A 57135-nucleotide genomic window follows, 5' to 3' on the forward strand; every position below is an offset into this window, starting at 1 on the left:
GTGTCGCTGGCGACCGTCTACAACACGCTGAACCAGCTCACCGACGCCGGCCTGCTCCGCCAGGTCAGCGTCGACGGCACCAAGACCTATTTCGACACCAACGTCACCACCCACCACCACTATTACCTCGAGAACAGCCACGAGCTGGTCGACATCGAGGATCCGCATCTGGCGCTGTCCAAGATGCCGGAGGTGCCCGAGGGGTACGAGATCTCCCGCATCGACATGGTCGTGCGCCTGCGCAAGAAGCGCTGAGGTTTACCTGCAGGGTCGTCCCGGCCAGTGCGCAATTGCGCACGGGAGACCGGTACGACAACAAGTCAATTCACCTGCTCGTCCGAATAAACGCCCCAGAGGCGTTCCTGCTGGATCCAGCCGTCAAAACCGTTACCGGTGACGCGGCACCAGTTTGCAGCGCACTTCCTCACCTGGGTGACGACGCCGGCCTGGAGCCTGGCCGTGACCGCGCTGTCGGGATCAGCCCGGTCGTAGATCGGCGCGAGGTCGTCCTTGTGCTTCATGGTGACGACCGCAGTGCGGCGGCCCGACAGCAGCGAGTGATAGACCCAGCCCTCGGCGCCCTCGGAATCGCGCACCCGGCGCCAGTTCTCGAACTCGGCAGTGATTTCGACCGGCAGCCCGGCGCGGGTATAGACCCAGGCCACATCATTGTCCTTGGTCGGGCCGGCGCGGACGTTGACGTGGTCCGACTTGAGGCTGACATAGCGCGGCACCGGCAAGCCGCTGGCGGTCTGCGGCGTGTTGTCCTTCGCCGAATGCGAGGGGCCGACCGAGGCGCTCAACCAGGTGCAAGCGAGCGCCATCACCGAACAAAAACGCCCCAACGCCATCAACCCGTCTCCTGTCGAGGACCCGGCCACGCGCCGACCCCTCACCCCAAAATTCCAAAAACCCTGCCGCGCCAGTTCCTGACCCGCCCCACGCGGGTGTTCCACCAAGCCGGCCCGTGGTTCTTGTTTTGGCCCGGCCTTCTGCTAGAGAGGACGGGCACTTGAACAACCAGTTTGCCCCGATTTTCCAGCCTGGAAATGTCGGGAGAGCTTGAAGGAAACGCCGGGGACGACACGGCACGGGCAGTGTCGAACAACCGGGTTAATGAGGGCTGAACGACCGGCCTTTGGCGACAGAGGCGGCGTGCGGCGCCTCATGAGAGCAGGACATGTCGGTGAAGAAAAAGCCCCTCGTCGTGGTGACGCGCAAGCTGCCGGATTCGATCGAGACGCGGATGCGCGAGCTGTTCGACGCGCGGATCAATCTCGACGACACGCCGATGTCACCTGAGCAGATCGCGGAAGCCGCGCGCACCGCCGACGTGCTGGTCCCGACCGTCACCGACCACATCACCGCCGACATCGTCAACCAGGCCGACTGCAAGCTCCGCCTGATCGCCAATTTCGGCAACGGCGTCGACAATATCGATGTCGAGGCCGCGCATGCCCGTGGCATCACCGTCACCAACACGCCAAAGGTTCTGACCGAAGACACCGCCGACATGACCATGGCGCTGATCCTGGCCGTGCCGCGGCGGATGATCGAAGGCGCCTCGATCCTCACGGACGGAAAATCCTGGGCCGGCTGGTCGCCGACCTGGATGCTCGGCCACCGCATCGGCGGAAAACGTCTCGGCATCGTCGGCATGGGCCGCATCGGCCAGGCGGTGGCGCGCCGTGCCCGCGCCTTCGGCCTGCAGATCCACTATCACAACCGCCGTCCCGTCGCCCCCAAGATCGCCGAGGAGCTCGGCGCGACGTATTGGGAAAGCCTCGACCAGATGCTGGCACGGATGGACATCATCTCGGTGAACTGCCCACACACGCCGGCGACCTATCATCTGCTTTCGGCGCGGCGGCTGAAGCTGATCCGCAAGGACGCCTACATCGTCAACACCGCGCGCGGCGAGGTGACCGACGAGGACACGCTGGTCAAGCTGATCGAAGGCGGCGAGATCGGCGGCGCCGGCCTCGACGTCTACGAGCACGAGCCTGCGGTGAACCCGAAACTGGTGCGGCTCGCCAAGGCGGGCAAGGTGACGCTGCTGCCGCATATGGGCTCGGCCACGATCGAGGGCCGCGTCGAGATGGGCGAGAAGGTCATCATCAACATCCGCACCTTCCTCGACGCGCACAAGCCGCCGGACCGCGTGCTGCCGAGCATGCTGTAGGGTGCCGCGCGCTACTCGCGGTGGACGCTGAGATCCTCGAACACAGGCCCATCGCCGTTGAGCGGATTTGCGGGATCGCGAGAATAGCGCAGCGTCTCGAAGCGCATCGCGCGTGCATCGATCATCAGCAGGCGGCCAACCAGGCCATCCCCGAAGCCGACGATCTCGCGGATCGCCTCCAGCGCCATCATCGAGCCGAGCACGCCCGCGAGCGCGCCCATGACGCCGGCCTCGGCGCAGGCCGGTATCGTGCCCGGCGGCGGCGCCTCCGGAAACAGGCAGCGATAGGTCGGGTTGAATTCCCCGGCTTCGTTGGTCTCATGCGCGCGGATGGTGGTGAGCGAGCCGTCGAAGGTGCCGAGCGCCGCGGTGATCAGCGGCCGCTTCGCGAAGAAGCAGGCGTCGGAGACGAGATAGCGCGTCGAGAAATTGTCGGAGCCGTCGAGCACGAGGTCGTAATCGCCGATCAGGCTGAGCGCGTTATCGGCGTTCAGCCAGGTGGCGTGGCCGACGAAGCGCACATGCGGATTGAGCGCCGCGATGCGCTCCGCCGCGCTTTCGACCTTGTGCCGGCCGATATCGGGCGTCGTGTGGATCACCTGGCGCTGCAGGTTGGACAGCGACACCACGTCGTCGTCGACCACGCCGAGCGTGCCGACACCGGCCGCGGCCAGATACATCAGGGCGGGCGCACCGAGCCCACCGGCGCCGATCACCAGCACGGAGGCCTTTTTCAACGCAGCCTGGCCGGGACCACCGACATCGCGCAGCACGATATGGCGGGCATAGCGTTCGAGTTCGTCCGGGCTCAGCATCGTCCTACGCCTCTCTTACCACGCCTTCGCTCTCGATCCTCATGGTGAGGAGCGCGGAACGCGTCTCCGGACGATGCTACGCATCGCCGTCGAACCATGAAGGCGCCGATATCGCCTGTGGCCATCCTTCGAGAGGCGGCCGTCGGGCCGCGCCTCAGGATGAGGACCTCAGTTCTGGCCTCTCAGCCACCTGAACCGCCGCAACATTGTTCGCGACCAACGAGATGTGCTTGAATGGCATTGCATTCAATGGGCTGGCTGGATTTGTCATGAGATCGATGCTTGCGGCAACACTGATGTTGGCGGCCGCCACGGGCGCGCACGCCCAGATGACGGCGCCGCAGATCCCCGGCACCAAGCCCAAACCGGTCCAGACCGTTCCGGTCCGCCCGCCCGCACTGCAAACGGCGCCGGAGACCGCCGATGCCATGGCGCAAGCCGAGCGCCTGTCGTTGCAGTCCGACCTCGCCTGGGTCGGCCAATATAACGGCGCCATCACCGGCGACGTCAGCGAGCGCATGGTCAACGCGATCAAGGAATACCAGAAGGCCACGGGCGGCAAGCCGACCGGCGTGCTCAATCCGCAGGAGCGTTCGGCGCTCGCCGAGACCGCGCGGCGGAAGCAGGACAGTGTCGGCTGGAAGATCGTGGTGGAGCCGACCAGCGGCGCGCGGCTCGGCATCCCCTCGAAACTGGTGCCGCAGCAGGCGAGCGATGCCAACGGCTCGAAATGGACGTCGCCGACCGGAACCGTCCAGGTGGTGCTCAGCCGTCGCAAGGAGGCAAACCCGACCACCGCAAAGCTCGCGGACGCGGAGAAGAAAGAGCCTGCGGGGCGCAAGGTCGACTACACCGTGGTGAAGCCCGACTTTTTCGTGCTGTCGGGCTTGCAGGGCCTGAAGAAGTTTTACGTGCGCGGCACCTTCAGGGGCGACGAGATCCGCATCATGACGATCCTCTACGACCAGGCCCTGGAGAATACGGTCGAGCCGGTCGTGATCGCGATGTCGAGCGCGTTCAATGCATTTCCGTCCACCCCGATGGCCGGGCCGCCGCCGCGCAAGAACGTCGAATACGGCACCGGCATCGTGGTCAGCGATGACGGCGCGATTCTGGCCGACCGCCTCGTCACCGACAGCTGCCTTGCGATCACCATCGCAGGCTTGGGCAGCGCCGATCGTCTCGCCGAGGACAAGGAGCACGATCTGGCGCTGCTGCACATCTACGGCGCGCGCGGCCTGAAGCCGCTCAGTCTCGCCAGTGGCGCAGCGAAGACGAGTGTCGATGTCATCGGCATCGCCGATCCACAAAGCCAGGGCGGCGCGGCCGGCGTCTCGAGCGTCAAGGGCGCGCTGGCGCCGGTCACCTCAAGCGATTCCGGGTTGTCGCCGCCACCGGCGGTCGGATTCTCCGGTGGTCCTGCCCTCGATGGCGACGGCAAGTTCGCCGGGGTCGCGCTGCTGAAGCCGGCGATGGTCGCGGGCCCCGGGATAGCGGTGCCGGCGTCACAGGCGATGATGGTCTCGGCGGAAACGGTGCGCGATTTCCTGAAAGCAAATGGCATCACCGCCAATGGCAGTTCGACGGACGCGAAAGCCGCCGTCGTGCGCGTGATCTGCGTGCGGAAGTAGCGATCAGCTCAGCCTGAACCTGACCCCGGCCTTCGCCAAGCCACCCGAAATCCCGACCGGCGTGCCATCGGCGCGCCAGCAGGCGGCGCCGGTCATGGTGCCGTCGTCGTCGAACGCGACGGCATTCATGCCGCCGGCGACGGTCGCGACGGGCTGCACCTTGTGGCCCATGCCCTTCAGCTTCACCCGTACGCTCTCCGGCACCTTCTGCTCGACCTCGAGCGCGTTGCCTTCCGTCCAGACCCTGGGCGCCTCGACCGCCTCCTGCAGGCTCATGCCGTGGTCGATCAGATTGACCAGCGCCTGCATCGCGCTCGGGAAGATGCGCTTGCCGCCGGGCAGTCCCAGCGCATAGCGCAGCTTGCCATCGCGCAGTGCCATCATCGGCGACATCGAGGTGGTGACCCGCTTGCCCGGCGCCAGCGACAGCGCGTGTCCGGGACGCGGATCGAACAGGTTCATGTAATTGTTGGCGATGGCGCCGAGACCCGGGATCATGATCTTGGCGCCGAACAGATTGTTGATGGTCTGCGTGGTCGCGACCACGTTGCCGAAGCTGTCTGCCGCCGTCATATGCGTGGTGTGCGCGCCTTCGAGCTGCGAGACGCCGGCGCTCCAGGCCTGCGCCCGCGCGGGATCGATCGCACGGCGGCGTTCCTCGGCATACGCCTTCGACGTCAGCTTCTCCACGGGCACGCCGACATAGTCAGGATCGCCGCTGGCCGCGGCGCGATCGGCAAAGGCGATCTTCAGGACCTCGGCGAGATAGTGGATCGTCTCTGGTGTGCCGAAGCCGAGGGTTTCGATGTCGTAGCCTTCCAGGATGTTCAGCATCTGCGCGATATGCACGCCGGACGCCGCCGGCGGCGGCGGCCCCAAAATGGTCCAGCCGCGATAGTCGGCGCGGATCGGCTGGCGCTCGACGGTCTTGTAACCGGTGAGATCGTTGCGGCGGATGAAGCCGCCGGTCTTCTCCATGTAGTCCGCGAGGATGTCGCCGAGCGGCCCGTCGTGGAGCGCGGTCTCGCCGTGATCGGCGATGTAGCGCAGCGTCTCGGCATATTCGGCCTGCACCACGCGCTCGCCGACCTTCAACGGCTCACCATCAGGCAGAAAGACCGCCGCGATCGGCTTGTCCTTGCGCATCTCGGCGGCACACTCGCCGATGCATTCGTGCAAATAGGGCGTCGCCGCATAGCCGCGCGCCGCATGCTTGATGGCAGGCTGCATGACGTCGGCGAGGCTCATGGTGCCGAATCTCTGCAGCGTCTCGCACCAGGCCTTCAGCGAGCCCGGCACCGCGACGGCCTTCGGGCCGTTGAGGTTCTCGTTGCCGGCGGTATCGAACACGTCATGCGCGGAGCCCGGCTTGGGGGTATAAGTTGTGTCGCGCACTGCCGATGGGACCGTGCTCTGGCCGTCGATGAAGCGGTGGCTGCCGTCAGCCAGACGTATGTGCGCCATGCCGCCGCCGATGATGCCGACCATCATCGGCTCGACCACGGTGAGAGTGAACAGGGTTGCAATCGCGGCATCGATGGCGTTGCCGCCGGCGGCCAGCATCTCGGCGCCGGCGCTGGAGGCAAGCGGATGATTGCTGACCACCATGCCGCGGCTCGAGACCGCCGGCATCTTCTGGCAGTCAAACGTCGTCGCCGTCCGGTCACGCCAGTTGCCGCTCATCTCGCCTGCTCTTTCCATTCAAGGCGTCGAGCACACCATAGGCGCAACCACGGGTCCAGTATTGGTACGGATTAGCTGGCATTCCCGATTCTGCCATCATCGTTACCGTTGATTCGGACATCCGCGGTCCCCTTTGGATCGGGCAGGGCACGTCCTGAGCAAGAAGAGCTCAGCATCAAGAAGCGATGCACGTTCAAGTGGCGTTTCCCCTAAGACCCAAGCGCCAAGGGATTGAACTTCAATGCATACGATCGTACTGGCCACCCAAAAGGGCGGCAGTGGAAAGAGCACGCTTGCCATCGGGCTCGCGCTGGCAGCCAAGCAGGCCGGCTTTACCGTCCGCCTGATCGAGACCGATCCGCAGGGTACCCTCTCCAATTGGCAGCGCCGCCGCACCACCGACGATCTCGTCGTCGAGCCGATCTATCAGGCCGCCGATATCGCGCCGCGCCTGAAGATGCTGGCCGACAGCGGCCTCCAGCTTGCGATCATAGACACCGCGGCCGGCCTTTCCGCCGCCACCACCGCCGCGATCCGCCATTCCGATCTCTGCCTGATTCCGGCCCGCCCGAGCGTCGCCGACATCGAGGCGACCGCGTCGACGCTGAGCGTCGCGCGCGCCTGGAAGCGTCCCTACAGCTTCGTGCTGAACCAGACGCCGATCCGCGGCCAGCGCAACGACAACGCGGCGGGCGCGCTCGCCGAAGAAGCGGCGCTCGATCTCGCTGATGTGCTCGCGCGTCCGCCGATCGTGATGCGAAACGACCACCAGGACTCGCTCGCCAGCGGCCTCGCCGTCAGCGAGTTCGCGCCGAACGGCAAGTCGGCCGTCGAGATCCGCGGCCTCTGGCGCTGGATCGAGACCCGGCTCGAGCTCGAAGCCACGACCAATTTCCTGATCGACCAGGTCATCGCGGCTGCGGACGGCATGCTGCACATCGCCAGTGAGCTGGGCGTAGACGAAACCACGACGCTGGCGTCCTGAGCGGGGCGATCGCTCCGACGCCAGCCGGCCCTTCTCCATCCGGAAGGGCCCTAGCGACCAAGCACTTCCGCCACGGAGGGATTCTGGATTGCTTCGCTGCGCTCGCAATGACGCGCGTGGTGGGATCGTCGCCTTCGCCGGGACTCACGGCCTGTCGGCGGCAAGCCTGATGGTCACCTCTGACATTTCGGGCACCAGAAGGTCGAACGGCCGTTCTGGGTGAAGCGCTTGACCGTGCCGCCGCAGCGCGGCGTCGTACATGTCTCGCCTTCGCGGTCATAGACTTTGAACGAGTGCTGGAAATAGCCGAGCTCGCCAGTGGTCTGGCGGTGGTCGCGCAAGCTGGAGCCGCCGGCCTTGATCGCATCGTTCAGCACGGTGTGGATCGCGCCGACCAGACGCTTTGCATGATCGGTCGGCTCGCCCTTCCTGGTCGACAGCGTCGCGGCAATGCGCCGCGGCGACAGATGCGAGCGGTGCAGCGCCTCGCAAACATAGATGTTGCCGAGGCCGGCCACGACGCGCTGGTCGAGCAGCGCCGCCTTCAGGCTGGTGGTCTTGCCTTCGCACGAGCGCGCCAGCATCGCGGCGTCGAACTCGTTGCCGAGCGGCTCGGGACCGAGCCCGCGGAGCAGCGGCTCTTCTTCGAGCGCGTTGCGCGCGATCACTTTCATGTAACCGAAGCGGCGCGGGTCGTTGAACACGATGTCGGCGCCGGAGGACATCCGAAACAGCACGTGGTCGTGCGCGGAATCCTTGGATTTCGGATAGTGAAACTCGCCAGGCTGAACCTCGTTGTCCGGCTTGATGACGCGGAACGAGCCCGACATGCCCAGATGCATCAGCAGCACGTCACCGGAGGCGAGATCGGCCATGAGATATTTTGCACGGCGGCCAAGCCCTGTGACGACCTGCCCCTTGAGCCGGGCCACGAAATCCGGCTGGAAGGGGAAGCGCAGGTCCGGCCGGCGGGCCTCCGCGACCAGGATTTTCGCACCCTCCATGACGGGCTGAAGGCCGCGGCGGACGGTCTCGACTTCGGGCAATTCAGGCATGGTCAGGCATTCACCTTATCAGGGCGGTGTGATAGCGCCATTGCAGCGGGCAGGCTATGGTCCGCCTCGTGGAGCAGAGTAATGGATCGGCCGGGCGAAACCACGCATTTTGGCTTCAAAGACGTCCCCCTGGGGGACAAGCAGACGCTGGTGAACGACGTGTTTCACAGCGTGGCGTCGCGCTATGACCTGATGAACGATTTGATGTCCGGTGGTCTGCACCGGGTCTGGAAGGACATCATGATCAACGCGCTGGACCCGCCGAGGAGCGACCGGCCGTTCGCCCTGCTCGACGTCGCCGGCGGCACCGGCGACATCTCGTTCCGCGCCGCCAAGGCGGCCGGCCCCGGCTTTCATGCCACGGTTTGCGACATCAATTCAGACATGCTCGCGGTGGGGCGCGAGCGCGCCGCCAAGCGCCATCTCGGTACCCAGGTCGATTTCGTCGAAGGCAATGCCGAAGCGCTCGGCTTCGCCGACCGCAGCTTCGACGCATATACGATCGCTTTCGGCATTCGCAACGTGCCGCGGATCGACCTTGCGCTGCGCGAGGCCTATCGCGTGCTGAGGCCCGGCAGCCGCTTCCTGTGCCTGGAATTCTCCACCGTCGAGATGCCTGGCCTCGACAAGCTCTATGATCTGTTCTCGTTCAAGGTGATCCCGCCGCTCGGCCGCATGGTCACGGGCGACGCCGAATCCTACCAATATCTGGTCGAATCGATCCGCAGGTTTCCGAAGCCTGCCGCCTTCGCCGACATGATCCGCGAGGCCGGCTTTTCCCGCGTGAGCTGGCAGACACTTTCCGGCGGCATCGTCGCACTGCATTCGGGCTGGCGTTTGTGATCTCTGCTTTCACCCACATTACGCGCCTCATCCGCGCCGCGTTCGTGTTTGCGCGCGAAGGCGTGTTCGGCTCGGTCGATCCAAGCCTGGTGCCACCGCCCGGGCAGCTTGCGCTGAAGCTCGCGCGCCTCGTCGAGCGCCGCGGCGTCAAGCAGGGACCACGGATCTCGCGCGCGTTGACGCGCATGGGCCCGGCCTATCTCAAGCTTGGGCAATTCCTGGCGACGCGTCCGGACGTGGTCGGCTTCAATATGGCGCGCGACCTCGAAAGCCTCCAGGACCGGCTGCCCCCGTTCCCGCAGGCGGACGCGGAAGCTGCCATCGCGACCTCGCTGGAGCGGCCGCTCAAGGACATCTTCGTGAGCTTCGGCCCGCCGGTCGCGGCAGCCTCGATCGCGCAGGTGCATCGTGGCGAGGTGATGCGCGACGGCATCCGCAAGCCCGTTGCGGTCAAGGTGCTGAGGCCCAATGTGGCCTCGCGTTTCCGCCGCGATCTCTCGGATTTCTTCTTCGTCGCGGAGAAGGCGGAGGCTTATTCGGCCGAGGCCCGGCGCCTGCGCCTGATCGAGGTCATCAACACCATGTCGCGCTCGGTCGCGATGGAGATGGACCTGCGGCTGGAAGCAGCCGCGCTGTCCGAGATGGCGGAGAACACGGGCGACGATCCCGATTTCCGCGTGCCGACCGTCGACTGGGACCGCACCACGCACAACGTGCTGACGATGGAGTGGATCGACGGCATCGCGCTGAACGATCACAAGCGCCTTGCAGAGGCGCAGGTCGACCTCCCCGATCTTGGCCGCAAGGTGATCCAGAGCTTCCTGCGACACGCCTTGCGCGACGGCTTCTTCCACGCCGACATGCATCCCGGCAACCTGTTCCTCGATGACGCCGGCCGCCTCGTCGCGGTCGATTTCGGCATCATGGGCCGGCTCGGCATGAAGGAGCGGCGCTTCCTCGCCGAGATCCTGCTCGGCTTCATCACTCGCGACTATCGCCGCGTGGCGGAAGTGCATTTCGAGGCGGGCTATGTGCCCGCGCACCATTCGGTCGAGAATTTCGCGCAAGCCATCCGCGCCATCGGCGAGCCGATCCACAACCGCACCGCCGAGGAAATCTCGATGGCGCGGCTGTTGACGCTGCTGCTCGAGGTCACCGGCCTGTTCGACATGACGACGCGGCCGGAGCTGATCCTGCTGCAGAAGACCATGGTGGTGGTCGAGGGCGTGGCGCGCGGCTTCGATCCCAGGCTCGATATCTGGAAAGTCGCCGACCCCGTGGTGCGCGAATGGATCGAGCGCAATCTCGGACCGATCGGCCGGGTGCAGGGCGCGATTGCCGGGACCGGGGACATTGCGCGCGTGCTGATGCGCCTGCCGGAGATCGCGGAGCGATCGGTGAAGGTCATCGAGCAGCTCGAGACCATGACGCGGGAGGGTATCAAGCTGTCGCCGGAGAGCATCGCGGCGATGGGCCGCAGCGAGGGCCGCAAGAACCGCTGGCGCACCGTGGCGCTCTGGATCATCGCCGCGACATTCATCGGGATCCTGATCGCCGTCCGGAATCTTTGATTGCACTGCAATCAAACGAGTGATAGCATCGCCATCAGTCCGTGCTGGAGGGCGTCATGGCAAGCCTGACCATCCGCAAGCTCGACGATGCCGTCAAAACCTATTTACGGCTGCGCTCGGCCAAGAACCACAGGTCGGTCGAGGAAGAGGTCCGGGTCATCCTGCGGGAGCTGATCGAGGGCCGCGAGGAGTCGGTGACGCCGTTTTCAGCGCCGCCGGCCCAATCCATGGCCCCGACACCCCAGCGCACCGGCGCCCTCCCCGAGGCCAGCGTCACCCTGATCATAGGCGGCGGGATCGCGGCCTATAAATCGCTGGACCTGATCCGCCGGCTCAAGGAACGCCGCATCGAGGTCCGCTGCGTGCTGACCAAGGCGGCCCAGCAATTCGTGACCCCGCTGGCGGTCAGCGCGCTCTCGCATGAGCGCGTCTACACCGACCTGTTCGACCCCCAGAGCGAGTTCGACGCAGGTCACATCCGCCTCGCGCGCGACTGCGACCTGATCGTGGTGGCGCCGGCGACCGCCGACCTGATGGCGAAGATGGCGAACGGCCATGCCGACGATCTCGCCAGTGCCATCCTGCTCGCGACCAACCGAAAGATCCTGCTCGCGCCGGCGATGAATCCGCTGATGTGGAACAACGCGGCGACGCGGCGCAACCTCGCCCAGCTCCAGCGCGACGGCGTGGTGCTGGTCGGACCGAATTCCGGCGAGATGGCCGAGGCGGGCGAAGCGGGTGTCGGCCGCATGTCGGAAGCGATCGAGATCGCCAATGCCGCCGAGCGCCTGCTGCGACCGCCGGTGCCGAAGCCGCTCGCCGGCAAGCGCGTGCTGATCACCGCCGGTCCGACGCACGAGCCGATCGACCCGGTGCGCTACATCGCCAATCGATCCTCCGGCAAGCAGGGCTTTGCCATTGCCGCCGCGGCGCAGGCCGCCGGCGCCGAAGTGATCCTGGTGAGCGGCCCGGTCGACCTCGATGATCCCGCCGGCGTCACCGTCAGGCACGTCGAATCGGCACGGCAGATGCTGGAGCAGGTCCAAGCGGCGCTGCCCGCCGACATCGCGATCTTCGCCGCCGCCGTCGCCGACTGGCGCGTCGCCAACGCGGGCGAGCAGAAGCTGAAGAAGACCGCAGGCAGCATGCCGCCGCTTCAGCTGGTCGAAAATCCCGACATCCTTGCCACGATCTCGAAGCTCGCGGACAAGCGCCCACCGCTGGTGATCGGCTTCGCCGCCGAGACCGAGCACCTCATCGACAACGCCAAATCGAAACTCGCGCGCAAGGGCTGCGACTGGATCGTCGCGAACGACGTCTCGCCTGCGACCGGCGTGATGGGCGGCGACCGCAACACTGTCCACCTCATCAGCAAGAATGCTGCGAAGAACGGCGAGATCACGGTTGATTCCTGGCCCGTGATGACCAAGGAACAGGTCGCCATCGAACTGGTCGCGCACATCGCCAGAAGCGTGACCGACAAATCCATGGAGCCGGCATCTTGAGCACGAAGGTCACCGTCGAATTGCAGCGCCTCGCCCATGCCGACGGCCTGCCGCTGCCGGCCTATCAGACCGCGGAAGCCGCCGGCCTAGACCTGATGGCCGCGGTGCCGGATGCCGAGCCGATGACGCTCGCACCGGGCCAATATGCGCTGGTGCCGACCGGCCTTGCGATCGCATTGCCGCCTGCGCACGAGGCGCAGGTGCGGCCGCGCTCGGGGCTTGCCGCCAAGCACGGCGTCACCGTGCTGAACTCGCCGGGAACCATCGACGCCGACTACCGCGGCGAGATCAAGGTGATCCTGATCAACCACGGCACCGCGCCGTTCGTGATCAAGCGCGGCGAGCGCATCGCGCAGATGGTGCTCGCGCCCGTGGTGCAGGCCGCGCTGGTTCCCGTGGCGAGCTTGTCGGCAACCGATCGCGGCGCCGGCGGCTTTGGTTCGACGGGCCGCTAACCGAGGTGCGAGTGGGTACACCTCTCCCGCTTGCGGGAGAGGTCGGCACGCAGTGCCGGGTGAGGTCCCGATGCGGTAGAATACCTTCTCCCCAACCCTCCCCCGCAGGCGGGAAGTCACCCGCAGAACTACGTGCGCCTGGAACCCTGCGGCCGGCATTTTTTGGGAGCCGCGTTGGCGTTCACGATCTGGACTCTTACCGGTAGAGTCACGCTGGGGGTATTGTCCTTTGATTCGCGTGCGGCGGGGGTCGCCGCGCGTAAATCCGTGCGGTCTTGGGGCAACTATGTCAGGCGTGATCGTGTCGATGCGTCGGACGCTGCTGTCGTGCACATCGTTGGCGCGCAACAGCTTGTTGGGAGGCGCTTTCGCAGCGCTGCTGCCGGCTGCGCCGGCCGAGGCCGCCGACCTCGTCGACACGCTCTCCATATTGCTGGACTTCAACCGGCAGGAACTCGCGGTGCTCGCCACAGCGCTCGCCTTGCTCGGCTTCTCGGTCATGGCCGCGATCCTGCTGATGCGCACGCGCGTGCGCACGGCGGAGAACGAGGCGCGGCTGCGGGCGCGGATCGGGGAGCTGCAGCTGCAGGCCGACCGCTTCGGCGCGCTGCTGTTCGCCGAGCCGCAGATCCTGATCTCCTGGCCGGCCGGCGACAATCGCGCGCAGATCTCCGGCGACATTGCGATGGTGCTGCCGCGCGATTCCTCGCCGCAGCGCGTGCTGGCGTTCGGAACATGGCTGCCGCCGGAACCCGCGCTGCAGATGGACCACGCCGTCGACGCGCTGCGCGAGCGTGGCGACGGGTTCCAGCTGACGCTGACCACCGCGCATGGCCACACGCTGGAAGCCATCGGCCGGGCCATCGGCGGCCAGGCCATCGTCCGGATTCGCGAGCTCTCCGGACTGCGGCGCGATCTGGCCGAGACCCATCTGCGCTACAAGGCGCTCTCGGACGAGACCGAGATGCTGCGCGGCTTCGCCGCCGCCGCGCCGTGGCCGATCTGGGCCAAGGGCGAGAACGGCGCCCTCACCTACGCCAATCCGGCCTATGTTCGCGCCACCGAGGCGAGCAGCATCGCCGACGCCCATGAGCGCAAGCTCGAGCTGCTCGACAGCGCCGACCGCACCGCGATGGAGCGCGGACTGAAGGATGCCGCCAGCTTCAGCTCGCGGCTGCCGATCGTCGTCAGCGGCGAGCGGCGCATGTACGACGTTCGCGCCGTCAATGTCGGCAGTGGCAGCGTCGGCGTCGCCATCGACGCCAGCGAAGCGGATGCGCTGAGCTCGGCCCTGGTGCGGATGGCGGAGGCGCATCGCCGCACACTCGACCAGCTCTCCTCCGGCGTTGCCGTATTCGACGGCCATCGGCGCCTTGCTTTCTACAACGATTCCTACCGCCGGCTGTGGGACCTCGACCGCAACTTCCTCGACGCCAACCCCGATGATTCCAGCGTGCTCGACCAGCTTCGCGCTGCGCGCAAGCTGCCGGAGCAGCCGGACTTCCGCGCCTGGAAAGCCAAGCTGCACGAGGCCTATCGCGCGGTCGAGACCGCCAAGGACACCTGGTATCTGCCCGACGGCCGCGCGCTCTCCGTCGTCACCACGCCGAACCCGGAAGGCGGCGTCACCTACCTGTTCGACGACGTCACCGAGAGCCTCGAGCTGGCCCGCCGCTTCGACGGCATGATCCGGGTCCAGCGCGAGACGCTGGACAGTCTCGCCGAGGGCGTTGCCGTGTTCGGCAGCAACGGCAAGGCGCAGCTGTTCAACCCGGCCTTCGTGCGGATGTGGAAGCTGTCGAGCGACGCCATGCGCGAGGAGCCGCATATCCAGACCGTCGAAGGCTGGTGCCATCAGCTGTTCGACGATCCGCGCGTCTGGCGGCAGATCCGCGAGGCCATCACCTCGATCGAGAACCGCGCCGACGTGCCGCTCAAGCTGGAGCGCAAGGACGGCAGCGTGCTCGACGGCATGATCCGCCCGCTGCATGACGGCGCCACCATGCTGACGTTCCAGGACATCACCGACACCGAGAATGTCGAGCGCGCGCTGCGCGAGCGCAACGAGGCGCTGGAAGCCGCCGACCAGATGAAGGTGGATTTCGTCCACCACGTCTCATACGAGCTGCGCTCGCCGCTCACCACCATCATCGGCTTCGCGCATTTCCTCAGCGACCCCTCGACCGGGCCGCTGACGCCGAAGCAGGCCGAATATCTCGACTACGTCACCAAGTCGACCAACGCGCTCTTGGCGCTCACCAACAACATCCTCGATCTCGCCACCATCGACGCGGGCGCGATGAAGCTGGAACTCGGGCCCGTCGACGTCAGCAAGACCATCGAGCTGGCCGCCGAGGGCATCCAGGACCGCCTCGCCACAGACCGCATCCGCCTCAAGGTCGAGATCGCGCCCGATATCGGCAGCTTCATCGGCGACGAGAAGCGCGTGGTGCAGGTGCTCTATAACCTCCTCGCCAACGCCGTCGGGTTTTCTCCACAGGATTCCACCGTCGGAATCAGCGCGCGCCGCACCGAACGCAGCGTGGTCTTCACTGTGACAGATTCCGGGCCTGGAATACCTGCCGACATGAAGGACAAGGTGTTCAACTGGTTCGAAAGCCGCTCGCAGGGGTCGCGTCACCGCGGCGCCGGGCTCGGCCTGTCGCTGGTGCGCTCCTTCGTCGAGCTGCATGGCGGCAAGGTGCGGGTGGATTCGATCGTAGGCCGCGGCACGGTCGTGATCTGCGACTTCCCGACCGACCAGGCGGCGCATCGCGACGCCGCCGAATGACCGCGCCCACCACATTCTCCGTCGCGCTTCACGACGAGACGGCCACCGCGCAACTGATGGCCGATCTCGCACTGCTGATCGGACCCGGCGACGTCATCACCCTCGCTGGCGATCTCGGCGCCGGCAAGACCGCCGCCGCCCGCGCACTGATCCGCTATCTCGCCGACGACGAGGAGCTGGAAGTGCCGAGCCCGACCTTCACGCTGGTGCAGGGCTACGAGCTGCCACCCTTGCCGGTGATGCATGCCGATCTCTACCGCGTCGAGGACGAGAGCGAGCTCGAGGAGATCGGGCTGTCGCCGCTTCCCGAGGCGACGCTCGTGCTCATCGAATGGCCCGAGCGCGCGCCGTCGGCGATGCCCACGGATCGCATCGACATCGCGCTCACACACCGTCCGGCACTGGGCTCGACTGCGCGCGCCGCCGACATCACCGGTTACGGCAAGGGCGCTGCGCAGGTCGCGCGGCTGCAGGCGCTGCGTGAATTCCTCGACGCGTCCGGCTATATCGACGCGACGCGACGGCGCATGAACGGCGACGCCTCGACCCGCTCCTACGCGCGACTGCTGCGTGACGGCGAGATCGTCATCCTCATGAACTTCCCGCAGCGCCCCGACGGCGCGGCCCTCTACAACGGAAAGTCCTACAGCGCCGCGGTGCATCTCGCCGAGAACGTGAGGCCGTTCGTCGCGCTCGACGAGGGCCTGCGCGCCCAAGGAATCTCCGCGCCCGCGATCCATCATTTCGATCTCGACCACGGCTTCCTGATCAGCGAGGATTTCGGCAGCGAGGGCGTGATCGAGGGCGATCCGCCGCGCCCGATCGCCGAGCGCTACGAGGCCGCGACCGACCTGCTGGCGATGCTGCACGGCAAGGCGCTGCCGGAGAGCCTGCCGCTCGACGGGCAGACCTACGACATCCCCGTCTTCGACGTCGAGGCGCTTCTGATCGAGATCGGATTGATGCCGGAATGGTATCTGCCTGATCGCAACGCGCCGCTGAGCGAAGAGAAGCGCGCGGAATTTTTCGCGATGTGGCGCGAGCTGCTGAAGAAGCCGCTGGCCACGCCGAGGACCTGGATCATCCGCGACTATCACTCGCCCAATCTGATCTGGCTGGGGGAGCGCAACGGAATCGGGCGGGTCGGCGTGATCGACTTCCAGGACACCGTGCTCGGGCCGCACTCCTACGACGTGGTGTCACTGCTCCAGGACGCGCGCATCGACGTGCCTGAAAACATCGAGCTGATGCTGCTGTCGCGCTACATCAAGGCGCGGCGCGCGGCCGATGCGAGCTTCGATGCGGCCGGCTTCGCCGAGCTCTACGCGATCATGTCGGCGCAGCGGAACACGCGTCTGCTCGGCACCTTCGCGCGTCTCAACCGCCGCGACGGCAAGCCACATTATCTGCGTCACCAGCCGCGGATCTGGACCTATCTCCAACGCTCGCTGGCGCATCCCGCCCTCAGCGTCCTGCGCGACTGGTATCTCGCCAACGTGCCACCGCCTCGAGGATCGTCCTAACAGCGGCCAATGCCCGAATCGGGCCCGATTTACCGGCTGTTAGCCAAGACCTCGCTATTCTGGCGGCGAAGCAGCCGGATAAAGACGGGGCTGGAGCAGGGCAGATGGCGGTAAAGACGGATCAGCGCGGCAACAGCCGGGTTGTTTTCGAGCGCGGGATACCGGCCCAAATGATGGGAATCGACGGCACCTGGCGGCGCGACTGCACCATGGAGGATGTCTCCGACAGCGGCGCCAAGCTCACCATCGACGACGGTTCGGTCGAAGGCCTGCATCTGAAGGAATTCTTTCTGCTGCTGTCTTCCACGGGACTTGCGTACCGGCGCTGCGAACTGGCCTGGGTCAATGGCGACCAGATCGGCGTCAATTTCCTCGAGGCCGGCGACAGGAAGAAAAAGGCCCGTTCCGCATCCCTTGGGGCGTAACGGCAACACCCGTCGCACAACCGTCACGGCGGGTGGTTAAGGCGGTTGAGACGCGGTACGATCGATGCCGTCCCGTGCTAGGATTTGCTGCAAACGCGAAACCAGACAGGTCGAAGAAGAGTTTCGAGAAGGCAAAGGATGTCCGTCAAGCCGACCAAAGCCATGGTGCTCGCCGCAGGGTTCGGCCTGCGCATGCGTCCGTTGACGGACAAGATGCCGAAGCCGATGGTGCCGGTGGCGGGCCAGCCGCTGCTCGACCACGTTCTCGACAAGCTCGGCCATGCCGGCGTCACCGAGGCGGTGGTCAATGTGCACTACCTCCCGGACCAGATCATCGATCACGTCGCATCGCGTCAGATCCCGCGCGTGACCATCTCGGACGAGCGCGACCAGGTGCTCGGCACCGGCGGCGGCGTGGTCAAGGCACTGCCACTGCTCGGCGACGCCCCGTTCTTCCACGTCAACTCCGACACGCTGTGGATCGACGGCGTGCGCTCCAATCTGACGCGCCTTGCCGAAAACTTCGACCCCGAGCACATGGACATCCTGCTGCTGATGGCACCGACCGCGACCAGCATCGGCTATAGCGGCCGCGGCGATTACGGCATGCTGCCCGACGGCGCGTTGCGCAAGCGCAAGGAGAAAGAGGTCGTTCCGTTCGTCTATGCCGGCGCGGCGATCCTGTCGCCGTCGATCTTTGCCGATGCGCCCAAGGGCGAATTCTCGCTGACAAAGATGTTCGACCGCGCCAACGAGCAGGAGCGGCTGTTCGGCCTGCGCCTCGACGGCGTCTGGATGCATGTCGGCACGCCCGATGCCGTGCACGCCGCGGAAGAGGCGTTTCTGGAGAGCGTGGCCTAGTGACCAGCCTCGAAGATGGTGCCGTACGGGACCTGTCCCAGGCGCAGCGAACAGCGGGGAAAGACTTTGCCCCGCCCATGACCATTCGAGTCAGCCTGCCTATATTGCCCTGATTCCCGAATCAGGCGGCCCATGCGTGTTTTCAGCGTTCCCATCTCAGTTCCGTTCCTGCGCACGGTCGTCACGGCCCTGCTCGACGGCCGCCTGGTGGACGGCTTCGAGGCCCGCAAGGAACCGGCGCGACTGGCCGACGCTACGCTGTATCTGCCGACACGGCGCGCGATGCGCGTCGTCCGCGAGATATTCCTCGATGAAATGAATGCGGACGCGGTGGTGCTGCCGCGCATCGTCGCGCTCGGCGACATCGACGAGGACGAGCTCGCCTTCACCGAAGAGAGCGAGCAGTTTTCCAGCGCAACGCCGCTCGACATTCCGCCAAGGCTGGGCGAGCTGGAACGGCGGCTGACGCTGGCGCAACTCGTGGCCGCCTGGGCCAAGGGCCCGGTGCTGGCGCCGCTGGTGGTCGGCGGCCCCGCCTCGACGCTGGCCCTCGCCGGCGACCTCGCGCGCCTGATCGACGACATGGTCACGCGTGGCGTGGACTGGAGCGCACTCGACGGCCTCGTGCCTGATCAGCTCGACCGCTACTGGCAACATTCGCTCGAATTCCTGCGCATCGCCCGCATCGCCTGGCCCGCTCATCTCGCCGAGATCAAGCGCATCGAGCCTGCGGCGCGACGCGACCTCCTGATCCAGGCCGAAGCCAAGCGACTGACCGCGCATCCGAGCGGGCCGGTGATCGCGGCGGGTTCGACCGGCTCGATGCCGGCCACCGCAAAATTCCTGCACGTGGTCGCCGCGCTGCCCCATGGCGCGGTGGTGCTGCCGGGGCTCGATACCGATCTCGACGACGACGCCTGGCGCACCGTCGGCGGCGTACGCGATGCGCTCGGCAAGTTCGCGGAGCATCCGGCCTCGAACCATCCGCAATATGCGATGCACACGCTGCTGGAGCGCTTTGGCATCAAGCGCAGCGACGTCGAGATCCTTCAGCCCCCGGCGGAAGGCGGCCGCGACCTGCTTGCATCCGAATCGATGCGGCCCTCCACCAAGACGGAAGTCTGGCACGACCGGCTGAAGCAGCCTGATGTCGCCGGAAAGATCGCGCGCGGCATGAGAAATCTCGCCGTGGTGGAGGCGCCCAATCCCGAAATGGAAGCGCTCGCGATCGCGATCGCGATGCGCGAGGCGCGGCATCTCGACAAATCAGCGGCGTTGGTGACGCCTGACCGCGCCTTGGCGCGGCGGGTGATGGCGGCGCTGACGCGCTGGGATCTCGCCTTCCACGATTCCGGCGGCGACGTGTTGATGGAAACCTCCGCCGGCGTCTTTGCACGCCTTGTGGCAGAGGCAGCGACAAAGGGCCTGGAGCCGCCGACGCTGCTGGCGATGCTGAAGCATCCGCTGTGCCGGCTCGGCCGCGCGCCTGGCGCGTGGAAGATGGCGATCGAAGGCCTCGAGCTCGCGGTCTTGCGCGGCACACGTCCGCCGGCGGGCACGGCGGGCCTCTTGCGCGAGTTCAACCGTTTGCGCGAGGAGTTGGCAAAGCTGTGGCGCAGCGAAGTCTCCGCGCTCCATAAGGCAGAGCCGCGCGCTCGTCTCAAGACCGAGGATCTCGATCGCATCCAGGCGCTGATCGATACACTGCAAAAGGCACTGGCGTCGATCGAGAGCCTGCCCCCGCCGAAGCCGTATGACTTCGCCGAGCTCGCGCACCGGCATCGCGAGATCATGATCGAGCTGTCGCGCGACGAGCAGGGCATCCCGCTCGCCTTCGAGGAGCGCGAAGGCCTCGCGCTCGCCGGCGCCTTCGACGATCTGCTGCGCGGCGGCACGACCAGCGGATTGATGGTGCCGCTGCCCGAGTACGCGGACGTGTTCCAGACCGCCTTCGGCGACCGCGCGGTGCGGCGGCGCGACAGGCCGGGTGCGCGGCTGCAGATTTACGGCCCCCTGGAATCGCGCCTGATGCAGGCCGACCGCATCATCATCGGCGGCCTGATCGAAGGCGTCTGGCCGCCGGCGCCGCGCATCGACCCCTGGCTCAGCCGGCCGATGCGGCACGAGCTAGGGCTCGACCTGCCGGAGCGCCGTATCGGCCTCTCCGCGCACGACTTCACGCAACTGCTCGGCGGCGACGAAGTCATTCTCACCCATTCCGCCAAGGCCGGCGGCGCGCCGGCGGTGGCCTCGCGCTTCCTGCATCGGCTGGAAGCGGTTGCCGGCGACGAGCTCTGGAAGGCGGCCGTTCGCGCCGGCGAAAAATACGTGCAATTCGCGGGCGCGCTCGACCAACCCGATGAAGTCAAGCCGATCAAGCAGCCCGAGCCGCGGCCGCCGCGCGCGACGCGGCCGCTGAAAATGTCGGTGACTGCGATCGAGGACTGGCTGCGCGATCCCTACACGATCTACGCCAAGTACATTTTGCGGCTCGATGCACTGGACCCCGTCGACATGCCGTTGTCGGCCGCCGACCGGGGTTCGGCGATCCATGATGCGATCGGCGAGTTCACCGAAAGCTATGCAACGCGTCTGCCCGACGATCCCGCGCGCGTGCTGCGCGCGATCGGCGAGAAGCATTTTGCGCCGCTGATGGAACGCCCCGAGGCGCGGGCGCTGTGGTGGCCGCGATTCCAGCGCATCGCGCGCTGGTTCGGCGAATGGGAGCAGGCGCGCCGCGACACGATCGAGACGATCGTCGCGGAGACCCCTGGCGAGATCTCGATCACGCTCGACAACGCGCGCACTTTTTATCTCTCCGCGCGCGCCGACCGCATCGAGCGGCGGCAGGGTGGCAGCTACGCCATCCTCGACTACAAGACCGGCCAGCCGCCGACCGGCAAGCAGGTCCGCATGGGCCTGTCACCGCAGCTCACGCTGGAGGCCGCGATCCTGCGCGAAGGCGGTTTTCCCGATATCGATGCCGGCTCCTCCGTGAGCCAGCTCGTCTATGTCCGCCTCAGCGGCAACAATCCACCCGGAGAGGAACGCATCCTCGAGCTCAAGTACAAGCAGGGCGACGAAGCGCAGCCGCCGGACACGGCAGCCGCCGAGGCGCGGGCCAAGCTCGAGGCGCTGATCCGCGCCTTCGAGGATGAGAACCAGCCCTACACCTCGCTGAATCTGCCGATGTGGGCGAACCGCTACGGCGCCTATGACGACCTCGCCCGGATCAAGGAATGGTCCGCGGCCGGCGGTTTGGGAATCGAGGAATGGTGAAACTGCCGCGCCCCATTCCCGACGAGGTGCGCGCGCGGCAGGCGCGCGCGTCCGATCCGACCGCGTCGGCCTTCGTGTCGGCCAATGCCGGCTCGGGCAAGACGCATGTACTGGTGCAGCGCGTGATCCGCCTGTTGCTGTCGGGCGTGCCGCCGGAAAAGATCCTCTGCATCACCTTCACCAAGGCTGCCGCCGCCAACATGGCCGAGCGCGTGTTCACCACGCTTGGACACTGGGTGACGCTGGACGATGCCGGGCTCGACGCCGCGATCCGCGCGGTCGGCATCCCGCATCCTGATCGAAAATTGCGGCGCGAGGCGCGAAAGCTGTTTGCCTGCGCGCTGGAGACACCGGGCGGATTGAAGGTGCAGACCATCCACGCGCTGTGCACGCGCCTGCTCCAGCAATTTCCGTTCGAGGCCAACGTACCCGCGCGCTTCTCGGTGATCGACGAGCGCGACCAGACCGACATGATGGAGCGCGCCAATCTGAAGGTGCTGCTGGAGGCCGCACGAGACCCCGACAGCGTCGCCGGGCGCGCGCTGCTGACGGCGATGGCGAGCGCCGCCGACGTCACCTTCAAGGAGGTCGTGCGCGAAGCGTGCCTGAGCCGCGACCATTTCATGGCCTGGACCGACGAGGCGGGTAATGCGGAAGCGGCTGCCGCGCAGATGGCGGCGGTGCTGGGTGTCGACGCGAGCGACCGCATCGAGGACGTCGAGACCGAGATCCTCGACGGACCGTTCCTGCCGCGATCGCGCTGGGACGACATCGCCTTCGCGCTGGAGGGCGGCAGCAAGTCCGACAACGACCAGGCGGGCCGGCTGCGCGAAGCGAAGGCCTTTTCCGGCGGCGCGCAGGTCGATGCCTATCTCTGCGTCTTCCTCACCGACGACAAGCTGCCGCGCAAGGCGGTTCTGACCAAGAAGTTTTGCGACAACAACCCCTTCATCGCACGCCTGTTCGAAGCGGAAGTGCAGCGCCTCAGCGGATTGATCGAGAAGCGCCGCGCAGTGACCATGCGCGATCGCACCGCGGCGTTGCTGCATATCGCGACTGCCGCCGCCGCGAACTACCGCCGCGAGAAGCAGGGACGCGGCCTGCTCGACTACGACGACCTCATCGACAAGACGCTGGCGATGCTTGACCGCATCTCCTCGGGCTGGGTGCATTACAAGCTCGACCGCGGCGTCGATCACGTGCTGATCGACGAGGCGCAGGATACGAGCCCGCGGCAATGGGACATCGTCGCGCACATCATTTCCGAGTTCACCACAGGCGAAGGCGCGCGCGAGGGGCTGAACCGCACGGTCTTTGCGGTAGGTGACGAGAAGCAGTCCATCTTCTCGTTCCAGGGCGCTGACCCACACGAATTCGACAAGCGCAAGCGGGAGCTTCAACGCAAGTTCAAAGCTGCCGGCTTGAAGTTCGATCCGGTTGCCTTCACTTATTCGTTCCGCTCGGGTGCAGCGATCCTTCATTCGGTGGACCACGTCTTCCGCGAGCCCCAGATCTACAAGAGCATCCATTCGATCGATATCGGTCACCCGCTGCACAATTCGCTCGCGGATGCCGGCCCGAGCGTGATCGAGCTATGGGACCTTGCGGAAGCCGATGACCGACAGGACATCGAGGGCTGGCGCGCGCCGTTCGACGGCGTCGCCGTCACCAGCCCCGAGATCAAGCTCGCGCGCCGGATCCAGGCCGAGATCAAGCGGCTGGTCGAGAGCGGCACGCTGACCGGTCACGAGGGCGAGCGCCGGCCGCTGCGCTATGGCGACATGCTGATCCTGGTGCGCCGGCGCGGCAATGCGTTCGACGCCGTGATCCAGGCGCTCAAGCACGCCGGCATCCCGGTCGCGGGCGCCGACCGGCTCAAGCTCACCGAACACATCGGCATCATCGATTTGATGAACCTTGCGGACGCGCTGCTGCTGCCGCAGGACGACCTCGCGCTCGCAGTGGCACTGAAGAGCCCGCTGTTCGGGTTCGACGACGACGATCTGTTCCAGCTCGCCTGGAATCGCAAGGGCTCGCTGCGCCGCGCGCTCGGTGAGCATGCGGCCACAAGCGATAAGTTCGCGACGGCGTTGCGGCGCCTGGAGGCCTGTGAGATCCGCGCGCGCGAGGAGACGCCGTTCGCCTTCTACGCCTGGCTGCTCGGGGGCGACGGCGGCCGCGCCCGCATCCTGCGCCGGCTCGGCCATGAGGCCAACGACGCGCTCGACGAATTCCTGGAGCTGGCGCTGAACTACGAGCGCAAGGCGCCCGCCTCGCTGCAGGGCTTCATGGCCTGGCTGCGCTCAGCCGACACCGAGGTGAAGCGCGACATGGAGATCTCGCGCGACGAGGTGCGGGTGATGACCGTGCACGGCGCCAAGGGCCTCGAAGCCTCGGTCGTGTTCATGGTCGACACCACGTCATCGCCCGCCGACTCGCAAAGGGTCCGGCTGATCAACGTGCCGCGCGGCAACGGTGGCGAAGTCGTGGTCTGGGCCGGGCGCAAGGCGGACGATCCAAAACCCGTCGCCGATGCGCGCAAGGCCATGATCGAGGAGACCGAGGACGAATATCGTCGCCTGCTCTACGTCGCGATGACGCGCGCGGCCGACCGGCTGATCGTCGGCGGCTGCTTGCCCGGCAACATGAGGACGGTGCGCAAGCTGAGCTGGTACGACCTCATCGACACCGGCCTCGCCGGCTCGGGCCTCGACAAGCAGACCATCGAGACGCCGCTCGGCAAGGTCACGCGTTTCGCCCGGCCGGAGGATGCCGTCGCGTTGGGCACGCCGGCGACGTCCGTGCACCAGACCATCGCGTTGCCGGACTGGCTGCGGACACCGGCGCCGCGCGAGACCGCCGACGACGATGCGGTGCGCCCGTCCGGCCAGTCGGCCGGGGACGGCCGCAGCGTGCGGGCAGGCGAATCGGTGCAGTCCCGGGCGCTGGCGCTGCAGCGCGGCACGCTGGTGCACCGCCTGCTGCAATCCCTGCCCGACATCTCCTCCGAGCGCCGGCGCGAGGCCGCGCTCGGCTTCATGGCGCGCAATGCCGCGGACTGGCCGGAAGCGGACCGCGTTGCGCTGGCCGACAAGGTGCTCGCCCTGATCACCGAGCCGCGTTTTGCCCCGGTCTTTGCCGCCGGCAGCCGGGCGGAGGTCGCCATTGCCGGCCGGCTGGAGCGGCCGGACCGCAGCCCGGCGCTGGTGTCGGGGCAGATCGACCGGCTGGTCGTGCGTCCGGACGAGGTTTTGATCATCGATTTCAAGACCAATCAGGCCGCGCCGAAGAGCGCCGCCGAGGCGCCGGCAGCCTATGTCCGGCAGCTTGCGCTGTACCGGGCGGTGCTCGCGCGGCTTTATCCCCAAAGGCCGATCCGGGCCGTGCTGCTCTGGACCGAGGCCCTTGAATATATGGAGATTTCGGCCCCCGCGCTGGACGCGGCGCTGGCATCCCTTCATCTCGGTGTGAGCGTCCTTGACCCGGCAAGGAGCCGTTCATAGGTTCACCCCATGATCCCGGGCGCGATTCCACGTCGCGCCGATTCTCTTTCAACGAGTGAGGTACTCCAATGGCCGTTAGCAAGGTTTCCGACGCCGATTTCGAAGCCGAAGTGCTCAAGGCGAACGGCCCCGTGGTGGTCGATTTCTGGGCCGAATGGTGCGGTCCCTGCCGCATGATCGCGCCCGCGCTCGACGAGATCGCCGGCGCGATGGGCGACAAGGTCAAGATCGTGAAGCTCAACGTCGACGAGAGCCCGAAGACCGCGTCGAAGTATGGCGTGATGTCGATCCCGACCCTGATGATCTTCAAGGGCGGCGAGATGGCCTCCCGCCAGGTCGGCGCCGCGCCGAAGGCGAAGCTGCAGCAGTGGATCACCTCGGCGGTCTGATCCGCGGCGCTTCCGAAGAATTTGTGCAACGGCCGGCGCTATGCCGGCCGTTTTGTTTTGCTTAACTGATCCACCCGGTCGCCAGCGCGTGCGCCAGCTCCGGCTGTTCGTTGCGGCGCGCCAGCGCTGCCATCGCTTCGTGATCGTAGGCGACATGGCGGAAAGTCACATCCCAGGCACCACTTGCCAATTCGAGGATGGCATAGCGCGCGTGCGGCGTGCCGGCTTCGACGACATGTGGAAACGGATGCTTGTCACGATAGCCGGGGCTGCCGACGCTGCCGGGATTGACGATCAACCTGCCGTCGCGAAGCCGCACCGCGCGAGCGAGATGGGTGTGGGCGCACAGGATCAGCGATTGCGTGATGCCTTGCGCGAACTGTTCGATGCCATCGAGCGGCGATAGCGCGACGGTGCCGTCGGGGTGCACGGTGTCGAGCCAGTAGACTTCATCGTTCGCGGGCGTCGCGTGGCAGAGGAAAACCTGCTCGCGGAACACGCGCGTCATCGGCTGCGCGCGCAGCCAGTCGAGCTGAGCGGCGTTGAGCTGCGCATGGGCGGGACGGTCCCACGAGCCCATCTTCTCCGGCGGACGGTCGAGCAGGTAACGGTCGTGATTGCCGAGCACATGCACGGCATCGAGCCGAATCAGCATCTCGACGGTGCGGCGTGCATCGAGGGGACCGCTCAGCATATCGCCGAGATTGACGATGTCGGCGATGCCGTGGGCGCGGATGTCGGCGAGGACGGCCTCCAGCGCGAGGTAGTTTCCGTGGACGTCGGCGATCGCGGCAAAACGCATGGGCATTTCCTGTTGCCCGGATGGAGCGAAGCGTAACCCGGGGGCTTTATCGCTTGTGGCGAGATCCCGGATTCGCTCCATCCGGGCTACGCGATCAGCTAAGCAGGAGGCGTGCCGTTGAGGGCGAGCACGTGGCCGGCAAGATAGAGCGAGCCGGTGATCAGGATGCGCGGCGGCACCTCGTAAGCCAGTTTCGACAAGGCCCGCAGCGCGGCCTCAATGCCGGGTGCGATCTCGATGCGCATGCCGAGGCTGCGCGCAGCATCCGCGAGACGGTCGACTGGCATCGCGTTCTCGGTGTCGGGGATCGACACCGCGATGATGTGGCGGGTGAGGCCGGCGAAATTGGCGAGGAACGCTTGCGCATCCTTGTTGGCCATCATGCCGGCGATCACCACCAGCGGCCGCGACACCCGCTCTTCGAGGTCGCCGAGCGCGGCCGCCGCGACGCGGCCGCCTTCGGCATTGTGGCCGCCATCGAGCCAGATCTCCGAGCCCTGCGGCCCCCAGGAGAGCAACTCGCCCGAGGTGAGGCGCTGCATCCGCGCCGGCCATTCGGCACCGACGATGCCGGCTTCGAATGCCGCTTGGTTGATACTGAAGGTCGGAATCGCACGGAGCGTCGCGATCGCAAGGCCGGCATTATCGAACTGGTGGCGGCCGAACAGGCGCGGCGCGGCGAGATCCATCAGGCCGCGGTCGTCGGAATAGACCAGCCGTCCGTGCTCGACATTGACGTGCCAGCTCTCGTTCGCGGCAAACAGCGGCGCACGCATGCGCTTGGCCTCTGCCTCGATCACGGCCATTGCCTCTGGCAACTGCTCGGCGCAAATCATGGGCACGCCGCGCTTGATGATCGCCGCCTTCTCGCCGGCAATCGACGTCAGGGTCGGCCCAAGAAAATCCATATGGTCCATGCTGACGGGCGTGATCACGCAGGCCGCCGGCGTATCGACCACATTGGTCGAATCGAGCCGGCCGCCGAGGCCGACTTCCAGCAGCACGGCATCGGCCGGATTTTGCGCGAACAGATGAAACGCCGCAGCGGTCTTCAGCTCGAACACGGTCGCGGGCTCGCCGGCATTGACGCGCTCGACCTCCTCCAGCGCGGCGCGCAACTCGTCGTCGCCGACCAGCACGCCAGCACCGACACGGCCGAGCCTGAAGCATTCGTTGATGCGGACCAGATACGGCGAGGTGTAGGCGTGGACGCGCAGGCCTGCCGCCTCCAGCGTCGCGCGCAGATAGGCGACGGTCGAGCCCTTGCCGTTGGTGCCGGCGACGTGGATCACCGGCGGCAGCTTGCGTTCGGGGTGGCCAAGCCGCTCGAGCAGGCGGTGCATCCGCTCGAGCCCGAGATCGATGCGCTTCTGATGCAGGGCCGACAGCCGCCCGATCACTTGGCCGAGCGGTGTCGTTGCACTGTCAGAGGAGGCGTTCACGCGTGCGGCGCGGCCGGCGCCGTCTCGGCGGCCGATACGATCTGTGCCGGGCTCGTCACCGGCTGTGCCGGCTTCGCAGCGCCATCCTGGGCCGGCGCCTTGGTCAGCAGGCGGCAGAGCCGCGCCAGGGTCGGACGCAGATCGTGGCGATGCACGACCATGTCGACCATGCCGTGTTCCTTCAGGTACTCGGCGCGCTGGAACCCCTCCGGCAGCTTCTCGCGGATGGTCTGCTCGATCACGCGCGCGCCGGCAAAGCCGATCAGCGCGCCGGGCTCGGCGATCTGCACGTCGCCCAGCATCGCGTAGGACGCGGTGACGCCGCCGGTGGTCGGGTTGGTCAGCACGACGATGTAGGGCAGCTTTGCCTCGCGCAGCATCTGCACGGCGACGGTGGTGCGCGGCATCTGCATCAGCGACAGGATGCCTTCCTGCATGCGCGCGCCGCCGCTAGCTGCGAACACGATGAAGGGCGACTTCTTCTCGACCGCGAGCTCCAGCCCGCGCACGATGGCTTCGCCCGCGGCCATGCCGAGCGAGCCACCCATGAAGTCGAAATCCTGCACGGCGACGACGACGGCCGCGCCTTCGAGCTTGCCGTAGCCGATCTTGATCGCGTCGTTCAGATTGGTGCGCGCCCGGGCATCCTTGATGCGGTCGACATATTTCTTCTCATCACGGAACTTGAGCGGATCGGGCGTGACGTCGGGCAGCGCGACATCGAACCAGGTCTCGTTGTCGAAGATCGACTTCAGACGCGCCACTGCGCCCATGCGCATGTGGTAGTTCGAGCCGGGAATGACGAACTGGTTGGCCTCGACGTCCTTGTAGAACACGAGCTGTCCGGAATCCGGGCACTTGATCCAAAGATTCTCCGGCGTCTCCCGCCGCAGCATGTTGCGGATCTTCGGCCGGACCACATTGGTAAGCCAGTTCATGGTTTGCTCCGATGTGCGACCTCGCTCGAGGATCGCCTGAAACGATATATGGCCGCCGGACCCAGCCCCGGCAAGCCGACGTGTCGCCCGCCCCCGAAGCGGAATTATGGCCTATTCGGCCGCTTGTTTCGCGCCCTTGACGCCCTGGGCCAGAGCCACGGTCAGCTCGGCCACGGCGGTAACGGTTTTGGCCGTCGCCCGGCCCTCGGCATCGAGGCTGTTCTTGAGCGCATCGACCAGCGCCGTGCCGACCACCGAACCATCGGCCTTCTCGGCAATGGCGCGGGCCGCCTCCGGCGTGCGGATGCCAAATCCAACGCAGATCGGCAGCCTGGTATGCCGCTTGATGCGCGCGACGGCTTCGCCAACGGCATTGGCGTCCGCCGCCGCTGCACCGGTGATGCCGGCGATGGAGACGTAATAGACGAAGCCTGATGTGTTCGCGAGCACCGCGGGCAGACGCTTGTCGTCGGTGGTCGGGGTCGCGAGGCGAATGAAGTTCAGGCCCGCCTTCAGCGCGGGAATGCAGAGCTCGTCGTCTTCCTCCGGCGGCAAATCGACGATGATCAGGCCGTCAACGCCGGCCGTCTTGGCATCAGCCAGGAACTTGTCGACGCCGTAGATGTAGATCGGATTGTAATACCCCATCAGCACCAGCGGCGTGACGTCGTCGTCCTTGCGGAAGTCGCGGACCAGCTCCAGCGTCTTCTTCAAGGTCATGCCGACCTTCAGCGCGCGCAGACCTGCGGCCTGAATCGAGGGGCCATCCGCCATCGGATCGGTGAAGGGAATACCGAGTTCGATGACGTCGGCGCCTGCCTTGGGCAGCGCCTTGACGATATTGAGCGAGGTCGCGAGATCGGGATCGCCGGCCATCACATAGGTGACAAAGGCGGAGCGGCCCTGCTTCTTCAGCTCGGCGAAACGGGTGTCGATACGCGTGGTCATGTTTCCGCGGCCGCTGTGCTATACCTCTCCCCTTCGGGGAGAGGTCGGCTGCGAAGCAGCCGGGTGAGGGGGGTGGAGAGGTTCGAGTCCAGAGCGCGAAGGCTCCGCGAGTGGCAGACGAGCGCCGAAGCGAAGCTTTGGCAAGCACTGCGCAACCGGCAGCTTGCCCACTGGAAGTTTCGTCGCCAGCATCCGGTCGACCGGTATGTCGTCGATTTCGTGACGCTCGACGGGAGGCTCATCGAAGTTGATGGCGTCACGCATTCCAGCCCGACTGAAATCGAACGCGATGAACCCAGGACCAAAGCGCTCGAAGCCTGCGGCTTCCTTGTCCTTCGGGTATCGAAAACGGATGTGCACGAAAATCTTGAAGGTGTCCTCGAGCTCATCCGGACATCGTTAAGGTTCGAGTGAGCGGAGAGCCCCCTCACCGCCCTGCTTCGCCGCCGACCTCTCCCCGATGGGGGCCCCGATGGGGGGAGGTGAAGAGAGTGCGACACCCGCCTCACTTGCTCTTGCCCCTCAGGATGTCGCCGACCTGCGGGACGTCCTTGTCGCCGCGCCCGGAGAGATTGACGACCATCAGGTGGTCCTTCGGCCGCTTCGGTGCGAGCTCCATTACCTTGGCGATGGCGTGTGCGGGTTCGAGCGCGGGGATGATGCCTTCGAGCTTCGAGAGCAGCTGGAACGCGGCGAGCGCCTCGTCGTCGGTTGCGGAGAGATAGTTCACACGGCCGACCTCGTGCAGCCAGGAATGCTCGGGTCCGATGCCGGGATAGTCGAGGCCGGCGGAGATCGAATGCGCGTCCTGGATCTGGCCGTCGGCATCCATCAAGAGATAGGTGCGGTTGCCATGCAGCACACCGGGACGGCCGCCTGCGATCGACGCCGCATGCAGCTGCGTAAGGCCATGACCCGCGGCTTCGACGCCGAAGATCTCGACAGTGGAGTCATCGAGGAACGGATGGAACAGGCCCATCGCGTTCGAGCCGCCGCCGATGCAGGCGACCAGCGAATCCGGCAGGCGGCCCTCGATCTCCTGCATCTGCGTCTTGGTCTCGTTGCCGATGATCGACTGGAAGTCGCGCACCAACGTCGGATAGGGATGCGGGCCCGCCACCGTGCCGATGCAATAGAAGGTGTTGTGCACGTTGGTGACCCAGTCGCGCAGCGCCTCGTTCATCGCATCCTTCAGCGTGCGCGTGCCCGACTGCACCGGAAACACCTTTGCGCCAAGCATCTCCATGCGGATGACGTTGGGCTGCTGCCGCTCGACGTCGACCGCGCCCATATAGACCACGCATTCGAGGCCGAAACGCGCGCACAGCGTCGCGGTGGCGACGCCATGCTGGCCCGCGCCGGTCTCGGCGATGATGCGCTTCTTGTCCATGCGCCGCGCCAGCATGATCTGGCCGAGCACGTTGTTCACCTTGTGCGAGCCGGTGTGGTTGAGCTCTTCGCGCTTCAGGTAAATCTTTGCGCCGCCGAGATGCTCGGTCAGACGTTCCGCGAAATAGAGCGGCGAAGGCCGGCCGACATAGTTCTTGAGATAGCCGTTCATCTCCGCCTGGAAGGCCGGGTCGGCCTTGGCCGCGGTGTAGGCCTGCTCCAGATCGAGGATCAGCGGCATCAGGGTTTCGGCGACGAAGCGGCCGCCGAAGATGCCGAAATGACCGCGCTCATCGGGGCCGCTGCGATAGGAATTGGGCTTGGCGATGTTCATCGAACACTCAACTCTTGACTTGCATCCTGGGTGGCGCGCGCGGCGCGAATGAAGGCCTTGATCATCTCGGGGTCCTTGATGCCCGGGGCGCTCTCGACACCGGAGGAGACGTCGACACCGCCGGCGCCGGTGACGCGGAGGGCTTCCGCGACGTTATCGACGTCGAGCCCGCCCGAGACCATGTAGGGCAGTTTCAGATCGAGATTTTCCAGCAGGTGCCAGTCGAAGGGCGCGCCCAGGCCGCCGGGACGGGTCGCATCCTTGGGCGCACGGGCATCGAACAGGATGCGGTCGGCGACCGCGGCATAGCCGGGCAGCACGGCAAGATCGGCCGCGGTTGCGACCGGGACGGCCTTCATCACCGGGCGGCCGTATTTCTGCTTGATGTCGCGCAGCCGGGCGACGCTCTCCTTGCCGTGAAGCTGGAAAATGTCCGGCGACAGCGCGTCCATGATGTTGTCGAGCGTGGCGTCGTCGGCATCGACCGTGAGCGCCACTTTGAGTGCGCGCTGCTTGATCTGCCGGCCGAGATCGCGCCCGGCCTCCAACGAGAGATGCCGCGGTGACGGCGGAAAGAACACGAACCCCACCATGTCGGCGCCGGCGTCGAGCGCCGTTTGAAGCGTCTCGCGCGTGGACAGGCCGCAGATTTTGACGAGCAGGGACATGGTCTCGCAGCGGGTAGCGGCCGCAGGGTGCGGCCGGAAAACGGGGCTTTCGGTCGGGGCCGCTTCTACAACGTCGCGCGCTGCTTGTCTCGCCCGATGGGCCCGTAAAGGCCTACTCCGGAGGGAGCGGGAAGCCGCTGCGCCTCGGGTCTTGCCGCGGTCACCTGGGCCCGCAGATCGGCCAATTCGCCCCGCGCAGCCTTGGCGTCGGCCTCGTGCCGGCGCGCGGCGCGTCGCCAGCGCCGCTGCCCGAACCAGACCGCACAGCCGCCCGCGACGACGCCCAGCGCCGCCACCAGGATCAGGAGCAGGAACAGCGGCATCGTGGCCGCGAATGAGGGGTCGTCGGAGATGAAGGGATCGAAGGAGACCGTGACGAAATGCCGGTTGGCGACCGCGAAGGCCACCAGGATCAGGGCCAGCGGAATCACGATCAGCGCGGTCAGGAACTTTCGCATCTCGCCTCGCTCGCCTTGAATCAAGCCGCCGGCCGCGTCTTGTGCGGCCGCTAAGAACCTGGCGCCGGCCTTTAGTCCGCCGCGCCTGGATCCGGATGGTCGCGGTTCAGCCGCTCGCGCATTTCCTTGCCCGTCTTGAAGAACGGAACGCTCTTCTGGTCGACGGGCACATGGGCGCCGGTGCGTGGATTACGGCCGGCGCGCGCCGGACGATGCTTGACCGAGAAGGCACCGAAACCGCGCAGCTCGACGCGGTCACCGCGTGCGAGGGCCGCTACGATCTCTTCGAGAATCGCATTCACAATGTTCTCGACATCCCGCTGGTACAGATGCGGGTTGTGCTCGGCGATACGCTGAACAAGTTCGGATTTGATCATCGAGAGATAGGACCCGGAAGCGTGCGGATGACCATTTCCGTGAAAATACTGTGATCTGTCAAGACGCTAAATCAAGGTTGAGCGCCGGGAAAATGCGTGACAAATGCCAAAAAAGTGGGCTGTCCCGACACTCGCACTGCGAGAAAAACTTCGGGAACTCGCCCGCCCCAGTCAGTTTGATGCGGCCGGCTGCCACAACGCCAGCATTCCATCCATTCCGAGCCGGTCGACGGCCTGCGCGACGCCGGTTTGCCCGATTTGATGCGCGATCGAGCCTAAACCAAGCGCTTCCAGCATCACGGCAGCCGCGGTCTTGAGGAACGGCAGATCGCCAAAGCGCGGCTGGAGCTTGTAATCGCGAACGCTGAGGCCCTTCTTGACGCCCTTCTGCTCGACCAGCCAGGTCACCGCAGCCTTCTCGTCGCCGATCTGGTCGATCAGCTTGAGATCGATCGCCTGGCGTCCGGTGAAGACACGGCCGTCAGCCACTTTCTCGAGCTGTGCGTCATCCATGCCACGCCGTTCCTTCACCAGTCCCTTGAACCAGGCGTAGGAGTCCTTCACCAGCGCATCGAGCGCGGCGCGCGCTTCGGGACTTGTCGGCTCGAATCCGTTCGGTGCCGCCTTCAGGGGCGAGGATTTTACCTCCTCGACCTTGACGCCGATGGTCTTCAAGAGCTCGGTGACGTTGGGATACTGGAACAGCACGCCGATCGAGCCGACCAGCGAGCTCTGCTGAGCGATGATGTGATCACTCGCGATCGCCGTGATGTATCCGCCGGAGGCGGCGAGGCCTTCGACCACGACGACGAGCGGCTTCTTCGCCTTCAGCCGCACGAGCGAGTCATAGAGCTGCTCGGAGCCGGCGGTGGTACCGCCCGGCGAGTTGATGTGAACGATGACGGCGGCGGCCTGCGAATTCTCCAGCCGCTCCAGCGCCTGCGTGCGATCGGAATCGCTGCGGATCAGGCCCTCGATCTGAACCCGCGCGATCGAACCGGCGGACGCGAACGTGCCGCGCGCACCGGGTGTCGCGATCAGCGCAAAGCCCGCAATTGCCGCGATCGCGATCAGCGCCGCCATGACACGCCAGAACGTCAGCTTGCGGCGGATCCTGCGGCGATCGACGATGATGTCCGAATCGAGCGACATCGGAATATCTCCAAATGAAAGGCCAGAGGCGTTGTGCCGTCACAACGTAAGCATTGGCTTGTCTGGATACATCAATTGCGGCGCAATTTGAAGAAATGAAGGCTGGCGCCTGCGGTGTAGGCCTGGGCGCTGCCACACACTCACGTCTCGTCCCGGCGAAGGCCGGGACCCCTAACAGGGGGAGCGAGTCGTTCGGTGCTGGCGCCGATCACAACCGATAGATTCCGCGGTACGGGTCACGGCCTTCGCCGCGCCGACAACGAGCAAAAAAGCCCCGGCTTGCGCCGGGGCTTCGATTGCCAGCGAAACGGAAGTTTCGCTTACTTGTTGTCGCGGTTCTTGAGCGCGGTGCCGAGGATGTCGCCCAGCGTCGCACCCGAATCCGAGGAGCCGTACTGCGCGATGGCTTCCTTCTCTTCGGCGACTTCGAGCGCCTTGATCGACACCTGGACCTTGCGGGCCTTCTTGTCGAACTGGATCACGCGGGCATCGACCTTCTCGCCGACGGCGAAGCGTTCGGCGCGCTGGTCGTTGCGGTCACGGGCGAGCTCCGAGCGCTTGATGAAGGTGGTGAAGTCGGTACCGGCGATCTTCACCTCGATACCGCTCTCCTTCACTTCGAGCACTTCGCAGGTCACGACCGCGCCCTTCTTGACATCGCCCGGCTCGGCGAAGGGGTCGCCTTCGAGCTGCTTGATGCCGAGCGAGATGCGCTCCTTCTCGACGTCCACGTCGAGCACCACGGCCTTCACCATGTCGCCCTTCTTGTAGTTGTCGATCACCTGCTCGCCCGGAAGCTTCCAGTCGAGGTCGGAGAGGTGGACCATGCCGTCGACGTCGCCCTCGAGGCCCAGGAACAGACCGAACTCGGTCTTGTTCTTGACCTCGCCCTCGACAACCGAACCGGTCGGGTGACCTTCGACGAAGACCTCCCAGGGGTTGCGCATGGTCTGCTTGAGGCCGAGCGAGATGCGGCGCTTGACGGAGTCGACTTCCAGCACCTGCACGTCGACTTCCTGCGAGGTCGACACGATCTTGCCGGGGTGCATGTTCTTCTTGGTCCACGACATCTCGGAGACGTGGATCAGGCCTTCGATGCCCGGCTCGAGCTCGACGAACGCACCGTAGTCGGTGATGTTGGTGACGCGGCCGGTGAAGCGGGCACCCAGCGGGTACTTGGCTTCGATGCCCTGCCACGGATCGTCCAGCAGCTGCTTCATGCCCAGCGAGATGCGGTGCGTCTCGTGGTTGATCTTGATGATCTTGACCTTCACGGTCTGGCCGATCGAGAGCACCTCGGTCGGGTGGTTGACGCGGCGCCACGCGATGTCGGTGACGTGCAGCAGGCCGTCGATGCCGCCGAGGTCAACGAACGCACCGTAGTCGGTGATGTTCTTGACCACGCCGTCGATGACCTGACCCTCTTCGAGGTTCTGGACCAGCTCCTGACGCTGCTCGGCGCGGGTCTCTTCCAGAACCGTGCGGCGGGACACCACGATGTTGCCGCGGCGGCGGTCCATTTTGAGGATCTGGAACGGCTGCGAGTTGTTCATCAGCGGCGCAACGTCGCGGATCGGACGGATGTCGACCTGCGAGCGCGGCAGGAAGGCCACGGCACCGTCGAGGTCGACGGTGAAGCCGCCCTTGACCTGGTTGAAGATGACGCCGTTGACCTTTTCGTTGTTCTGGAACGCCTTCTCGAGCTTGCCCCAGCTCTCTTCGCGGCGCGCCTTGTCACGCGACAGCACGGCTTCGCCGAGGGCGTTCTCGATGCGATCGAGGAACACTTCCACCTCGTCGCCGACCTTGAGATCGGAGTCACGGCCGGGGCCGGAAAATTCGCGAAGGGCAACGCGGCCCTCGGTCTTCAGGCCGACGTCGATGACGGCCATGTCCTTTTCAATTGCAACCACCTTGCCCTTGATGACGGAGCTTTCCTGCAGGTTGCCACCTGCGAAGGACTCGTCGAGCATCGCGGCGAAATCGTCACGCGACGGGCTATAGGTATCAGCAGAAGTCGAAGCCATTTGTTCTCCAGTTGCGGAAGTCTTGCCGGCCGTTGGGTTCAAGGGCGCATCGCACACGCAGTGTCGGAAGGTCCGCAAAACCTTCGAGCGACCGCTCGCTGCTCCGGCCTGAAGGCGGAACAGCGGAGGCGGGCCGGCTGAGGCCCGCGCGTTAGATACGTGAAAATCTTATGTCCGGAGCCTGGATCGCGCCGGCCCCCAAACAGGGACCGGAAGTATCGACCTCAAAGAGCGGGAGCGGGCGCTTCCTCCAGTGACGGCAGCGGCTTAACCCCGCGACCGGCCCGCTCGGACAGCCTCGATAATGTCGATGGCGGCCCGGACGCCGCCTTCTATATCCAGTTGGGAGTTATCTAGCAAGTAAGCATCCGGGGCCGGTTTTAAAGGCGCAATCGGCCGGTTTTTGTCGCGTTCGTCGCGGCGGATGATGTCGGCGAGCACCGCGGCCTCGTCGGCGTCCTCGCCCCTGGCCCTCGCTTCCATGGTGCGGCGGCGCGCGCGGACCTTGGGATCGGCCACGACGAAAATCTTCACGTCGGCATGAGGACAGATCACGGTTCCAATATCCCGGCCGTCGAGCACCGCGCCGGGCGGATCGGCGGCGAATTGCCGCTGGAAATTGAGCAGGACCTCCCGAACCCTGGGGATCGCCGAGACGATCGAGGCGCCCTCGCCGGCCTCCTGGGTCTTCAGGGCGGGATTGCCGAACTTTTCGGGGTCGAGCTCCAAGGCAGCCTGCACCGCGGCCGCCTCGTCCCGGAGATCATGACCGGACTGCATCAGGGCATAGGCCACCGCGCGGTAGATCACGCCGGTATCGAGATGACGATAGCCGTAATGGTGGGCGAGACGCTTGCCCAGCGTGCCCTTACCCGAGGCCGCGGGCCCGTCGATGGCGATAATCATGAAAACTCGGCCCCAAGCGAACGCATCATCGGAATGAAATCCGGGAAACTGGTGGCGATGAAGGCGGTGTCGTCGACGGTCACCGGCTGGTCGGAGGCGCAGCCCATCACCAGCGCCGACATCGCGATGCGATGATCCATGTGGGTTGCGACCGTGCCGCCGCCGGGGACATGGCCGCGACCCTCGACGATCAGGTCGTCGCCGGAGACCTCGACCTTGACACCGTTGACGCGCAGCATGGCGGCGGTGGCCTCCAGGCGATCGGATTCCTTGACGCGCAGCTCCTGCAGGCCGCGCATGATGGTGGTGCCTTCGGCGAAGGACGCCGCCACCGCCAGCACCAGATATTCGTCGATCATCGAGGGCGCGCGCTCCGGTGGCACCACGACGCCGCGCAGCTTTGATGCGCGCACGCGCAAGCGCGCCATCGGCTCGCCGGCATCGCCGCGCACTTCACTCTCCTCGATGAAGCCGCCCATTTCGCGCAGCGTGCTGAACAGGCCAGTGCGCAGCGGATTGGTCATGACGTCGGGCAGCACGATGTCGGAGCCTTCGACGATCAGCGCAGCGACGATCGGGAACGCCGCCGAAGAGGGATCGGCGGGCACGACGACATCGGCGCCGTGCAGCTCGGGCTGGCCGACCAGCGCAATGCGGCGGCCGTGCTGGCCTTCCTGCGCCGAGGTGATGTCCGCGCCAAAATGCTTCAGCATCAACTCGGTGTGGTCGCGGCTGGCCTCGGTCTCGATGACAGTGGTCGTGCCCGGCGCGGCGAGGCCCGCCAGCAGCACGGCCGACTTGATCTGGGCCGAGGCAACCGGGGTCTTGTAGGTGATCGGCAGCGGATCGCGCGCGCCCTGGAGGGTCAGCGGCAGACGCCCGCCCTCGCCGCCGGAGATGACCTTCGCACCCATCTTTTCCAGCGGATCGAGGATCCGGCGCATGGGCCGGCTGCGCAGCGAGGCGTCGCCGTCGAACACCGCCGAAATGGAGCAACCGGCGACGGCGCCCATGACCAGCCGGCAGCCGGTGCCGGAGTTGCCGAAATCCAGCGCCGCGTTGGGCTGGGCGAAGCCTCCGACGCCCACGCCGTTGACCTTCCACGCAAAATCACCGGTCCGCTCGACCCTGGCGCCCAGCGCCTGCATCGACTTGGCGGTGTTGAGGACGTCCTCGCCTTCCAGCAGGCCCGAAATCCGGGTCTCGCCGACCGCGAGCGCGCCCAGGATGAGGGCGCGGTGCGAGATCGACTTGTCCCCGGGCACCCGTACTTTCCCGGTCAGGGGGCCGCTGGCGCGAGACTGCAGCGGTCTCGGTTGATCGGAATGGGTCACGATTGTGTCCTTGGATAGGCCCTATGGGCTGGCGCGCAGGTACCACATGGTCCGCGCCCCGTCACGGGCATGTCTTTCTCCCGTAATGCGCTATTGACAGCGGGCCGCCAACTAGCCAAGTGAAGCACCGCTTTTCAGACATTCCCAGGATTCCTGCCGTGGCCAAGTCCGAACTCGGAACCAAACGTATTTGCCCGACCACGGGCAAGAAATTCTATGACCTCAACAAGAATCCGGTGATCTCGCCCTATACCGGCGAGGTGGTGCCGATCGCCCCGATCGCTCCCGCGCGTGCGCCCCGCGGCGCTGAAGCCCGCAGCATGGCCCAGGACACCGCGCCGGAGCCGGCGGAGGCCGAAGAGTTGGTCTCCCTCGAGGAGGCCGATGCCGAGGAGAACACCGGCAAGGTCAAGGCCGTCGTGCCCGAATCGGAGGACGATATCGAGGTCGACGAGACCCTCGACGACGATGATGACGATGATTCGACCTTCATTGCCGACGAAGAAGAGGGCGATGAGGACGTGACCGACATCATTGGTGATGTCGGAGGTGACGAAGAGACTTGAGATCAGTCCTGATCTGTGAAAAAGGGTGCACCGCGCGAGTCACCAGGCTCGCCGGTTTGTGGGGGATCCTCCGGGATCGTCCCATTTAAGGACTAAGGGGCCATAGCTCAGCTGGGAGAGCGCTTGCATGGCATGCAAGAGGTCGGCGGTTCGATCCCGCCTGGCTCCACCAGCCTTCGCTCGCTTCGCGAGCTACGGCTGGGCAAGTCCAGGGAAGTCCCTTGTAGCGAAGTGAGCGAAGGCTGCCCCGCCATAGCCCGAAGGGCGACGGCGGCCCGCCTGGCGAAGCATAGTGCTGGCGAAGTACCTCACACGTCGAAATATGGGCCTTGACGAATTCGGACCTATTTTGCTTTCGATGACGCCGCAGGCGCTGTTGCATTCGAGCGATATCTGAAATCTGGTTCGGGGCGAGCATTCGCAAAGAAACATTTTTGATCGCGCGTGACCGACCCCTACTCCCCGATCACCGCATTCAGCCGATCCCGCAACGCGACGATCTCGTCCTTCATCGCGACCAGTTCCGACACCGAGCAGTCCGACGCCGCCAGGATCGACTGCGGCACGGTGCGCGCTTTCTCCTTCAGCGCATGGCCCTGCGTCGTCAATGCGATCAGGACCTGGCGTTCGTCCTTGCGCGAGCGGGTGCGCTTGACGAGATGGGCGGCCTCGAGCCGCTTGAGCAGCGGGGTCAATGTGCCCGAATCCAGGAACAGCTTTTCGCCGATCTCCTTGATCGGCACGTCGTCGCGCTCCCACAGCACCAGCATCACCAGATATTGCGGATAGGTCAGGCCGAGCCGGTCGAGCAGCGGCTTGTAGACGCGGTTGAAGGCGTGCGCGGCGGAATAGACTGCGAAGCAGATCTGGTTGTCGAGCCGCTGCGGGTCGAGGGTCGATAGTTTCCGGGCCATGGAGAATCTCACGCGTTTCTCCCATTCTGGGGCCGGCCGGCGAGACATTCAATTGCGAACAATTAAATGTGAGGCATGCCGATTTAGATTGCGCGCAATCTAATTGCCGGCGATAAAGATCGCGCCCCGACCCTGAAACACCCAAGGAGACGAAAATGTCCGTGAACGTGCTCTACAAGACCAGCGCCAAGGCCACCGGCGGCCGCGACGGCCATGCTGCGACCCTCGACGGCGCGCTCGACGTCAAGCTCGCCACCCCGAAGGAGCTCGGTGGCGGTGGCGGCGCCGGCAACAATCCCGAGCAGCTGTTCGCGGCCGGCTATGCCGCCTGCTTCATCGGCGCGATGAAGTTCGTATCCTCGCAGGGCGGCCCCAAGGTTCCCGCTGATGCATCCGTCACCTCGACCGTCGGCATCGGCCCGCGCTCCGAGGGCGGCTTCGGCCTCGATATCGACCTCGCCGTCTCGCTGCCGGGCCTTGCCCGCGCGGAGGCCGAAGCGCTGGTCGCCAAGGCGCACCAGGTGTGCCCGTACTCCAATGCCACGCGCGGCAATGTCGACGTTCGCCTGACGGTCGTCTGATCGGATCGGCGGAGTTGGCTGGCCCGGGACCCCCCTTGGGCCGGCCGCTTCCGCTTGATTTGCCACCTCGCGGGATGGCCGCGCGGGGGCGCATACGGCCCCACGCGCGGGCCCATTGCTGGCGCAAACAAACCTCGCTAGGCCTGTGATCCAATGATCGACACAGGGGAAGCGAAGGCATGACCGAAGCAGCAACGGGCGCAATGAGTGGACTGCGCGTCATCGATCTCACGCGCGTGCTCGGCGGTCCCTACTGCACCCAGATCCTCGCCGACCACGGCGCCGACGTCATCAAGGTCGAGCCGCCGGCAGGTGACGAGGTGCGCGAATGGGGCCCTCCCTTCCACGAGGAGGACGCGGCCTATTTCGTCGGCATCAACCGCAACAAGCGCTCGATCGGCCTCGACCTCGCTTCCGAAGGCGGCCGCGTCGTGCTGCTGAAGATGCTGGAGACGGCCGACGTCCTGATCGAGAATTTCAAGCCGGGCACGCTGGAGAAATGGGGCATCGGCAACGATGTGCTCAGCGAGAAATTCCCGCGCCTCGTGCATTGCCGGATCTGCGGCTTCGGCGCCGACGGGCCGCGCGGCGGCAATCCCGGCTATGATGCCATCATCCAGGCCATGACCGGCATGATCGCGGCGACCGGCTCGCCGGAGAGCGGGCCGATGCGGATCGGCGTGCCCTTGGTCGACATCACCACCGGCCTCTATGCGGCGATCGGCATCCTGATGGCACTTTCCGAGCGGCAGCGTTCGGGCAAGGGCCAGTTTCTGGAGACGACGCTATACGAGACCGGCCTTGCCATCATGCATCCGCACACCGCCAACTATTTCATGCATGGCAAGCCGCCCTCGCTCACCGGCAACGAGCATCCGAACCTCGTGCCCTACGCGATCTTCCCGACCAAGACCGACAACATCTTCATCGGGGTCGGCAATGACGGCACCTTCCGCAAGCTCGCCAAGGAGATCGGCAAGCCCGAGCTCGGCACCGATCCGCGCTTTGCCCGCAACAAGGACCGCATCGCCAATCGCGAGGCGCTTCGCGCCGAGCTCGCCGCGGTGTTCAGCCGGCACGAGGCCGAGCCGCTGTGCAATCGCCTGCTCGCGGCGGGCCTGCCCGCAGGTCCCGTGCAGAAGATCGACCAGGCGTTGACGAACCCGCACACGATCTACCGTGGCGATATTATCGAGAAGGACTGGTACAAGGGCGTGGCCTCCCCGATCCGCCTCGATCGCAGCAAGCCGAGCCTGCGCCGCGTGCCGCCGAAGTTCAGCCAGCACGCAGCCGAGGTGCTGGGCGAGTTCGGCTACTCCAAATCCGAGATCGACGCGATGGTCGCAAAGGGCACCGTCTGCGGCCCCGAGCGCAAGCGCTGAGCCAAGACACAGATCGAGCGACAGCGCAGGTGCGCTCCCTTCCCGCTTGCGGGAGAGGGTCGGGGAGAGGGGGTCGCCGCAGCGGGACAATCCCTAGAGGAGAAAGCCTCACCCGCGCCTTCGGCGCGACCTCTCCCGCAAGCGGGAGAGGTTAAGGAAGTCCGGAGCCGATCGTTTGCCTCGCATCATCCAATGCCGCACTGCGGCGCGCGCACGCATGTGCGGCGCGAACGGCTGCGGCTGGCAGCGCCGCATTCGCCTATTTGACGGCTTCCCTTTTCCCGCGCTTGCCGCTTTCGTTTCGGCCGCTTACACAGTCATGTGAACGTCATATGGCGCTGCTAGCGCAAGCGCTTCTTGAGTGACGGGCAAGGGAGGTTTTCTTGATGGCTCTTCGACATTTTGGCGCGGCTGCTGCTGTTGCACTCACGGTTGGTCTCGGCGCCTCGCCGGCCCTGGCCGTGACCGAAATCCAGTGGTGGCATGCGATGACCGGCGCCAACAACGACGTTATCGTCAAGCTCGCCAACGACTTCAACGCGTCGCAGACCGACTACAAGGTGGTCCCGACCTACAAGGGCAGCTACCCCGACACGATGAACGCCGGCATCGCCGCGTTCCGCGCCGGCAACGCCCCGCACATCATGCAGGTGTTCGAAGTCGGCACCGCAACCATGATGGCCGCGACCGGCGCCGTGAAGCCGGTCTACAAGCTGATGGCCGAGACCGGCGAGAAGTTCGATCCGAAGGCCTACCTGCCCGCGATCACCGGCTACTACTCGACCTCGAAGGGCGAGATGCTCTCGTTCCCCTTCAACTCATCGTCCACCGTCACGTGGATCAATCTCGATGCGCTCAAGAAGGCCGGCATCGCCGAGCCGCCGAAGACCTGGCCGGAAGTCTTCGACGACGCGAAGAAGCTCAAGGCCGCCGGCTACACCACCTGCGGCTTCTCCGGCTCGTGGGTCACGTGGGTCAATCTCGAGCAGCTCTCGGCCTGGCACAACGTGCCGCTCGCCAGCAAGGCCAACGGCCTCGACGGCTTCGACACCGTGCTTCAGTTCAACGGTCCACTCCAGGTCAAGCATCTCGAAAACCTGGTCGAGCTCCAGAAGGACAAGACCTACGATTATGCCGGCCGCACCAACACCGGCGAGGGTCGCTTCACTTCCGGCGAGTGTCCGATCTATTTGAGCTCCTCGTCGTTGTTCGCAAACATCAAGGCGCAGGCCAAGTTCGCCTTCACCGCCGTCCCGATGCCCTACTATCCCGACGTGCAGGGCGCGCCGCAGAACTCGATCATCGGCGGCGCTTCGCTCTGGATCATGGGCGGCAAGCCGGCCGATGAATACAAGGGCGTGGCAAAGTTCCTGACGTTCCTGTCGGACACCGACCGCCAGGTCTGGATCCACAAGGCCTCCGGTTATCTGCCGATCACGAAGGCCGCCTACGACAAGGCCAAGGCCGAAGGCTTCTACAAGGATCAGCCTTATCTCGAAACGCCGCTGCTCGAATTGACCAACAAGGAGCCGACCGACAATTCGCGGGGCTTGCGCCTCGGCAACATGGTGCAGCTCCGCGACGTCTGGTCGGAGGAGATCGAGCAGGCACTCGCCGGCAAGAAGACTGCCAAGCAGGCGCTGGACGCCGCGGTCGAACGCGGCAACACGATGCTGCGGCAGTTCGAAAAGACCGCCGCGAAGTAAGGCGACTGGCGGCAGGCCGAACACCCGGCCTGCCGCTTCCGGGGCATCATGCAAAAGCAAGCCATTTTCCAATCGAAGCTATTACCCTACGCGCTGGTTGCGCCGCAGCTCGCGATCGTCCTGATTTTCTTCTATTGGCCGGCCCTGCAGGCGGCGGTTCAATCGTTCCTGCTCCAGGACGCCTTCGGCCTCTCGACCAGCTTCGTCTGGTTCGACAATTACATCGAGCTGTTGAGGGAGCCCGCTTATTTCGAGGCGGTCGTCCGCACCTTCTTCTTCTCGTTCGCCATCGCGATCTCGTCGCTGTCGTTTGCACTGCTGCTCGCCGTGATGGCCGACAAGCCGCTGCGCGGCTCGATGCTCTACCGCACGCTGCTGATCTGGCCCTATGCGGTAGCACCGCCCGTGGTCGGCGTGCTCTGGATCTTCATGCTGCATCCCTCGCTCGGCGTGATCTCGCGCTACCTGCGCGCCGCCGGTGTCGACTGGAATCCGCTGCTGGACGGCAATCAGGCCGCGGGTCTCATCATCCTCGCCGCCGCGTGGAAGCAGATCTCGTATAACTTCCTGTTCTTCCTCGCCGGCCTGCAGGCGATCCCGAAAAGCGTGTTCGAGGCCGCCGCGATCGACGGCGCGCGGCCGATGCGCAGGTTCTGGACCGTGACCTTCCCGCTGCTGTCGCCGACCATCTTCTTCCTGCTGGTCGTCAACATCGTCTACGCCTTCTTCGACACGTTCGGCATCATCGACACCATGACCCGCGGCGGTCCCGGCACCTCGACGGTGACGCTGGTCTACAAGGTCTACTCGGACGGCCTGCTCGGCGGCAATCTCGGTAGCTCCGCGGCGCAATCGGTGATCCTGATGATCATGGTCATCGTGCTCACCGGCATCCAGTTCCGCTTCGTCGAACGCAAGGTGACGTACTGATGGTCGAGGACGAGGGCATCAGGCGCTACGTCGCCCATTTCATCCTCTGGATCGGAATCGCGATCGTCGCATTCCCGGTCTACATCGCGATCGTCGCCTCGACCCAGGACAACGCCCTGATCGCGAACGGCCAGATGTCGCTGCTGCCGGGCGGCCACTTCTTCGAGGTCTACTACCAGACCATCTTCGTCGGCACGAGCGGCGCGACCCGCGAGCCCGTCGGCAACATGATGCTGAACTCGCTGGTGATGGCGCTGGCGATCGCGATCGGCAAGATCGCGATCTCGATCATCTCGGCCTACGCGATCGTGTATTTCCGCTTTCCTTTCCGGATGTCGATCTTCTGGATCATCTTCATCACGTTGATGCTGCCGGTCGAGGTCCGCATCTACCCGACCTACAAGATCGTCGCCGACCTGCACATGCTCGACAGCTATGCGGGCCTGGCGCTGCCGCTGATCGCCTCGGCCACGGCGACGCTGCTGTTCCGCCAGTTCTTCATGACCGTGCCTGACGAGCTGCTCGAGGCCTCGCGCATCGACGGCGCCGGCCCCTTGCGCTTCTTCTGGGATACGCTGCTGCCGCTGTCGCGCACCAACATGGCGGCGCTATTCGTGATCCTGTTCATCCTCGGCTGGAATCAATATCTCTGGCCGCTGCTCATCACCACCCGCGACGACATGCAGACCATCCAGGTCGGCATCCGCAAGATGATCACCACCACCGACGCGCTGACCGAATGGCCGATCGTGATGGCGACCGCCGTGCTGGCCATGCTGCCGCCGGTGTTCGTCGTCCTCGCCATGCAGAAGCTGTTCGTGCGCGGCCTGGTCGAGACGGAAAAGTAACAAGCGAGTTTTCATGGCCAACGTCACCCTGCGCAACGTCCGCAAGACCTACACCGGCGGCTTCGAGGCAATCAAAGGCGTCGACGTCGATGTCGCCGACGGGCAGTTCTGCGTGCTGGTCGGACCAAGCGGCTGCGGCAAGTCCACGCTGCTGCGCATGGTCGCTGGCCTCGAGACCGTCACCGGCGGCGAGATCGACATCGGCGGCCGCGTCGTCAACCAGATCGAGCCGGCCGACCGCGACATCGCGATGGTGTTCCAGAACTACGCGCTCTATCCGCATATGAGCGTCTACAACAACATGGCCTACGGCCTGCGCAACCGCGGCATGGCCGAAGCCGAGATCAAGACCCGCGTCGAGGAAGCCGCGCGCGTGCTCGAGCTCTCCGCCATGCTGGAGCGCAAGCCGCGCCAGCTCTCCGGCGGCCAGCGCCAGCGCGTCGCCATGGGCCGCGCCATCGTGCGCCAGCCGAAGGTGTTTTTGTTCGACGAGCCGCTGTCGAATCTCGACGCCAAGCTGCGCATCGCGATGCGGGTCGAGATCCGCAAATTGCAGCGCCGCCTGAACACGACGTCGATCTACGTCACTCACGACCAGCTCGAGGCGATGACCCTCGCCGACATTCTGGTTGTGATGAACGGCGGCCAGGTCGAGCAGGTCGGCAATCCCCTGGCAATCTACGAGAAGCCGGCGACCACTTTCGTGGCCTCCTTCATCGGCGCGCCGCCGATGAATCTGATGTCGACGCGCCCCGACGAGATCAAGTCGCAGCTGGACGGCGCCGCTGACGAGGCCGGCATCGTCGGCATCCGCCCCGAGGATTTCGTCATCACCGACCAGACGCCTGCCGGCGGTGTCGCATTGCCGCTGACCGTGGAGGCCATCGAGCGCGTCGGCGCCGAGACCTTCGTCTACGGCTCCCGCGAGCAGGAAGACCAGCGCGTCGCCGCCACCCCTGGCGAGCTGCCGCCCGGCGAGGTCATCGTTCGCATCCCCGGAACCGACGCGCCCGCCATCGGCCAGAAGATCCGCGTCGCGGCGGTACGGGCGAAGCTGCATTTGTTCAGCGGCGACGGGCGGACTCGGATCGAGGCCTGACGGGTTCCGGCGCCTGCTCCATCAAGAAGCGCGAAAACAACCCCATGCACAGTAGCAGGGGGTCTGTTTTCATTGGGATAAATCGCCCCGCGGATTCGTCCTGCCGGCGCTTCTCGGGTCACGACGAATTGTAAGCATTTTGTGCGATGGCAGAGCCGTGGGCGGCGAAGCGGCCCATCCACAGCCCCCCGGCTACGTCCTTGAACCCACAAGCGGATATGCCCATATTGCTGACCAAGGGGTGCCTTGATGGGCCCCGAAACACCAAAGTCGCTTCGAGAGGACTTTGTAAACTATGTCTCGTGTTCCCACGTTATCCAGTCCGTTCCTGCTGGGCTTCGACGAGATCGAGCGCGTGCTCGACCGCGTCGTCAAGGGCGCCGACGGCTACCCTCCCTACAATATCGAGAGGTGTGACCGTGCGGACGGCCAACCCGAGCGCTTACGCATCACGCTGGCGGTCGCCGGCTTCACCCGCGACCAACTCGATGTAACCATTGAGGAAAACCAGCTCGTGATCCGCGGGCGGCAGCAGGACGACAAGACCCGGCAATACATCCATCGCGGCATCGCCGCGCGCCACTTCCAGCGCACCTTCGTGCTGGCGGAGGGGATGCTGGTGCTGGGTGCGGATCTGAAGAACGGGTTGTTGTCGATCGACCTCGCCCGGCCTGAACCGGAGAGGATCGTTAAGACAATCGCTATCAATGAGCACGAATAATGGAACGAGTAGCGGACTCGACCGCTTAGTTCGTCAGAGGAGTCGAGACCATGAGTGAAGGTCACGTTGCGTTCGAATACGAAGCCAAGAACGTCTCTCCGGAGACGCTGGCAACCCTGGGCGAAGGCCATATCGCCTATGTGAAGCAGATCCGTTCCGAGGACGTACCGGACCTGTTCCCCGAGGCGCCCAAGATTGCGCCGGGCCTCAAGCTCTTCGCGCTCCACGCCGCCGACGGCACGCCGATCATGCTGACCGACAGCCGCGAAGCCGCGATCGCCAACGCCTGGAGCAACGAGCTGCAAGCCGTCAGCGTGCACTGAGCGCGCGTCGCACGCCGCATCGGTAAGTTTTAAGCGGGCATGCCTTCGCAGGAAGGCATGCCCGTTTTCACGTGAGAACCGTCAGTGCTTGGTCTTGCGCAGACAACTTAACCACCCGAGCGACCCGCCAGCCGCGCACGGATATCCGGCTTCAGCACTTTGCCGACCTTGGAGCGGGGCAGATCGCCCCAGACTTCGATCTGCTTCGGTGTCTTGACGCTGCCGATCCTCTGCTTGACGAAAGCCGCCAGCGCCGTCGCATCGACGCGCTGGCCGGCGCGGGGCTGCACCACGGCCACGATCCGTTCGCCCCACTTCGGATCGGGCAGCCCGATCACGGCGCAATCCTGCACCGCCTCGTGCGCCCGCAGCGCGTTCTCGACCTCGATCGAGTAGACGTTGAACCCGCCGGTGATGATCATGTCCTTGGCACGATCGACGATATAGAGGTAGCCGTCGCCGTCGATGTAGCCGATGTCGCCGGTGTGGTGCCAGCCATGCGCGGAGGCCTCCGCCGTGGCCTCGGGATTTTTGTAATAGCCCTCCATCACCAGCGAGCCGCGGACCACGATCTCGCCGCGTGCGCCTGTCGGCAGCAGATTGCCGTCACCATCCATGATGCCGGCCTGCACCAGCGGACTGATCCGCCCGGCCGAAGCAAGGCGCTCCATCGCGATCGTGCCGTCGGCATTGTAATGCTCCTCTGGGGCCATCATCGAGATCATCATCGGCGCTTCGGTCTGACCGAACAACTGCGCCATCGGCCCGATACGCCGGAGCGCCTCCGCAAGCCGTGTGGCCGAGATCGGCGCCGCGCCGTACCAGAAGCATTGCAGCGATTCGAGGGTGGCGGAGTCGAGCTTGGGATGATCGAGCAGCATGTAGATCACGGTCGGCGGCAGGAAGGTGTGCGTTACATGGTAGCGCGCGATCAGGTCGAGGAATTCGGCGATGTCGGGGTGATGCATGATCACGATGCGGCCACCGAGCGCCATGATCGGGAAACACAGCACGCCGGCCGCGTGGGTCAACGGTGCGAGCGCGAGATAGACCGGGCGGCCATTGAACGGATAGCCCATCAGCGTCAGTGCCGTCATGGCCTCGATGTTGCGGCCCGACAGCATGACCCCCTTCGGCTTGCCGGTGGTGCCGCCGGTGCCGGGAATCATGGCGAGATCGTCGACCGTCTCCCGTTGATAGGGGTCGTCGGCGAGGCCGGCGAGCCAGCTGTCGAACGAGGGTGCGAAGGGTAACTCGGCATCGAGGCAGACGAGGGCGCGCAGCTTCGGCAGCTCTGCACGCACCGCCTCGACCATCGGCGCAAAGCTTGAATGAAACAGCAGCAGGCTGCAGTCGAATTGGTCGAGGATGATCCGGTTTTCGGCCGCCTCGTTGCGCGGATTGATCGGGCACCAAACCAACCCCGCGCGGGAAAGGCCGAACACGCAGGCAAAGGCGAGCGGATCGTTGCCGGAGAGGATCGCGACCTTCTCGCCGGGCGCGATGCCCGATCGGTCGAGCCCGCGCGCGACGCGATAGCTGAGCTGCTGCACCTCGCGATAGCTGAGGTCGCGTCCATCCATGGTGAGGCACGGCGCATCGGGGCCGAGCGAGGCACCTTTGTCCAGGTAATCGATTAAGCGCATGGTCGCCCCCGAAGTGGCAGCGGGTGACGCGACAAGCCGCGCCACCCGCGATTTAGTTAATCGTGTACGGTCAGAACAGGCTTGCTGACCAGCCCGAAGCTGCGCAATTGCCCGAGCAGCTCGCGATGGCCGAAGGCTTGGCAGCCGGAGGCGAAGCCCACGCGCTTCGGCGGCTGCTGCAGCAGGTGCGCCGCGGCATAGGCCTGCAGCAAGCCGGTCTGCTTGTAATTGCTGTTGCCGTTGATGACGCAGTGCGCGCGCCCCAACGGGCCGGAAGCATGCACCGAATCCAGCGACTTGTTGACACGCGGGTTCTCGCGCGGCGGCATGGTGTTCATGACGCCGGCGGCGGTCTGGGCCAGCGCGGCGTAGCGGTCGTCGGGGTTCATGTCCTTGGTCGCCTCCAGCGCGGCAGCGACGATCTGCGGCACGCCCAGCATCAGGGCGCGATTGAACACGCCGCCCAGCACCTTGACGTTGGCCACGCGCGGATCGCGCTTGAACCACACCGGATGCGAGGTCCCGCCCCAGGGCAGCGCCAGCGCCAACTCATGCTGGCCGGGGATGGCGAGGTTGTAGAGGCCGGCATCGGGCAGATGCTCGACATATTTGTTCTGCTCCAGATAGTAGGCCTTGGCCATCGCGGCATTGACCAGGATGGTCTGCGTCGAGGCGATGGTCGGGCTGCCGCCCCAGAACACGGCGATATCGAGCGTATCGAGACCGGGCGTCTCCAGGCACAGCTGCGCGGCGATCTCGCCGGTGGTGTACATCTGTGCGATGCCGGGCGCGAGCAGCAGGCCGGCATTGGCGAACTTCGTGCCCCACTCCTGCTCGAGCGTGATCAGCCAGTCCTGCTCGCCTGTCGTGTCGGTGTAGTGGCATCGGGAAGCCCAACACGCCTGCACCACCTCGCCGCCGAACCTGGCGAAGGGGCCCACGGTGTTGAGCACCACCGAGGCGCCGTTGAACAACTCCGACAGTGCGCTCACGGTGTGTGGCACTTCCACCACCTCGTAGTCGGCGGTCTCGATGCCGGCCACGTTCGCCTTCATCGCGGCATTGAGTTTCTCGGCACTGCGGCCGGCGGCGATGAAGGGGATGTTGTACTCACGTAAATACTCGCAGACCAGCCGGCCGGTGTAGCCGGACGCGCCATAGACGATAACGGGCTTCTTCGCGCTCATTGCGTTCCTCCGAAATGTTCGTTGTCAGGTTTGCAGCTTACATGCCCATGCCGCCATCGACCGGCAGTCCGATGCCGGTGATGAAGCGCGCCTCGTTCGAGCACAGGAACACCGCGGCGTCGGCGATGTCGCCGACCTCGGCGAGCTTGCCGAGAGGCGTTTGCTCCACCACCGAGCCGACGGCGGCGTTGACGTCGGGCGCGAGACCGATCTTCACGATGTCGTTGGCCAGCTGCATACCCATGTCGGTCGGGATCAGGCCCGGATAGATGCAGTTGACGCGCACGCCATAACCGAGCTTGCCGGCCTCCATCGCAGCGACCCTGGTCATGCGATCGACCGCGGATTTTGTGCCGGAATAGACCGCGATGCTCGGGAAGGCGATCGTCGCCGCGACGGAGGCGATGTTGACGACCGCGCCGCCCTTTCCCGCCGCTCCGCCCGGCCGCATCGCGCGGAAGGCGTGCTTCATGCCGAGCACGGTGCCGACGATGTTGACGTCGCACATCCGCCGCGCGTCCTCGGCTCTGATCTCGCTGACCAGCGAGGTGATCTCGATGCCGGCATTGTTGATGAGGATGTCGTAGCCGCCGAGGGTGGCGACGGTCTTGGCCACCGCCCGCTCCCATTGCGCGTCGTCGGTGACGTCGAGCTGGACGAAGCCCGTCGCGACATCTTCCTTCGCGATTCCCGCTGCACTGGCGCGGCCGGCGTCCTCCAGAATGTCGGCGATCATGATCGAGGCGCCGGCACGCGCCAACGCCTGTGCAATGCCCGCGCCGATTCCCCGGGCACCCCCGGTGACGAGGGCTTTCCTGCCTGCAAGGCTCTTCCCACTCATGACGCACTCCTCCGTTGCTGGTGATTGATTCGTGCTGCGCCACCAGGCGCGCACCAGGTCGATGAGCGCAGGCCTTTCGGGCGCCCAGCGAAGCGTTCCTCCATGGTCGGACGTCTTGACGACTGTCAAAATTATTGACGCGAGCCTCCGCCAGAAACTTGACATTTGTCAAGATCGAATTTGACAGTTGTCTAGGGAAGTGGTTGTGAGGAGGCGGAGCTATTCCGCGGTCGACGCGGTATAGGTGCTTGCAATACGGGACTGAGGAAAGAACGAGATGGCGCGGCAGGTGACAGGGGCGGCCCGGCGTGTGGCAGATGCGGCCGAGGTGCTGCGCGACGAGAAGTTCAACGCACGGCGCATCGAGCTTGCGGAGGCCGCGCTCGAAACCCTCGGAGAGCTCGGCTTCGCCCGCACCAGCCTGCGGGAGATCGCGCAGAACTCGGCGTTCACGCACGGCGTGTTCCACTATTATTTCAGCGACAAGCTCGACCTGATCTGCTGCTGCGTGCGCCACTACAAGGCGAAGTGCGTGACGCGATATGACGAGGTCGTCGCAACGGCAACGAGCCGCGACGAATTGACGGAGGGCTTCCTCGCCAAGCTCGCAGCAACGCTGCAGAACGAAGCCCGCATGCACCGGCTTTGGTACGATTTGCGCTCGCAGGCGATGTTCGAGGCGGCGTTCCGCAAGGACGTGCTCGAGATCGACAAGAGCCTGGAGGCGATGATCTGGCGCATCGGCTCGCGCTATGCCGAACTGGGCGGCAAGCGGCCGGCGTCGTCACCGGCGGCGCTCTATGCGCTGTTCGACGGCCTGTTCCAGAGCGCGCTGCTCAGACACCTCGCGGGTGACAAGAGGGCGATTCCCGAACTGCTCGACGAAGTCCGGCGCCTGCTGCCGACGGTCTGCTGACGCGCGGGGCAGCGCCCGCGAAGCGTCCGCGCCGTCATTGCGAGCGCAGCGAAGCAATCCAGAAACTTCCGGGAAGGGAGACTGGATTGCTTCGTCGCAAGGGCTCCTCGCAATCACGGAGCGCGGCGGCAGCGTGGCGCCTCTCTCGCGCATCATTTCACAAAGCCGAGCCCTTCGCGCGCGGTATCCACGGCCCATTTGTCGTTCGGCGGCAGCGCGAGCACGCTGTTGAAATCGGCGCGGGCATGGTTGCTGTCGGACATCAGCATGTAGAGAAGGCCGCGATTGGCGAGGGCATCCTAACTTTTGGAATCGAGTCGAAGCGCCTCGTTGTAGTCGGCGAGCGCGCGCTCGAAGTTAGTCGCAGATCGCGCGGTTCGGGTTCGAACGAACGAGGACGCGCCGTGCCTGTTTCCCAAAACGCCGAAACTCGAGCCAAGCCTCAAAGCGCTCCGCGACGCCGCCGGCACGCCGATCGCGCTGACCAGCGGTCGCGAATGCATGAAGCAACGAGCTGTAAGCCGTCCCGCGTGCACTGTTTTGAGCGAGGGTGTCTCCGCATCGTCATTGCGAGGAGCACTTGCGACGAAGCAATCCAGAAACTTTCCGGGAAGGGAGACTGGATTGCTTCGCTGCGCTCGCAATGACGGAGTGTGAGGTCACGGCGCGCCCAACTCTCGGGTCCCGAATGCGACGCAGCGCTTCGGTTCGCTGCCAACCACCCGATCGTCCCGGCGAATACGAGGAATGTCAGCAAGGGAGTATCCTCTTGCGAAGCTCGCCGCCAAGTCGTGGAGCAGGACTTCGGATCAGATCGGAACTCGCGGCGGAAGGCGCGGGCCTCCCGCACAGCTTGCGATCAAACCAACCCTATCAGAATCTAGGCCGCCGTCGCCGGCGGCAGTGCCAGCACTGAATAGATCGCCTGGGCATCGCGCGAGGCGCGGAGCTTCTTGGCGATGTCCTGGTCGCGGAGCAGGCGGGCGATGCGGGCGAGCGCCTTGAGGTGATCGGCGCCCGCGCCTTCGGGGGCGAGCAGCAGGAAGACCAGATCGACCGGCTGGCCGTCCATGGACTCGAAATCGATCGGGCGATCGAGGCGCGCGAACAGGCCGAAGATCTTCTCCAGCTTGGGCAGCTTGCCGTGGGGGATGGCGACGCCATAGCCGACCGCGGTGGTGCCGAGCTTCTCACGCTGCAGCAGCACCTCGAACACCGAGCGTTCGTTCTGCCCGGTGAGCTCGGCGGCCTTGGCCGCAAGCTCCTGCAGGGCCTGCTTCTTGTTGTTGACCTTCAATGCCGGGAGAATCGCCTCGGGTGCGACCAGATCGGTAATCGGCATGGAAGCTTTCCGAGGTGAATTAGACCGTCAGGTTCCGAATTAGCCAGCTTGATAGACCAAGCTGAGCCGGCGTCAATAACGTGAAGCAGGAGGGGGACTTAGCCCCGATCCTGATGTGGGGCGCTTCTACTCCAACGCAATCCCGGTGCCAACTGCTGCGTGCGGCTTTGCCCCGGTCATTGTTAAGGGCTGCGGATGATACGGGGTCCGATTGTCGGTCTAACCCTCCACCTTGCCGTCGGCCTTCCCGTCGGCCTTGGCCCCGGGCGGGTCGATCCAGCCCACATTGCCGTCGGCGCGGCGGTAAATGATGTTCACCCGGCCGCTCGAGCCGTGCTGGAATACCAGGCAGGGTGCCCCGCTGAGGTCGAGTTCCATGACGGCTTCGCTGACCGACAGCTGCTTCAGCGAGGTGGTGGCCTCGGCGATGATCACGGGGCTGTAGCCGGTGATCTCGTCCTCGTCCTCACCTTCGCCCGGCGCCTCCAGCACGTAGCTCGTGGCGTCGAGCGCGGCCAGCGCGGCACTGGCGACATGGGCCTTGCGGGCCGAGCGATCCTTGAGCCGGCTCTTGTAGCGCTTGAGGCGCTTCTCGATCATCAGGAGCGCCTGGTCGGCGCTGGCATAGGCGTCGGGCGCGTTCGAATCGGCCTCCAGCGTGATGCCCGAATCCAGATGCAACGCGCAGTCGGTGCGGAAGCCGAAGCCATCCTTGGAGAGCGTGATGTGGCCGGAATAATTGCCGTCGAAATATTTGCGCAGGACCTCTTCGGTCCGGTCGGTAACGCGGCCGCGCAGGGCCTCGCCGACGCTGACACTCTTTCCCGAAATTCGAAGGGTCATGTGATGCCTCGCTTGGTTACGCCGAGCTGCGATGACGCGTCATCGCGGCTGGGGTTGTTCCCTGCGCATGGTCCGCTCGGAAACCCGCTGGGCCCTTTTCCGGATCATGCGCATGCTTGGACCGGTCTCGATGGGGGATTGAGAGTAGCGCGATTTGGCGCGAGCGCAATCAGGCCGGCTCGGTGTTGCGGGAGCGATCGGACAGTGCGGAGGAGAGGACGTTACCAAGAGTGCTCTGCTTGTCGCGGCGGCGTTGCACCGAGGAAGGAATGCGCATGGCTTCGCGGTACTTCGCGACCGTGCGGCGGGCAATATCAATGCCCGAGGCCCGCAACCGTTCCACGATGGTGTCGTCCGACAGGATCGCGGAGGGCTCCTCCGAATCGATCAGCTGCTTGATGTGGTGGCGCACGGCTTCGGCCGAATGCGCCTCGCCACCGTCGGCCGAGGCGATCGAGGCCGTGAAGAAATATTTCAATTCGAATGTGCCGCGATTTGTCGCCATGTACTTGTTGGCGGTGACGCGCGACACCGTGGATTCATGCATCTGGATGGCGTCGGCGACGGCCTTCAGGTTCAGCGGCCGCAAATGCGCTACGCCGTGGGTGAAGAAGCCGTCCTGCTGGCGCACGATCTCGGTTGCAACTTTCAGGATGGTGCGGGCGCGCTGGTCGAGCGCGCGCACGAGCCAGGTGGCGTTCTGCAGTGCATCGGTGAAGTAGGACTTGTCGCCGTCCTTTCCGATCTTCTTCGACAGCTCGGAATAGTAGGTCTGGTTGACCAGCACGCGCGGCAAGGTGTCGCTGTTGAGTTCGACATGCCAGCCGCCGTCCGGACCCGGGCGGACATAGACATCGGGCACCATGGTCTGGAGTCGGGCCGAGCCGAACTTCATGCCGGGCTTGGGATTGAGGCGGCGGATCTCGCCGATCATGTCGGCGATGTCCTCGTCGTCGACGCCGCAGAGCTTGCGCAAGCTCGCGATGTCGCGCTTGGCGAGAAGGTCGAGGTGCTCGACCAGGGCCTGCATCGCCGGATCGTAGCGGTCGAGCTCGCGGAGCTGGATCGCCAGGCACTCGCTCAATGACCGCGCACAGACCCCAGGCGGGTCGAATTTTTGCAGCACGGCGAGGACGTCGTCCACCTCCTGCTGCGGCGCGCCAAGACGTTCGGCGGCCTGACCTAGATCGGGCGGCAGATAGCCGGCCTCGTCGACGAGGTCGATCAGGTACTGGCCGATCATGCGCTGCGCGGGTGCGGTGAAGGCGACCGAAAGCTGCTCGGCGAGATGGTCCGCGAGCGTTGTCTCGGCCGCGACAAAGGCTTCGAGATTGTAGTCTTCGTCACCCGAGGCGCCGCCGCCCCATTCGGTATAGGTGGTCGGTGCCGCGTCCTGGGCGTTGCGCGCCGCAGCCTCGGCCGGCTCCTCGGAGAAGACGTTGTCCAGGCCCGTGTCCAGGGTCTGCTCGATCTCGGCGCGGGTGCCGAGATCCTTGCTCATCCATTCTTCCTGGCCCGGCTCGAAGGCCTCGCCCGAACCACCGCCCGGCTCGTCGCCGCTGCTGCCGCCGAAGTCGTCGCCGTCGCTGAACTGGCCGGTCTCGGCGGGGGCCTCGGTGGGAGCCTCGTCACTGGCCCGTTCCAGCAGGGGGTTACGCTCGAGTTCCTCTTCCACGAAGGTCGTGAGATCGAGATTGGACAATTGCAGCAGCTTGATCGCCTGCATCAGCTGCGGCGTCATGACCAGCGACTGCGATTGCCGGAACTCTAATCTCTGCGTAAGCGCCATGAAGCAAGAACCGATCCCACAAGTTGGTCCGATTTTTGCTTATCCTAGTCTCAGCCTGATGTACACGTCTTGACGAATTGGAAAAAAGGGCTAGAGGCGGAATTCCTCGCCAAGGTAAAGGCGGCGCACGTCCGGATCGGCGACGATCTCATCCGGGCTACCCTCGGTCAGGATTTCCCCGGCATAGACGATATAGGCACGATCGGTGAGGCCTAGCGTCTCGCGCACGTTGTGGTCGGTGATGAGCACGCCGATCCCGCGATTGGTGAGATGGCGGACGAGATCCTGGATGTCGCCGACCGCGATCGGATCGATCCCGGCGAAGGGCTCGTCGAGCAGCATGTAGTTCGGACGCGTCGCCAGCGCGCGCGCGATCTCGACGCGGCGGCGCTCGCCGCCTGACAGCGCGATCGACGGTGATTTCCGCAGGCGCGTGATGTTGAATTCGTCGAGCAGCGAGTCGAGCTGCTGCTCGCGCTCCTTGCGCGAGGGCTCGACCACTTCGAGCACGGCGCGGATGTTCTGCTCGACGGTGAGGCCGCGGAAGATCGAGGCTTCCTGCGGCAGATAGCCGATGCCGAGCCGCGCGCGCTGATACATCGGCAGCTTCGTGACGTCGTGGCCGTCGAGCTCGATCGCGCCGCGATCGGCCTTGATCAGGCCGGTGATCATGTAGAACACGGTGGTCTTGCCGGCCCCGTTCGGGCCGAGCAGGCCGACCGCCTCGCCGCGGCGCACATAGATGCTGACGCCGCGCACCACCTGGCGGCTGCCAAAACTCTTTTCCACGCTATGCACAGCCAGGAAGCCCGGCCGCTTCAGGAACTCCGGCCCGCCGCCGTTCGGCTTGGCGGCCACCCTGACCGGGTGGACCGGCTGCGCCCGCGGCGGCTCGGGCTGATAATCGACCTGATAGTCGTCTTGATAGTCTCCTTGGAACTGGTCGGGCGCGTGCATCGGCTGGTCGCGGGCGATCGGCACGTCCCGCACCGGGCTCGGCACCAGCCCGCCGACGCTGTCACCGAGGGCGGTGATGTCCTGCCGTGCGAATCCTGGCCGGCCGCGCTTGGCGGGGCGCCGACGGAACATGCTGAAGAGATCGACCATCCCCGCCTTCTAACTATTCGCGGCATTCGCGCGATCTGCCGCCCCGGCTTTATCGATTCGCCGACGCAGCATGAGTGAAGGGATGTCCCATGCCCAATGAAACACGCCCGGTAAGCGGCGGAC

At 65.5% G+C, this 57135-nt stretch carries 50 protein-coding genes, 1 tRNA gene and 1 pseudogene (1 of these 52 cut by a window edge); 28 read left to right on the forward strand and 24 right to left on the reverse strand.

Annotated elements, in window-relative coordinates:
- Window positions 1-255, forward strand: partial view of an iron response transcriptional regulator IrrA gene (irrA, locus tag ACRQ5Q_RS00250; protein WP_439372155.1) — the 3' portion only. The gene continues 237 nt to the left of window position 1, outside the view; the window shows 255 of its 492 coding nt (coding positions 238-492); its start codon lies beyond the left edge, outside the window; its stop codon occupies window positions 253-255.
- A 65-nt stretch (window positions 256-320) separates the two neighbouring features.
- Here irrA and ACRQ5Q_RS00255 read toward each other — a convergent pair whose 3' ends face one another.
- Complete coding sequence (locus ACRQ5Q_RS00255) at window positions 321-851, reverse strand: SH3 domain-containing protein (RefSeq protein WP_439372156.1); 531 nt, start codon at window positions 849-851, stop codon at window positions 321-323.
- 329 nt (window positions 852-1180) lie between these two features.
- Between ACRQ5Q_RS00255 and ACRQ5Q_RS00260 the strand changes: the two genes are divergently transcribed.
- Window positions 1181-2182, forward strand: coding sequence for a 2-hydroxyacid dehydrogenase (locus ACRQ5Q_RS00260; protein WP_439372157.1), 1002 nt, complete (start codon window positions 1181-1183; stop codon window positions 2180-2182).
- 11 nt (window positions 2183-2193) lie between these two features.
- Here the strand turns inward: ACRQ5Q_RS00260 and ACRQ5Q_RS00265 are convergent, their stop codons facing one another.
- Complete coding sequence (locus ACRQ5Q_RS00265; protein ID WP_439372159.1) at window positions 2194-2997, reverse strand: HesA/MoeB/ThiF family protein; 804 nt, start codon at window positions 2995-2997, stop codon at window positions 2194-2196.
- A gap of 269 nt (window positions 2998-3266) precedes the next feature.
- Between ACRQ5Q_RS00265 and ACRQ5Q_RS00270 the strand changes: the two genes are divergently transcribed.
- The gene (locus tag ACRQ5Q_RS00270; RefSeq protein WP_439395486.1) at window positions 3267-4628 is read left to right on the forward strand and encodes a serine protease; all 1362 of its coding nucleotides are present in this window, start codon (window positions 3267-3269) and stop codon (window positions 4626-4628) included.
- Between the two features lie 3 nt (window positions 4629-4631).
- On the opposite strand, the gene ggt is transcribed toward ACRQ5Q_RS00270, so the two are convergent.
- Window positions 4632-6311: a gamma-glutamyltransferase gene (gene ggt, locus ACRQ5Q_RS00275; protein ID WP_439399957.1), complete on the reverse strand. Its 1680-nt coding sequence runs from the start codon at window positions 6309-6311 to the stop codon at window positions 4632-4634.
- 241 nt (window positions 6312-6552) lie between these two features.
- Here ggt and ACRQ5Q_RS00280 point away from each other — a divergent pair, with 241 nt between their 5' ends.
- Window positions 6553-7296, forward strand: coding sequence for a nucleotide-binding protein (locus ACRQ5Q_RS00280; protein WP_439372161.1), 744 nt, complete (start codon window positions 6553-6555; stop codon window positions 7294-7296).
- Between the two features lie 173 nt (window positions 7297-7469).
- Here ACRQ5Q_RS00280 and mutM read toward each other — a convergent pair whose 3' ends face one another.
- The gene (mutM, locus tag ACRQ5Q_RS00285) at window positions 7470-8351 is read right to left on the reverse strand and encodes a bifunctional DNA-formamidopyrimidine glycosylase/DNA-(apurinic or apyrimidinic site) lyase (RefSeq protein ID WP_439372162.1); all 882 of its coding nucleotides are present in this window, start codon (window positions 8349-8351) and stop codon (window positions 7470-7472) included.
- An 81-nt stretch (window positions 8352-8432) separates the two neighbouring features.
- Here mutM and ubiE point away from each other — a divergent pair, with 81 nt between their 5' ends.
- From ubiE to trxA, 11 genes are all read left to right on the forward strand, one after another.
- Entirely contained in the window at window positions 8433-9194 is a 762-nt protein-coding gene (ubiE, locus tag ACRQ5Q_RS00290) for a bifunctional demethylmenaquinone methyltransferase/2-methoxy-6-polyprenyl-1,4-benzoquinol methylase UbiE (protein WP_439372163.1), read from the forward strand.
- On the forward strand, window positions 9191-10765 hold the full coding sequence (gene ubiB / locus ACRQ5Q_RS00295; RefSeq protein WP_439395487.1) for a 2-polyprenylphenol 6-hydroxylase: 1575 nt from the start codon (window positions 9191-9193) through the stop codon (window positions 10763-10765). The genes ubiE and ubiB overlap by 4 nt, the downstream gene beginning before the upstream one ends.
- A 56-nt stretch (window positions 10766-10821) precedes the next feature.
- Complete coding sequence (coaBC, locus tag ACRQ5Q_RS00300; RefSeq protein ID WP_439395489.1) at window positions 10822-12270, forward strand: bifunctional phosphopantothenoylcysteine decarboxylase/phosphopantothenate--cysteine ligase CoaBC; 1449 nt, start codon at window positions 10822-10824, stop codon at window positions 12268-12270.
- On the forward strand, window positions 12267-12725 hold the full coding sequence (dut, locus tag ACRQ5Q_RS00305) for a dUTP diphosphatase (protein WP_439395491.1): 459 nt from the start codon (window positions 12267-12269) through the stop codon (window positions 12723-12725). Before coaBC ends, dut begins: the two co-directional genes overlap by 4 nt.
- A gap of 286 nt (window positions 12726-13011) precedes the next feature.
- On the forward strand, window positions 13012-15516 hold the full coding sequence (locus ACRQ5Q_RS00310) for an ATP-binding protein (RefSeq protein WP_439372169.1): 2505 nt from the start codon (window positions 13012-13014) through the stop codon (window positions 15514-15516).
- Entirely contained in the window at window positions 15513-17039 is a 1527-nt protein-coding gene (gene tsaE / locus ACRQ5Q_RS00315) for a tRNA (adenosine(37)-N6)-threonylcarbamoyltransferase complex ATPase subunit type 1 TsaE (protein WP_439395493.1), read from the forward strand. Before ACRQ5Q_RS00310 ends, tsaE begins: the two co-directional genes overlap by 4 nt.
- Before the next feature lie 104 nt (window positions 17040-17143).
- Window positions 17144-17464: a PilZ domain-containing protein gene (locus ACRQ5Q_RS00320; RefSeq protein WP_439395495.1), complete on the forward strand. Its 321-nt coding sequence runs from the start codon at window positions 17144-17146 to the stop codon at window positions 17462-17464.
- A 138-nt stretch (window positions 17465-17602) separates the two neighbouring features.
- Window positions 17603-18325, forward strand: a complete 723-nt coding sequence (locus ACRQ5Q_RS00325; protein WP_439372175.1) for a nucleotidyltransferase family protein — start codon at window positions 17603-17605, stop codon at window positions 18323-18325.
- Between the two features lie 132 nt (window positions 18326-18457).
- On the forward strand, window positions 18458-21604 hold the full coding sequence (gene addB / locus ACRQ5Q_RS00330; protein ID WP_439395497.1) for a double-strand break repair protein AddB: 3147 nt from the start codon (window positions 18458-18460) through the stop codon (window positions 21602-21604).
- The gene (addA, locus tag ACRQ5Q_RS00335) at window positions 21598-25107 is read left to right on the forward strand and encodes a double-strand break repair helicase AddA (RefSeq protein ID WP_439395499.1); all 3510 of its coding nucleotides are present in this window, start codon (window positions 21598-21600) and stop codon (window positions 25105-25107) included. The genes addB and addA overlap by 7 nt, the downstream gene beginning before the upstream one ends.
- Window positions 25108-25175: 68 nt before the next feature.
- Window positions 25176-25496 carry a thioredoxin gene (gene trxA / locus ACRQ5Q_RS00340; RefSeq protein ID WP_008540017.1) on the forward strand — a complete coding sequence of 107 codons (321 nt, stop codon included), beginning with the start codon at window positions 25176-25178 and terminating at the stop codon, window positions 25494-25496.
- A gap of 61 nt (window positions 25497-25557) precedes the next feature.
- Here trxA and ACRQ5Q_RS00345 read toward each other — a convergent pair whose 3' ends face one another.
- From ACRQ5Q_RS00345 to trpA, 4 genes are all read right to left on the reverse strand, one after another.
- Window positions 25558-26298, reverse strand: a complete 741-nt coding sequence (locus ACRQ5Q_RS00345; RefSeq protein ID WP_439395501.1) for a metallophosphoesterase family protein — start codon at window positions 26296-26298, stop codon at window positions 25558-25560.
- A gap of 98 nt (window positions 26299-26396) precedes the next feature.
- On the reverse strand, window positions 26397-27740 hold the full coding sequence (locus ACRQ5Q_RS00350; protein WP_439395503.1) for a bifunctional folylpolyglutamate synthase/dihydrofolate synthase: 1344 nt from the start codon (window positions 27738-27740) through the stop codon (window positions 26397-26399).
- Window positions 27737-28678, reverse strand: coding sequence for an acetyl-CoA carboxylase, carboxyltransferase subunit beta (gene accD, locus ACRQ5Q_RS00355; RefSeq protein WP_439372441.1), 942 nt, complete (start codon window positions 28676-28678; stop codon window positions 27737-27739). Before accD ends, ACRQ5Q_RS00350 begins: the two co-directional genes overlap by 4 nt.
- Before the next feature lie 111 nt (window positions 28679-28789).
- A complete protein-coding gene (gene trpA, locus ACRQ5Q_RS00360) occupies window positions 28790-29626 on the reverse strand; it encodes a tryptophan synthase subunit alpha (protein WP_439372440.1) in 837 nt (278 codons plus the stop codon).
- Between the two features lie 72 nt (window positions 29627-29698).
- Between trpA and ACRQ5Q_RS00365 the strand changes: the two genes are divergently transcribed.
- On the forward strand, window positions 29699-30040 hold the full coding sequence (locus tag ACRQ5Q_RS00365) for an endonuclease domain-containing protein (RefSeq protein ID WP_439395505.1): 342 nt from the start codon (window positions 29699-29701) through the stop codon (window positions 30038-30040).
- A 91-nt stretch (window positions 30041-30131) separates the two neighbouring features.
- On the opposite strand, the gene trpB is transcribed toward ACRQ5Q_RS00365, so the two are convergent.
- From trpB to aroA, 8 genes are all read right to left on the reverse strand, one after another.
- Window positions 30132-31349, reverse strand: coding sequence for a tryptophan synthase subunit beta (gene trpB, locus ACRQ5Q_RS00370; protein ID WP_439395507.1), 1218 nt, complete (start codon window positions 31347-31349; stop codon window positions 30132-30134).
- Entirely contained in the window at window positions 31346-32017 is a 672-nt protein-coding gene (locus tag ACRQ5Q_RS00375; protein WP_439372437.1) for a phosphoribosylanthranilate isomerase, read from the reverse strand. Before ACRQ5Q_RS00375 ends, trpB begins: the two co-directional genes overlap by 4 nt.
- Before the next feature lie 65 nt (window positions 32018-32082).
- The gene (locus ACRQ5Q_RS00380; protein WP_439395509.1) at window positions 32083-32475 is read right to left on the reverse strand and encodes a lipopolysaccharide assembly protein LapA domain-containing protein; all 393 of its coding nucleotides are present in this window, start codon (window positions 32473-32475) and stop codon (window positions 32083-32085) included.
- Window positions 32476-32546: 71 nt separating this feature from the next.
- Window positions 32547-32852, reverse strand: coding sequence for an integration host factor subunit beta (locus ACRQ5Q_RS00385; protein ID WP_008539997.1), 306 nt, complete (start codon window positions 32850-32852; stop codon window positions 32547-32549).
- A 171-nt stretch (window positions 32853-33023) separates the two neighbouring features.
- Window positions 33024-34004 carry a signal peptide peptidase SppA gene (sppA, locus tag ACRQ5Q_RS00390; protein ID WP_439372435.1) on the reverse strand — a complete coding sequence of 327 codons (981 nt, stop codon included), beginning with the start codon at window positions 34002-34004 and terminating at the stop codon, window positions 33024-33026.
- Between the two features lie 320 nt (window positions 34005-34324).
- On the reverse strand, window positions 34325-36031 hold the full coding sequence (gene rpsA / locus ACRQ5Q_RS00395; RefSeq protein WP_439395510.1) for a 30S ribosomal protein S1: 1707 nt from the start codon (window positions 36029-36031) through the stop codon (window positions 34325-34327).
- 267 nt (window positions 36032-36298) lie between these two features.
- Window positions 36299-36937 (reverse strand): (d)CMP kinase, encoded by a 639-nt coding sequence (cmk, locus tag ACRQ5Q_RS00400; protein WP_439395512.1) that lies wholly within the window; start codon window positions 36935-36937, stop codon window positions 36299-36301.
- Complete coding sequence (gene aroA, locus ACRQ5Q_RS00405) at window positions 36934-38271, reverse strand: 3-phosphoshikimate 1-carboxyvinyltransferase (RefSeq protein ID WP_439372432.1); 1338 nt, start codon at window positions 38269-38271, stop codon at window positions 36934-36936. The genes cmk and aroA overlap by 4 nt, the downstream gene beginning before the upstream one ends.
- Window positions 38272-38429: 158 nt before the next feature.
- Between aroA and ACRQ5Q_RS00410 the strand changes: the two genes are divergently transcribed.
- The 3 genes and pseudogenes from ACRQ5Q_RS00410 to ACRQ5Q_RS00420 form a co-directional block, all read left to right on the forward strand.
- A complete protein-coding gene (locus ACRQ5Q_RS00410; RefSeq protein WP_439372431.1) occupies window positions 38430-38837 on the forward strand; it encodes a TIGR02300 family protein in 408 nt (135 codons plus the stop codon).
- A 96-nt stretch (window positions 38838-38933) separates the two neighbouring features.
- Window positions 38934-39009, forward strand: a tRNA-Ala gene (locus ACRQ5Q_RS00415).
- Window positions 39010-39110: 101 nt separating this feature from the next.
- Window positions 39111-39275 (forward strand): annotated as a pseudogene (locus ACRQ5Q_RS00420) (GIY-YIG nuclease family protein); the annotation flags it as partial.
- A gap of 17 nt (window positions 39276-39292) precedes the next feature.
- On the opposite strand, the gene ACRQ5Q_RS00425 reads toward ACRQ5Q_RS00420, so the two are convergent.
- Window positions 39293-39751 (reverse strand): MarR family winged helix-turn-helix transcriptional regulator, encoded by a 459-nt coding sequence (locus ACRQ5Q_RS00425; RefSeq protein WP_439372430.1) that lies wholly within the window; start codon window positions 39749-39751, stop codon window positions 39293-39295.
- A gap of 155 nt (window positions 39752-39906) precedes the next feature.
- On the opposite strand from ACRQ5Q_RS00425, the gene ACRQ5Q_RS00430 reads away from it, so the two are divergent.
- From ACRQ5Q_RS00430 to ACRQ5Q_RS00465, 8 genes are all read left to right on the forward strand, one after another.
- On the forward strand, window positions 39907-40332 hold the full coding sequence (locus tag ACRQ5Q_RS00430; RefSeq protein ID WP_439395514.1) for an organic hydroperoxide resistance protein: 426 nt from the start codon (window positions 39907-39909) through the stop codon (window positions 40330-40332).
- A gap of 179 nt (window positions 40333-40511) precedes the next feature.
- The gene (locus ACRQ5Q_RS00435; protein ID WP_439372429.1) at window positions 40512-41714 is read left to right on the forward strand and encodes a CaiB/BaiF CoA transferase family protein; all 1203 of its coding nucleotides are present in this window, start codon (window positions 40512-40514) and stop codon (window positions 41712-41714) included.
- Between the two features lie 386 nt (window positions 41715-42100).
- On the forward strand, window positions 42101-43420 hold the full coding sequence (gene ugpB / locus ACRQ5Q_RS00440; protein WP_439372428.1) for a sn-glycerol-3-phosphate ABC transporter substrate-binding protein UgpB: 1320 nt from the start codon (window positions 42101-42103) through the stop codon (window positions 43418-43420).
- Window positions 43421-43468: 48 nt separating this feature from the next.
- Window positions 43469-44350, forward strand: coding sequence for a sn-glycerol-3-phosphate ABC transporter permease UgpA (gene ugpA, locus ACRQ5Q_RS00445; RefSeq protein ID WP_439395515.1), 882 nt, complete (start codon window positions 43469-43471; stop codon window positions 44348-44350).
- Window positions 44350-45198, forward strand: a complete 849-nt coding sequence (ugpE, locus tag ACRQ5Q_RS00450; protein ID WP_439372427.1) for a sn-glycerol-3-phosphate ABC transporter permease UgpE — start codon at window positions 44350-44352, stop codon at window positions 45196-45198. Before ugpA ends, ugpE begins: the two co-directional genes overlap by 1 nt.
- Before the next feature lie 13 nt (window positions 45199-45211).
- A complete protein-coding gene (locus ACRQ5Q_RS00455; RefSeq protein ID WP_439395517.1) occupies window positions 45212-46297 on the forward strand; it encodes a sn-glycerol-3-phosphate import ATP-binding protein UgpC in 1086 nt (361 codons plus the stop codon).
- 295 nt (window positions 46298-46592) lie between these two features.
- The gene (locus ACRQ5Q_RS00460) at window positions 46593-47018 is read left to right on the forward strand and encodes an Hsp20 family protein (RefSeq protein WP_407115843.1); all 426 of its coding nucleotides are present in this window, start codon (window positions 46593-46595) and stop codon (window positions 47016-47018) included.
- A gap of 50 nt (window positions 47019-47068) precedes the next feature.
- Complete coding sequence (locus tag ACRQ5Q_RS00465) at window positions 47069-47341, forward strand: DUF1150 family protein (RefSeq protein WP_035704148.1); 273 nt, start codon at window positions 47069-47071, stop codon at window positions 47339-47341.
- Between the two features lie 107 nt (window positions 47342-47448).
- Here the strand turns inward: ACRQ5Q_RS00465 and ACRQ5Q_RS00470 are convergent, their stop codons facing one another.
- From ACRQ5Q_RS00470 to ACRQ5Q_RS00480, 3 genes are read right to left on the reverse strand one after another with little or no spacing between them, the layout of a single operon-like run.
- On the reverse strand, window positions 47449-48987 hold the full coding sequence (locus tag ACRQ5Q_RS00470) for an AMP-binding protein (protein WP_439395519.1): 1539 nt from the start codon (window positions 48985-48987) through the stop codon (window positions 47449-47451).
- Window positions 48988-49043: 56 nt separating this feature from the next.
- Complete coding sequence (locus ACRQ5Q_RS00475; protein ID WP_439372424.1) at window positions 49044-50174, reverse strand: DUF5938 domain-containing protein; 1131 nt, start codon at window positions 50172-50174, stop codon at window positions 49044-49046.
- A gap of 37 nt (window positions 50175-50211) precedes the next feature.
- Entirely contained in the window at window positions 50212-51015 is an 804-nt protein-coding gene (locus tag ACRQ5Q_RS00480; protein WP_439395520.1) for an SDR family NAD(P)-dependent oxidoreductase, read from the reverse strand.
- 277 nt (window positions 51016-51292) lie between these two features.
- On the opposite strand from ACRQ5Q_RS00480, the gene ACRQ5Q_RS00485 reads away from it, so the two are divergent.
- Window positions 51293-51931, forward strand: a complete 639-nt coding sequence (locus ACRQ5Q_RS00485) for a TetR/AcrR family transcriptional regulator (RefSeq protein WP_439372422.1) — start codon at window positions 51293-51295, stop codon at window positions 51929-51931.
- Between the two features lie 880 nt (window positions 51932-52811).
- Here ACRQ5Q_RS00485 and ptsN read toward each other — a convergent pair.
- From ptsN to lptB, 4 genes are all read right to left on the reverse strand, one after another.
- A complete protein-coding gene (gene ptsN, locus ACRQ5Q_RS00490) occupies window positions 52812-53273 on the reverse strand; it encodes a PTS IIA-like nitrogen regulatory protein PtsN (RefSeq protein ID WP_439372421.1) in 462 nt (153 codons plus the stop codon).
- Between the two features lie 219 nt (window positions 53274-53492).
- The gene (hpf, locus tag ACRQ5Q_RS00495; RefSeq protein WP_439372420.1) at window positions 53493-54116 is read right to left on the reverse strand and encodes a ribosome hibernation-promoting factor, HPF/YfiA family; all 624 of its coding nucleotides are present in this window, start codon (window positions 54114-54116) and stop codon (window positions 53493-53495) included.
- Between the two features lie 169 nt (window positions 54117-54285).
- A complete protein-coding gene (rpoN, locus tag ACRQ5Q_RS00500) occupies window positions 54286-55905 on the reverse strand; it encodes an RNA polymerase factor sigma-54 (protein ID WP_439395522.1) in 1620 nt (539 codons plus the stop codon).
- A gap of 90 nt (window positions 55906-55995) precedes the next feature.
- Window positions 55996-57012: an LPS export ABC transporter ATP-binding protein gene (gene lptB, locus ACRQ5Q_RS00505; RefSeq protein ID WP_439372418.1), complete on the reverse strand. Its 1017-nt coding sequence runs from the start codon at window positions 57010-57012 to the stop codon at window positions 55996-55998.
- Window positions 57013-57135 lie beyond the last annotated feature (123 nt).

The organism is Bradyrhizobium sp. PMVTL-01 (assembly GCF_051861855.1).
Classification (GTDB): domain Bacteria; phylum Pseudomonadota; class Alphaproteobacteria; order Rhizobiales; family Xanthobacteraceae; genus Bradyrhizobium.

Coding starts and splice junctions, on each gene's coding strand:
- addA (WP_439395499.1), top strand. CDS start 21,598: ATGGTGAAACTGCCGCGCCCCATTCCCGACGAGGTGCGCGCGCGGCAG.
- ACRQ5Q_RS00425 (WP_439372430.1), bottom strand. CDS start 39,751: ATGGCCCGGAAACTATCGACCCTCGACCCGCAGCGGCTCGACAACCAG.
- ACRQ5Q_RS00435 (WP_439372429.1), top strand. CDS start 40,512: ATGACCGAAGCAGCAACGGGCGCAATGAGTGGACTGCGCGTCATCGAT.
- mutM (WP_439372162.1), bottom strand. CDS start 8,351: ATGCCTGAATTGCCCGAAGTCGAGACCGTCCGCCGCGGCCTTCAGCCC.
- trpA (WP_439372440.1), bottom strand. CDS start 29,626: ATGACCACGCGTATCGACACCCGTTTCGCCGAGCTGAAGAAGCAGGGC.
- ACRQ5Q_RS00310 (WP_439372169.1), top strand. CDS start 13,012: ATGTCAGGCGTGATCGTGTCGATGCGTCGGACGCTGCTGTCGTGCACA.
- tsaE (WP_439395493.1), top strand. CDS start 15,513: ATGACCGCGCCCACCACATTCTCCGTCGCGCTTCACGACGAGACGGCC.
- ACRQ5Q_RS00320 (WP_439395495.1), top strand. CDS start 17,144: ATGGCGGTAAAGACGGATCAGCGCGGCAACAGCCGGGTTGTTTTCGAG.
- ACRQ5Q_RS00270 (WP_439395486.1), top strand. CDS start 3,267: ATGAGATCGATGCTTGCGGCAACACTGATGTTGGCGGCCGCCACGGGC.
- trxA (WP_008540017.1), top strand. CDS start 25,176: ATGGCCGTTAGCAAGGTTTCCGACGCCGATTTCGAAGCCGAAGTGCTC.
- ubiE (WP_439372163.1), top strand. CDS start 8,433: ATGGATCGGCCGGGCGAAACCACGCATTTTGGCTTCAAAGACGTCCCC.
- ACRQ5Q_RS00380 (WP_439395509.1), bottom strand. CDS start 32,475: ATGCGAAAGTTCCTGACCGCGCTGATCGTGATTCCGCTGGCCCTGATC.
- ACRQ5Q_RS00375 (WP_439372437.1), bottom strand. CDS start 32,017: ATGTCCCTGCTCGTCAAAATCTGCGGCCTGTCCACGCGCGAGACGCTT.
- ACRQ5Q_RS00385 (WP_008539997.1), bottom strand. CDS start 32,852: ATGATCAAATCCGAACTTGTTCAGCGTATCGCCGAGCACAACCCGCAT.
- ACRQ5Q_RS00480 (WP_439395520.1), bottom strand. CDS start 51,015: ATGAGTGGGAAGAGCCTTGCAGGCAGGAAAGCCCTCGTCACCGGGGGT.
- ACRQ5Q_RS00325 (WP_439372175.1), top strand. CDS start 17,603: ATGTCCGTCAAGCCGACCAAAGCCATGGTGCTCGCCGCAGGGTTCGGC.
- ACRQ5Q_RS00470 (WP_439395519.1), bottom strand. CDS start 48,987: ATGCGCTTAATCGATTACCTGGACAAAGGTGCCTCGCTCGGCCCCGAT.
- ggt (WP_439399957.1), bottom strand. CDS start 6,311: ATGAGCGGCAACTGGCGTGACCGGACGGCGACGACGTTTGACTGCCAG.
- sppA (WP_439372435.1), bottom strand. CDS start 34,004: ATGTCGCTCGATTCGGACATCATCGTCGATCGCCGCAGGATCCGCCGC.
- ugpE (WP_439372427.1), top strand. CDS start 44,350: ATGGTCGAGGACGAGGGCATCAGGCGCTACGTCGCCCATTTCATCCTC.
- trpB (WP_439395507.1), bottom strand. CDS start 31,349: ATGAACATCGCCAAGCCCAATTCCTATCGCAGCGGCCCCGATGAGCGC.
- ACRQ5Q_RS00460 (WP_407115843.1), top strand. CDS start 46,593: ATGTCTCGTGTTCCCACGTTATCCAGTCCGTTCCTGCTGGGCTTCGAC.
- ptsN (WP_439372421.1), bottom strand. CDS start 53,273: ATGCCGATTACCGATCTGGTCGCACCCGAGGCGATTCTCCCGGCATTG.
- coaBC (WP_439395489.1), top strand. CDS start 10,822: ATGGCAAGCCTGACCATCCGCAAGCTCGACGATGCCGTCAAAACCTAT.
- ACRQ5Q_RS00345 (WP_439395501.1), bottom strand. CDS start 26,298: ATGCGTTTTGCCGCGATCGCCGACGTCCACGGAAACTACCTCGCGCTG.
- rpsA (WP_439395510.1), bottom strand. CDS start 36,031: ATGGCTTCGACTTCTGCTGATACCTATAGCCCGTCGCGTGACGATTTC.
- ACRQ5Q_RS00455 (WP_439395517.1), top strand. CDS start 45,212: ATGGCCAACGTCACCCTGCGCAACGTCCGCAAGACCTACACCGGCGGC.
- lptB (WP_439372418.1), bottom strand. CDS start 57,012: ATGGTCGATCTCTTCAGCATGTTCCGTCGGCGCCCCGCCAAGCGCGGC.
- ACRQ5Q_RS00260 (WP_439372157.1), top strand. CDS start 1,181: ATGTCGGTGAAGAAAAAGCCCCTCGTCGTGGTGACGCGCAAGCTGCCG.
- rpoN (WP_439395522.1), bottom strand. CDS start 55,905: ATGGCGCTTACGCAGAGATTAGAGTTCCGGCAATCGCAGTCGCTGGTC.
- ACRQ5Q_RS00475 (WP_439372424.1), bottom strand. CDS start 50,174: ATGAGCGCGAAGAAGCCCGTTATCGTCTATGGCGCGTCCGGCTACACC.
- cmk (WP_439395512.1), bottom strand. CDS start 36,937: ATGATTATCGCCATCGACGGGCCCGCGGCCTCGGGTAAGGGCACGCTG.
- ACRQ5Q_RS00465 (WP_035704148.1), top strand. CDS start 47,069: ATGAGTGAAGGTCACGTTGCGTTCGAATACGAAGCCAAGAACGTCTCT.
- ugpA (WP_439395515.1), top strand. CDS start 43,469: ATGCAAAAGCAAGCCATTTTCCAATCGAAGCTATTACCCTACGCGCTG.
- ACRQ5Q_RS00430 (WP_439395514.1), top strand. CDS start 39,907: ATGTCCGTGAACGTGCTCTACAAGACCAGCGCCAAGGCCACCGGCGGC.
- ugpB (WP_439372428.1), top strand. CDS start 42,101: ATGGCTCTTCGACATTTTGGCGCGGCTGCTGCTGTTGCACTCACGGTT.
- ACRQ5Q_RS00255 (WP_439372156.1), bottom strand. CDS start 851: ATGGCGTTGGGGCGTTTTTGTTCGGTGATGGCGCTCGCTTGCACCTGG.
- hpf (WP_439372420.1), bottom strand. CDS start 54,116: ATGACCCTTCGAATTTCGGGAAAGAGTGTCAGCGTCGGCGAGGCCCTG.
- ACRQ5Q_RS00280 (WP_439372161.1), top strand. CDS start 6,553: ATGCATACGATCGTACTGGCCACCCAAAAGGGCGGCAGTGGAAAGAGC.
- ACRQ5Q_RS00265 (WP_439372159.1), bottom strand. CDS start 2,997: ATGCTGAGCCCGGACGAACTCGAACGCTATGCCCGCCATATCGTGCTG.
- accD (WP_439372441.1), bottom strand. CDS start 28,678: ATGAACTGGCTTACCAATGTGGTCCGGCCGAAGATCCGCAACATGCTG.
- ACRQ5Q_RS00485 (WP_439372422.1), top strand. CDS start 51,293: ATGGCGCGGCAGGTGACAGGGGCGGCCCGGCGTGTGGCAGATGCGGCC.
- addB (WP_439395497.1), top strand. CDS start 18,458: ATGCGTGTTTTCAGCGTTCCCATCTCAGTTCCGTTCCTGCGCACGGTC.